This window comes from Pseudomonas sp. S31 (assembly GCF_016648105.1).
Taxonomy (GTDB): domain Bacteria; phylum Pseudomonadota; class Gammaproteobacteria; order Pseudomonadales; family Pseudomonadaceae; genus Aquipseudomonas.
On sequence record NZ_JACVVE010000012.1, the window covers coordinates 57,672 to 113,750 of the forward strand.

Annotated in this window: 57 protein-coding genes (2 of these 57 running past the window's edge); 42 read left to right on the forward strand and 15 right to left on the reverse strand. The window is 60.2% G+C overall.

Annotated features, from left to right (window positions below; genetic code table 11):
* The 7 genes in view from IAE37_RS11320 to hpaH are tightly spaced (at most 44 nt apart) and all read right to left on the reverse strand, a layout consistent with a single transcriptional unit that may run on beyond the window.
* Positions 1-871, reverse strand: the 5' portion of a protein-coding gene (locus tag IAE37_RS11320) for an aldehyde dehydrogenase family protein (protein ID WP_201173432.1). Its footprint begins 620 nt before the window's first position; the window shows 871 of its 1,491 coding nt (coding positions 1-871); its start codon is at positions 869-871; its stop codon lies beyond the left edge, outside the window.
* Between the two features lie 38 nt (positions 872-909).
* The gene (locus tag IAE37_RS11325) at positions 910-1,857 is read right to left on the reverse strand and encodes a fumarylacetoacetate hydrolase family protein (protein WP_201173446.1); all 948 of its coding nucleotides are present in this window, start codon (positions 1,855-1,857) and stop codon (positions 910-912) included.
* Between the two features lie 21 nt (positions 1,858-1,878).
* A complete protein-coding gene (locus IAE37_RS11330; RefSeq protein WP_201173451.1) occupies positions 1,879-3,186 on the reverse strand; it encodes an MFS transporter in 1,308 nt (435 codons plus the stop codon).
* 42 nt (positions 3,187-3,228) lie between these two features.
* On the reverse strand, positions 3,229-4,095 hold the full coding sequence (locus tag IAE37_RS11335) for a hypothetical protein (RefSeq protein ID WP_201173454.1): 867 nt from the start codon (positions 4,093-4,095) through the stop codon (positions 3,229-3,231).
* Between the two features lie 15 nt (positions 4,096-4,110).
* Positions 4,111-5,586: an aldehyde dehydrogenase family protein gene (locus IAE37_RS11340; protein WP_201173457.1), complete on the reverse strand. Its 1,476-nt coding sequence runs from the start codon at positions 5,584-5,586 to the stop codon at positions 4,111-4,113.
* A 44-nt stretch (positions 5,587-5,630) separates the two neighbouring features.
* Entirely contained in the window at positions 5,631-6,428 is a 798-nt protein-coding gene (locus tag IAE37_RS11345) for an aldolase/citrate lyase family protein (RefSeq protein WP_201173459.1), read from the reverse strand.
* Entirely contained in the window at positions 6,425-7,228 is an 804-nt protein-coding gene (gene hpaH / locus IAE37_RS11350) for a 2-oxo-hept-4-ene-1,7-dioate hydratase (RefSeq protein WP_201173461.1), read from the reverse strand. The genes IAE37_RS11345 and hpaH overlap by 4 nt, the downstream gene beginning before the upstream one ends.
* Between hpaH and IAE37_RS11355 the strand changes: the two genes are divergently transcribed.
* Positions 7,217-8,278 carry a LysR family transcriptional regulator gene (locus tag IAE37_RS11355; protein ID WP_201173463.1) on the forward strand — a complete coding sequence of 354 codons (1,062 nt, stop codon included), beginning with the start codon at positions 7,217-7,219 and terminating at the stop codon, positions 8,276-8,278. The genes hpaH and IAE37_RS11355 overlap by 12 nt on opposite strands.
* A gap of 309 nt (positions 8,279-8,587) precedes the next feature.
* Here IAE37_RS11355 and gloA read toward each other — a convergent pair whose 3' ends face one another.
* Positions 8,588-8,983, reverse strand: a complete 396-nt coding sequence (gene gloA / locus IAE37_RS11360; RefSeq protein ID WP_201173466.1) for a lactoylglutathione lyase — start codon at positions 8,981-8,983, stop codon at positions 8,588-8,590.
* 205 nt (positions 8,984-9,188) lie between these two features.
* On the opposite strand from gloA, the gene IAE37_RS11365 reads away from it, so the two are divergent.
* The 10 genes from IAE37_RS11365 (at position 9,189) to IAE37_RS11410 (ending at position 17,428) form a co-directional block, all read left to right on the forward strand.
* Positions 9,189-10,040, forward strand: coding sequence for a LysR family transcriptional regulator (locus tag IAE37_RS11365; protein ID WP_201173468.1), 852 nt, complete (start codon positions 9,189-9,191; stop codon positions 10,038-10,040).
* A gap of 261 nt (positions 10,041-10,301) precedes the next feature.
* Positions 10,302-11,039, forward strand: coding sequence for a hypothetical protein (locus tag IAE37_RS11370; RefSeq protein ID WP_201173471.1), 738 nt, complete (start codon positions 10,302-10,304; stop codon positions 11,037-11,039).
* A gap of 113 nt (positions 11,040-11,152) precedes the next feature.
* Positions 11,153-11,374 carry an AlpA family transcriptional regulator gene (locus IAE37_RS11375; protein WP_201173474.1) on the forward strand — a complete coding sequence of 74 codons (222 nt, stop codon included), beginning with the start codon at positions 11,153-11,155 and terminating at the stop codon, positions 11,372-11,374.
* Positions 11,371-12,249 carry a ParA family protein gene (locus tag IAE37_RS11380; protein WP_201173477.1) on the forward strand — a complete coding sequence of 293 codons (879 nt, stop codon included), beginning with the start codon at positions 11,371-11,373 and terminating at the stop codon, positions 12,247-12,249. Before IAE37_RS11375 ends, IAE37_RS11380 begins: the two co-directional genes overlap by 4 nt.
* 14 nt (positions 12,250-12,263) lie before the next feature.
* Positions 12,264-13,799, forward strand: coding sequence for a ParB family protein (locus IAE37_RS11385; RefSeq protein WP_201173479.1), 1,536 nt, complete (start codon positions 12,264-12,266; stop codon positions 13,797-13,799).
* 16 nt (positions 13,800-13,815) lie between these two features.
* Complete coding sequence (locus IAE37_RS11390) at positions 13,816-14,367, forward strand: DUF2857 domain-containing protein (RefSeq protein ID WP_201173481.1); 552 nt, start codon at positions 13,816-13,818, stop codon at positions 14,365-14,367.
* Positions 14,361-15,581: an STY4528 family pathogenicity island replication protein gene (locus IAE37_RS11395; protein ID WP_201173483.1), complete on the forward strand. Its 1,221-nt coding sequence runs from the start codon at positions 14,361-14,363 to the stop codon at positions 15,579-15,581. The genes IAE37_RS11390 and IAE37_RS11395 overlap by 7 nt, the downstream gene beginning before the upstream one ends.
* Before the next feature lie 151 nt (positions 15,582-15,732).
* Positions 15,733-16,488 carry a PFL_4669 family integrating conjugative element protein gene (locus IAE37_RS11400; RefSeq protein ID WP_201173485.1) on the forward strand — a complete coding sequence of 252 codons (756 nt, stop codon included), beginning with the start codon at positions 15,733-15,735 and terminating at the stop codon, positions 16,486-16,488.
* A complete protein-coding gene (locus IAE37_RS11405) occupies positions 16,485-16,994 on the forward strand; it encodes a DUF3158 family protein (RefSeq protein WP_201173487.1) in 510 nt (169 codons plus the stop codon). The genes IAE37_RS11400 and IAE37_RS11405 overlap by 4 nt, the downstream gene beginning before the upstream one ends.
* Positions 16,991-17,428 carry a single-stranded DNA-binding protein gene (locus tag IAE37_RS11410; RefSeq protein WP_201173489.1) on the forward strand — a complete coding sequence of 146 codons (438 nt, stop codon included), beginning with the start codon at positions 16,991-16,993 and terminating at the stop codon, positions 17,426-17,428. Before IAE37_RS11405 ends, IAE37_RS11410 begins: the two co-directional genes overlap by 4 nt.
* Before the next feature lie 93 nt (positions 17,429-17,521).
* On the opposite strand, the gene IAE37_RS11415 is transcribed toward IAE37_RS11410, so the two are convergent.
* The gene (locus tag IAE37_RS11415; protein ID WP_201173490.1) at positions 17,522-17,749 is read right to left on the reverse strand and encodes a hypothetical protein; all 228 of its coding nucleotides are present in this window, start codon (positions 17,747-17,749) and stop codon (positions 17,522-17,524) included.
* Between the two features lie 137 nt (positions 17,750-17,886).
* Between IAE37_RS11415 and IAE37_RS11420 the strand changes: the two genes are divergently transcribed.
* The 13 genes from IAE37_RS11420 to IAE37_RS11480 all read left to right on the forward strand — a co-directional run bounded on the left by IAE37_RS11420 (position 17,887) and on the right by IAE37_RS11480 (position 29,176).
* Positions 17,887-18,231 carry a helix-turn-helix domain-containing protein gene (locus IAE37_RS11420; RefSeq protein ID WP_201173491.1) on the forward strand — a complete coding sequence of 115 codons (345 nt, stop codon included), beginning with the start codon at positions 17,887-17,889 and terminating at the stop codon, positions 18,229-18,231.
* 125 nt (positions 18,232-18,356) lie between these two features.
* Complete coding sequence (locus IAE37_RS11425) at positions 18,357-20,330, forward strand: DNA topoisomerase III (protein WP_201173493.1); 1,974 nt, start codon at positions 18,357-18,359, stop codon at positions 20,328-20,330.
* Between the two features lie 755 nt (positions 20,331-21,085).
* Positions 21,086-21,631 (forward strand): STY4534 family ICE replication protein, encoded by a 546-nt coding sequence (locus IAE37_RS11430; protein ID WP_201173495.1) that lies wholly within the window; start codon positions 21,086-21,088, stop codon positions 21,629-21,631.
* A gap of 66 nt (positions 21,632-21,697) precedes the next feature.
* The gene (locus IAE37_RS11435; protein ID WP_201173497.1) at positions 21,698-21,955 is read left to right on the forward strand and encodes a hypothetical protein; all 258 of its coding nucleotides are present in this window, start codon (positions 21,698-21,700) and stop codon (positions 21,953-21,955) included.
* 65 nt (positions 21,956-22,020) lie between these two features.
* A complete protein-coding gene (locus tag IAE37_RS11440; RefSeq protein WP_201173500.1) occupies positions 22,021-22,515 on the forward strand; it encodes a JAB domain-containing protein in 495 nt (164 codons plus the stop codon).
* A 66-nt stretch (positions 22,516-22,581) separates the two neighbouring features.
* Positions 22,582-23,298 carry a DUF5983 family protein gene (locus IAE37_RS11445; RefSeq protein WP_201173502.1) on the forward strand — a complete coding sequence of 239 codons (717 nt, stop codon included), beginning with the start codon at positions 22,582-22,584 and terminating at the stop codon, positions 23,296-23,298.
* A 162-nt stretch (positions 23,299-23,460) separates the two neighbouring features.
* Entirely contained in the window at positions 23,461-23,937 is a 477-nt protein-coding gene (gene pilL2 / locus IAE37_RS11450; RefSeq protein WP_236409909.1) for a PFGI-1 class ICE element type IV pilus protein PilL2, read from the forward strand.
* On the forward strand, positions 23,934-24,605 hold the full coding sequence (locus tag IAE37_RS11455; RefSeq protein ID WP_201173504.1) for a hypothetical protein: 672 nt from the start codon (positions 23,934-23,936) through the stop codon (positions 24,603-24,605). The genes pilL2 and IAE37_RS11455 overlap by 4 nt, the downstream gene beginning before the upstream one ends.
* 10 nt (positions 24,606-24,615) lie before the next feature.
* Positions 24,616-25,335 carry a TIGR03759 family integrating conjugative element protein gene (locus IAE37_RS11460; RefSeq protein WP_201173505.1) on the forward strand — a complete coding sequence of 240 codons (720 nt, stop codon included), beginning with the start codon at positions 24,616-24,618 and terminating at the stop codon, positions 25,333-25,335.
* Positions 25,317-25,871: a transglycosylase gene (locus tag IAE37_RS11465; RefSeq protein WP_201173506.1), complete on the forward strand. Its 555-nt coding sequence runs from the start codon at positions 25,317-25,319 to the stop codon at positions 25,869-25,871. The genes IAE37_RS11460 and IAE37_RS11465 overlap by 19 nt, the downstream gene beginning before the upstream one ends.
* A complete protein-coding gene (locus IAE37_RS11470) occupies positions 25,868-26,287 on the forward strand; it encodes an integrating conjugative element protein (protein WP_201173508.1) in 420 nt (139 codons plus the stop codon). The genes IAE37_RS11465 and IAE37_RS11470 overlap by 4 nt, the downstream gene beginning before the upstream one ends.
* A gap of 9 nt (positions 26,288-26,296) precedes the next feature.
* Positions 26,297-28,423 (forward strand): type IV conjugative transfer system coupling protein TraD, encoded by a 2,127-nt coding sequence (traD, locus tag IAE37_RS11475; protein WP_201173510.1) that lies wholly within the window; start codon positions 26,297-26,299, stop codon positions 28,421-28,423.
* 24 nt (positions 28,424-28,447) lie between these two features.
* Positions 28,448-29,176, forward strand: coding sequence for a TIGR03747 family integrating conjugative element membrane protein (locus tag IAE37_RS11480; protein ID WP_201173514.1), 729 nt, complete (start codon positions 28,448-28,450; stop codon positions 29,174-29,176).
* 97 nt (positions 29,177-29,273) lie between these two features.
* Here the strand turns inward: IAE37_RS11480 and IAE37_RS11485 are convergent, their stop codons facing one another.
* Genes IAE37_RS11485 through atzF form a run of 3 tightly spaced genes read right to left on the reverse strand, consistent with a single transcriptional unit; the run spans position 29,274 to position 35,490 of the window.
* Positions 29,274-30,032 (reverse strand): GntR family transcriptional regulator, encoded by a 759-nt coding sequence (locus IAE37_RS11485; RefSeq protein WP_201173517.1) that lies wholly within the window; start codon positions 30,030-30,032, stop codon positions 29,274-29,276.
* 9 nt (positions 30,033-30,041) lie between these two features.
* Positions 30,042-33,665 (reverse strand): urea carboxylase, encoded by a 3,624-nt coding sequence (uca, locus tag IAE37_RS11490; protein ID WP_201173520.1) that lies wholly within the window; start codon positions 33,663-33,665, stop codon positions 30,042-30,044.
* Between the two features lie 10 nt (positions 33,666-33,675).
* Positions 33,676-35,490: an allophanate hydrolase gene (atzF, locus tag IAE37_RS11495; protein WP_201173523.1), complete on the reverse strand. Its 1,815-nt coding sequence runs from the start codon at positions 35,488-35,490 to the stop codon at positions 33,676-33,678.
* 588 nt (positions 35,491-36,078) lie between these two features.
* Here atzF and IAE37_RS11500 point away from each other — a divergent pair.
* The 13 genes from IAE37_RS11500 to IAE37_RS11560 all read left to right on the forward strand — a co-directional run bounded on the left by IAE37_RS11500 (position 36,079) and on the right by IAE37_RS11560 (position 47,908).
* The gene (locus IAE37_RS11500; protein WP_201173526.1) at positions 36,079-36,414 is read left to right on the forward strand and encodes an integrative conjugative element protein, RAQPRD family; all 336 of its coding nucleotides are present in this window, start codon (positions 36,079-36,081) and stop codon (positions 36,412-36,414) included.
* A complete protein-coding gene (locus IAE37_RS11505; protein WP_201173528.1) occupies positions 36,401-36,640 on the forward strand; it encodes a TIGR03758 family integrating conjugative element protein in 240 nt (79 codons plus the stop codon). The genes IAE37_RS11500 and IAE37_RS11505 overlap by 14 nt, the downstream gene beginning before the upstream one ends.
* A gap of 15 nt (positions 36,641-36,655) precedes the next feature.
* Positions 36,656-37,033 (forward strand): TIGR03745 family integrating conjugative element membrane protein, encoded by a 378-nt coding sequence (locus IAE37_RS11510; protein WP_201173531.1) that lies wholly within the window; start codon positions 36,656-36,658, stop codon positions 37,031-37,033.
* 7 nt (positions 37,034-37,040) lie between these two features.
* Positions 37,041-37,442, forward strand: coding sequence for a TIGR03750 family conjugal transfer protein (locus tag IAE37_RS11515; protein WP_201173533.1), 402 nt, complete (start codon positions 37,041-37,043; stop codon positions 37,440-37,442).
* On the forward strand, positions 37,439-38,077 hold the full coding sequence (locus IAE37_RS11520) for a PFL_4703 family integrating conjugative element protein (RefSeq protein ID WP_201173536.1): 639 nt from the start codon (positions 37,439-37,441) through the stop codon (positions 38,075-38,077). Before IAE37_RS11515 ends, IAE37_RS11520 begins: the two co-directional genes overlap by 4 nt.
* Positions 38,077-38,883, forward strand: a complete 807-nt coding sequence (locus IAE37_RS11525; protein ID WP_201173539.1) for a TIGR03749 family integrating conjugative element protein — start codon at positions 38,077-38,079, stop codon at positions 38,881-38,883. The genes IAE37_RS11520 and IAE37_RS11525 overlap by 1 nt, the downstream gene beginning before the upstream one ends.
* Positions 38,873-40,381, forward strand: a complete 1,509-nt coding sequence (locus IAE37_RS11530) for a TIGR03752 family integrating conjugative element protein (RefSeq protein WP_201173542.1) — start codon at positions 38,873-38,875, stop codon at positions 40,379-40,381. Before IAE37_RS11525 ends, IAE37_RS11530 begins: the two co-directional genes overlap by 11 nt.
* On the forward strand, positions 40,344-40,763 hold the full coding sequence (locus tag IAE37_RS11535) for a TIGR03751 family conjugal transfer lipoprotein (RefSeq protein ID WP_201173545.1): 420 nt from the start codon (positions 40,344-40,346) through the stop codon (positions 40,761-40,763). Before IAE37_RS11530 ends, IAE37_RS11535 begins: the two co-directional genes overlap by 38 nt.
* Complete coding sequence (locus IAE37_RS11540; protein ID WP_201173548.1) at positions 40,763-43,504, forward strand: conjugative transfer ATPase; 2,742 nt, start codon at positions 40,763-40,765, stop codon at positions 43,502-43,504. Before IAE37_RS11535 ends, IAE37_RS11540 begins: the two co-directional genes overlap by 1 nt.
* Positions 43,505-43,725: 221 nt before the next feature.
* The gene (locus IAE37_RS11545; protein WP_201173551.1) at positions 43,726-44,703 is read left to right on the forward strand and encodes a TIGR03756 family integrating conjugative element protein; all 978 of its coding nucleotides are present in this window, start codon (positions 43,726-43,728) and stop codon (positions 44,701-44,703) included.
* Entirely contained in the window at positions 44,703-46,058 is a 1,356-nt protein-coding gene (locus tag IAE37_RS11550) for an integrating conjugative element protein (protein ID WP_201173554.1), read from the forward strand. Before IAE37_RS11545 ends, IAE37_RS11550 begins: the two co-directional genes overlap by 1 nt.
* Positions 46,055-46,360 (forward strand): hypothetical protein, encoded by a 306-nt coding sequence (locus tag IAE37_RS11555; RefSeq protein ID WP_201173557.1) that lies wholly within the window; start codon positions 46,055-46,057, stop codon positions 46,358-46,360. The genes IAE37_RS11550 and IAE37_RS11555 overlap by 4 nt, the downstream gene beginning before the upstream one ends.
* 9 nt (positions 46,361-46,369) lie before the next feature.
* On the forward strand, positions 46,370-47,908 hold the full coding sequence (locus tag IAE37_RS11560) for a conjugal transfer protein TraG N-terminal domain-containing protein (protein ID WP_201173560.1): 1,539 nt from the start codon (positions 46,370-46,372) through the stop codon (positions 47,906-47,908).
* A gap of 3 nt (positions 47,909-47,911) precedes the next feature.
* Here IAE37_RS11560 and IAE37_RS11565 read toward each other — a convergent pair whose 3' ends face one another.
* Complete coding sequence (locus IAE37_RS11565) at positions 47,912-48,271, reverse strand: hypothetical protein (protein ID WP_201173564.1); 360 nt, start codon at positions 48,269-48,271, stop codon at positions 47,912-47,914.
* A 462-nt stretch (positions 48,272-48,733) separates the two neighbouring features.
* Here IAE37_RS11565 and IAE37_RS11570 point away from each other — a divergent pair, with 462 nt between their 5' ends.
* From IAE37_RS11570 to IAE37_RS11580, 3 genes are all read left to right on the forward strand, one after another.
* Positions 48,734-49,099, forward strand: coding sequence for a DUF3085 domain-containing protein (locus IAE37_RS11570; protein WP_201173567.1), 366 nt, complete (start codon positions 48,734-48,736; stop codon positions 49,097-49,099).
* 293 nt (positions 49,100-49,392) lie between these two features.
* Positions 49,393-49,713 carry a hypothetical protein gene (locus tag IAE37_RS11575; protein ID WP_236409911.1) on the forward strand — a complete coding sequence of 107 codons (321 nt, stop codon included), beginning with the start codon at positions 49,393-49,395 and terminating at the stop codon, positions 49,711-49,713.
* A gap of 89 nt (positions 49,714-49,802) precedes the next feature.
* The gene (locus IAE37_RS11580) at positions 49,803-50,741 is read left to right on the forward strand and encodes an ArdC family protein (protein WP_201173570.1); all 939 of its coding nucleotides are present in this window, start codon (positions 49,803-49,805) and stop codon (positions 50,739-50,741) included.
* Positions 50,742-50,826: 85 nt separating this feature from the next.
* On the opposite strand, the gene IAE37_RS11585 is transcribed toward IAE37_RS11580, so the two are convergent.
* Both IAE37_RS11585 and IAE37_RS28785 read right to left on the reverse strand, forming a co-directional pair.
* Positions 50,827-51,189, reverse strand: a complete 363-nt coding sequence (locus tag IAE37_RS11585; protein WP_201173573.1) for a histone-like nucleoid-structuring protein, MvaT/MvaU family — start codon at positions 51,187-51,189, stop codon at positions 50,827-50,829.
* A 124-nt stretch (positions 51,190-51,313) separates the two neighbouring features.
* Positions 51,314-51,508, reverse strand: coding sequence for a DUF7740 domain-containing protein (locus IAE37_RS28785; RefSeq protein WP_236409912.1), 195 nt, complete (start codon positions 51,506-51,508; stop codon positions 51,314-51,316).
* A gap of 221 nt (positions 51,509-51,729) precedes the next feature.
* Between IAE37_RS28785 and mobH the strand changes: the two genes are divergently transcribed.
* Positions 51,730-53,457: a MobH family relaxase gene (gene mobH / locus IAE37_RS11590; protein WP_201173576.1), complete on the forward strand. Its 1,728-nt coding sequence runs from the start codon at positions 51,730-51,732 to the stop codon at positions 53,455-53,457.
* 341 nt (positions 53,458-53,798) lie between these two features.
* Positions 53,799-56,079, forward strand: the 5' portion of a protein-coding gene (locus IAE37_RS11595) for a hypothetical protein (protein ID WP_201173579.1). The gene runs 260 nt beyond the window's last position; the window shows 2,281 of its 2,541 coding nt (coding positions 1-2,281); the start codon lies at positions 53,799-53,801; the stop codon falls past the right edge of the window.

Sequence of the window (56,079 nt, forward strand, 5' to 3'; positions counted from 1 at the left end):
GATATGCGCCATCCAGAGCACAACTAACGGCGACATCGAGATCAGCGTCGTCCAGCACCACCAGCGGATTCTTCCCACCCATTTCAAGTTGGAAGCGCGCCATGCCTCCAGATCGGCCTACCGCAGCCTGCGCTACCTTGCGCCCGGTACCCTCGGAGCCCGTGAAGGTGATCGCAGAAAGCCTCGGGTCTTCGAGCAAGACGCTGCCAATCTCGCGACTGCTTCCCATCACGAGGTTGAACGCGCCCTTGGGCAGCCCAGCACGCCCAATGATCTCGGCCAACGCCCAGGCACAACCGGGCACTAATTCGGCGGGTTTGAATACCACGGTATTGCCATACGCCAGCGCCGGAGCAATCTTCCAAGCCGGGATGGCAAGTGGGAAATTCCATGGGGTGATCACGGTGATGACACCAACCGGCTCACGTGTAACTTCTACCGTCATTCCGGGACGAGTGGATGCCATAACCTCGCCCGGCTGGCGAAGGCATTCGCCAGCAAAAAATTTGAAGATCTGCCCCGCACGCAAGACTTCACCACGCGCGTCCGCCAATGCCTTGCCCTCTTCACGAGCAAGCAGGTCAGCCAACTCATCCAGGCGCGCCAAGATCTCGCTGCCAATCATGTCCAGCGCATCACAACGTTGCTGAGGCCCGCGACTGCTCCAAGCAGGGAGAGCGTGACTGGCAGCCGCAAACGCCATCCGCGCCTGATCTTGACTGGCACGCGCATAGTGGCCGATGACATCACGGGTGTCGGAAGGATTGATGTTGGTCGAGGCATTCAGGCCTTCCAACCATTCATCATTGATCAAATTGCGATACATCTGTGGGGTAACTCCGGTGGCATTGCAAGAGGGAGTGATCAGCATTGCCAACACGTCAGGCTGGCAATGCTGGCGTACAACGATCAGCCCTGCCCGCGGGCGCGTGACAGGTTTTCCTTGAGCAAGGCCGGTACTCTCTCATCGAAGCCCAAAGCCACACGGCGTACTTCAGGGCTGTCGGTGGGCTGATGGCCCACACCGAGTGCCGAGGCGCGTGGCGCATCGATAGCGACCACTTGACCACGGATGCGGCCAATACCCGTCACTTCGCACTCCACCACGTCGCCAGCATCGATGCTGCGCGAATGGCATGGGGTGCCCATGAGGATCACGTCACCTGCCTCCAGCGTGATGTGCCGCGCCAGGTCGGCAATCACGTAATGCGGCCCCCAAATGGTTTCATCACCAATATGCGCTTGCTGGACAATCTGCCCGTTGACATATGTGCGCAGGGTTTGCTCGAACAGGTTTACACCCCGCACGATGCCGGGCCCAATGGGCAGCAGCGTATCGGAGCCTTTCACTCGCAACATGCTGCCCTGGTCGGTGTCGCGGAAGTCTTGCAGGCCCATATCCAGGGCTGGGCAGAAGCCCTCGATGTAGGCCCAGGCCTCGTCCGGCGTAACGTTGCGGCAGGTACGCCCGATGACCACCGCATACTCGCCCTCATAGTTCAGGTACTGACAGTCGGCAGGCTTGTGAATCTGCCCCTCATGGCCGTTGAGGGAAGTCGTTGGTTTGACGAAATACGTTGGCGTCTCGGTAGGCTTAGCCTTGTTGCGGGTCTCGAAGCTGCGAGAGCTGTAGCTAATGTGCACTGCAATGATTTTGCGCGGCTGCACAGGCGGCAGGTATGCCTGACCTTCGCTGGGGATTGTCCGGCCGTCATCCAGGCGCAGTTGCCCGGCATCACCACCCTCTTCGATCAACGTTCCCCAACAGGCAGTACCGCCCAACAACACCCGGCGGCGCTCCACGCGGGGGCCACGCATGACTTCAGGCAGGGCCTGCATCGGAAATTCGAAATCCATGAGTAAAACCTCTTTATATGATCAGTGCTTGCGCGTGCGCACGAACGTAACGACCAGCAGCCCAGCCATCAGTACAAAGCCTGCAATGATGTACATCGCACTTGCGGTGGTGCCGGTGTTGGTTTTGATCCAACCGACCAGATAGGGGCTGAAGAAGCCTGCCAGGTTGCCGATCGAGTTGATCAGCGCGATCCCTGCCGCTGCAGCTACGCCACCGAGCATGCCGGTAGGCATGGACCAGAAGATCGGCGCCATGCTTTGCAGCCCCATACTGGCCAGCGTCAGGGCGAACATGGCGGCCATGGTGTTGTGCTGGAAAACCACGGCCAGCACTAGCCCCAACGCACCGATGGTTGCTGCGCCGCAGTAATGCCAGCGGCGCTCACCGGTTTGATCTGAATGGCGGCCGACCAGGATCATCGCCACCACTCCGAAGGCGTAGGGAATGGCTGACAACAGGCTGATGTGGGTGGTGCTCTCGACACCGGTTGCCTTGATGATCGAAGGCAACCAGAAGCCGAATCCGTACTGCCCCATGGAGCTACCAAAATGCACCAGTGCGAACATCCAGATCAGTGGATGACCGAGCACCGCGGCCAGCGACATCGTTGTTTTCGTCTTGCTCTCTCCGTCGATGCGCGCTTGTAACAACGCCTTCTGCTCGTCAGTCAGCCAGCGCGCCTTACTGATACCGTCATCGAGGTAGAACAGCACGGCGATACCCACTGCCATCGATGGAATCGACTCGACCACAAACAGCCACTGCCAGCCTGCCAAGCCGTGGCTACCGTCCAGAGAGTCCATGATCCAGCCCGAGAACAACCCGCCGAGCAGGCCGGCAATCGGAATAGCCGACATGAACAAAGCCATGATGCGGCTGCGGCGATTTACCGGATACCAGTAGGTCAGATAAAGCACGATGCCTGGGAAGAACCCGGCTTCGGCTGCGCCGAGCAAGAAGCGCACGATATAGAACGTGGTCTCGTCGTGGACAAATGCCATGGCACCGGTGAGCAGTGCCCAGGTGATCATGATTCGCGCGATCCATCGGCGCGCGCCGACGCGGTGCATGATCAGATTGCTTGGGAGTTCGAAAACGAAATAGGCCAGAAAGAACACACCTGCCCCTAACCCGTAAACAGCTTCACTGAAATGCAGATCATCCATCATCTGCAACTTGGCAAAGCTGACATTGATCCGGTCAAGGAAGGCAATGATCAGGCACAGGCAAAGAAAAGGGATCAAGCGCCGCGTGACCTGGGCGTAAGTCGCGTCTTCGGCGTCTAACGCGGCCAGCGGAACAGAGTCGGTAATGGCATTACCATTCATGGGGTGCCTCATGTTGTTATTGTGCTTGTTACTGAAAGAAAATCAGAGGTCGAACCAGACGTGGATGTTGCCCGTACCACGCGCGTTCTCGTAGGCGGACAGCGCCTCGCCTTTGGCCTGGCAGTTGGCACCGCCGAGGGCACCGATCATTTGCAGGTAGTGAGCACCGAACGCCTCCCAGGGTTGACGGCGGTAGTCTTCATCCCAGCGCGCCAGAATCTGGTCATGACGCCCCTCAGCCATCAAGGCGATAGCGCCCTTGTCACTCTCCACGGCGGCAGTCGACGACACATTGCTTTCGTGGAAAATGCGGGGGTTGTTGGGCTTCCAGTCAATGCCGTTGAATTTGTGGCTCAGCGCTCCGGACGCCAATAGGACTACACGGAGATCACTACGATGAATTGCCTCACCCACTGACTCACCCGATTGCAAGAACTGTGGCCATTCGCAGTTCTGGCATGAGCTGACTGTCACAACAGGGATGTCGAGAGTTTCCAAACCCGCCAGTTTGATCACGTTGATCGTCGCGTACTGACGCTCAAGGTCAGGGTGAGCAATAGCTCGGTTGTAACCGCCCTGCTCTCTCGACACACGCTCGATGGCTTGGGCCAACGCAGGATGCCCGCGGTAGGCATAAGGAACGCCGTGCAGGTACCACGGCATCTCATCGGAGGTGTAGCGACCCTGGTAGTGGGCGCTGGCATCGACCAAGTGATAACCGGTGGTGAACCAATGACTGTCGAAGATCACGACGACATCCGGCTGGGCGGCCTGGATTTTTTCTCGCAGACGCGCGAATCCGGCAATCAGGTCTGAGTCTTGCCCAGCGCCCATGGCCCGGCGAAACTCCTCACACTGCATCAATCCTGGGTGGTGCGACACAATGGCCGCGCCGACGATTTGTCCCATGTTGAATATTCCTTTTTATCGTTGACTGAAACTGGCGCGGAAAGGCTTGTTCGGGACTACAACGTCTTTAACGTCGCAGAAGAACTCGAAACTCCAGTCCCCGCCCTCGCGGCCAATGCCGCTGCGCTTGATACCGCCGAATGGAGCAGCCAGATCGCGAATACCGAAGCTGTTGACCCAGATGAATCCGGTACGAATTTGTTCAGCCAGCCCAGTCGCATGAGCAGTCTCGCCGTAGCACACACCGCCCAGCCCGAAGTCGGTGCCGTTCGCCATGGCAATCGCTTGCTCGTCGCTGCTGAAGGTCTGCAGGGTGAGTACCGGTCCGAACACCTCGTTCTGCACGATTTCAGCAGACTGCTCGACGCCAGTGATCATGGTCGGCTGCAGGTACTGGGCTCCATATGGATGCTTGTCCCCGCCCCACAACACCTTGGCCCCCGTGGCCACGGCGCGCTCGATGAACCCTTGAATACGCTCGACTTGGCGAGGGTGAATGACCGGCCCAACTTCAGTGGATGCGTCTCTTGGATCGCCGATTACCAAGTTTTCGACATAGCTGCGCATGGCCGCTATGAAGCCCTCAACTACTCGTTCGTGAACCAGCAGACGAGTACCAGCAAGGCAGACCTGACCGGCATTGCGGTACATCAGCGCGGCGGTGGCAGCGGCATTGTCCAGGTCAGCATCTTCAAGCACGATGAAGGGGCTTTTGCCGCCCAGCTCCAAGCTGCATGGCACCAGATTGGCAGCAGCAGATGCTGCAATCACCTTGGCGGTCGGCACACTACCAGTGAAAGAGATTCGGGCAATGCGAGGGTCACTGACCAGACGAGCACCGGTTTTAGCACCCGTTCCCTGCACAATGTTAAGCACCCCTGGCGGCAACCCTGCAGCGTGGGCTGCATCGGCCAACAGCGAACTGGTTAACGGCGCCCACTCTGGCGGTTTGACGATGCAAGTATTGCCTGCGGCAAGTGCGGGCCCCAGCTTCCAGGTGGCCAGCATCAAAGGAGAGTTCCAGGGGGTGATGATCACCGCCACACCTGCGGGATCATGCCGGATACGGTGGCTCGCCTGTTCGGTTTCGAGGCAGCGATCTTGTAGCGTCAGCGCGTGCTCGGCGAACCAGCTGATGTTGAGCTTCGCTCGGTTGATCACACCATGGCGCATGCGTGACAACAATACGCCCGCATCCGTGCTTTCCAATTGGCAGAAAGCCTCAGCACGCTTACCGATCTCTTCAGCAAAGCGATCCAAATATACTTTGCGTTGCACAGCGCTCAATGCGCTCCAAGACACGAAGGCGCGCTCGGCGGCTACGATGGCGGCCTCGACATGCTCAGCTTCGCCTTCGGCAATGTGACCCAGGACTTGTTGATCGATCGGGCTGAACAGCTCGAAAGTCGATGCGGAGGCAATCCGCTGTCCATCGATGTAATGGTCCGGCGAAACCTGTACACCGGCCACATCAATAAGAGCAGTTGGCATGGTTGTTCCTTGTTGTCGTTGATGAAGTTTCCAGCGCAATGCGCTCAGTAGCCCGAGAAGCCAAGCGACGGTTGAGATGTCGTTTCCCGGAATTGGCTCAGCAGCGTGCGAGTGGATTGAGCCAGCAGCGAGGCATCTACCCCTACGGCAACAAACCGTGCACCTCGGTCTCGGTAACGCGCGGCGAGGACGGGATCAGTGCTGAGCACACCGGCCGCTTTGCCGGCACGGACAACGGTATCGATGGCGTTTTCGATGGCTGCTACCACGTCCGGGTGTCCCGGCTGGCCAATCAGTCCCATCGAAGCACTGAGATCAGCCGGCCCGAAGAACACACCATCGACCCCATCAACACCGACGATCTGCGCTAAATTGGCGAGCCCCTCCACCGTCTCAACCTGCGCCAACAGGCACACCCGATCGTTGGCCTCCGTGAGATAGCGGCTATCTGCCCCCCAGCGTGACGAGCGCGCCAAGCCACAGCCAACGCCGCGGATACCCTGCGGCGGATAGCGCATGGCACTGACCAAGTCGCGCGCCTGTTCGGCGGTGTCGACCATTGGCACCATGAGCGACAGAGCGCCGGTTTCCAGGATTTGTTTGATCAGCGCAGGATCGCCGTGGGGAAGACGTACGACAGGGTTACCCGGGTAGGCCGCCAAGCTTTGGAGGATCGCGAGAATCGAGCGCAAATCATTTGGGCCATGCTCGGCATCGATCAACACCCAATCGAACCCGGCGCTGGCACACAATTCTGCGGTGTATGCATCACCAAGACCGAGCCACAAACCAATTTGCGTCCGACCGCCAGCCAACGCCTGGCGGAAGCAACCAGCGCTCATACGAACCTCAGCGAGATCGACCCCAGCGGGCCGTAGTCAGCATGGAAGGTGTCACCCGCGGCGCACGCCACTGGCCGGGTAAACGAACCGCCCAGGATGATCTGACCAGCCTCAAGCCCCTCGCCGTGCAGCGCGAAACGGTTGGCCAGCCACGCAACCCCGTTGCCCGGATGATTGAGTACTGCAGCCCCCAGGCCTGACTCTTCAATGACGCCATTTTTGAGAAGCAAAGCTCCAGCCCAGCGCCAGTCCACCTGATCTGCACGCATGGGGCGGCCACCAAGGATGATGCCTGCGTTTGCAGCGTTATCAGCGATCGTGTCGCGGACCTGACGAGGGACCTTGGTATCCCGGTCGAGCTGCTCGATGCGTGCATCAATCAGTTCCAATGCCGGAACCACGTAATCAGTGGCATTGAGCACATCGAACAGGTTCACATCCGGGCCGCGCAGTGGTCGCGCGAGGATGAAGGCCAGTTCCACCTCGAGGCGAGGAACGATAAATCGGGAAGCTTCGACTTCTGCACCATCGGCCAACAGCATGTTGTCGAGCAAGGTGCCGTAATCCGGCTCGGTAATCTGCGAAGCGATTTGCATGGCCCGGGACGTCAGGCCGATCTTGTGACCAATTACTTTTCGTCCCCCGGCCAATTGCAACGCAATCCACTCTCGCTGAATGGCGTAGCTGTCGCTGATGGTCAGGTCTGGGTAACGCTGGGTCAGGTGTCGCACTTGAGTGCGTGACGCCTGAGCCTCCTCCAGTTCGAAAGCCAAAGCTTGGCAGGTTGCTTGGTCAAGCACTGCAAAATCTCCCCGGCCTTTGGTGGCCTGTTGTCTTTGTGTTGGAGGGAAGTCTGCGGGATTGACTTATCAACAAAAAGCAAAGAAATTTGCTCTTTTATCAAGCATTGGTTGTTAATAATGGCACTCCTCAGATTCACCTTGCGCCAGCTCGAAACGTTCGTATGCGTGGCTGAGTTGCGAAGCTTTGCCGGTGCCGCCGAACGGCTGGGTATGACGCCGCAAGCCGTCAGCCAACTCGTGGCCGAGCTTGAGAAGGTGCTTGGTTTCAGGCTATTTGACCGATCGACCCGGAAGGTCGGCTTATCCGCAGCCGGCCGAGATTTTCTGGCTTCTGTGCAATCGACGATGCGCCATGCGCGCGCGTGCGAGAGTGCCGCTGCGGATGTGCGCAATCGAGCAGCCGGTATGGTCCGAATCGGCGCACCGCTGGTACTTGCCTGTAGAGCTTTGCCGGAAGCGATCAAGGCCTACCAGCAACTTCATCCGAAAGTGGTCATCCGCATCAGGGATCTTCCGGTGGAAATGCTCGCAGACGCAGTTGCCACAGGTGATGTCGATCTGGCGCTTGGACCTGATCGCCCAGTTGGAAATGACGTAGCTCGCCAGCCAATGTTCGAAAGCAGGTGGGTCTTGTGGTGCTCCACTGAACACCCACTGTCATCGCGCAAGCGCATCACCTGGCGTGATCTCCATGATGTCCATCTTGTGGCCGCGGGCCGCGATCATGAGCGTAGTGTGGTACCTATGCAGGCAAGTGCGCCGGAGGGTGAACGGGTCACTCCAGTGGAAATCGTCGACAACATCACCACCGCTCTCGGCCTATCAGCACACGGTTTGGCAGCGACGCTTGCACCAGCTTATGTCGGTTGCCTTGCCGAACAATTTGGCCTGCAGATGCACAGAGTCGAAGATCCAGAAACTCTTCGATCGGTCTGCCTATACCATTCAACCGTTCGTAATTTATCGCCCGCTGCGGATGGCTTCGCTGAATTTTTGAAACCCTGGTTGCACCATTGGGCAAAGCGCCCACAGCAATTACCTATGTGAGACATCGTAGTACACGCAAGGCGGTGGTTGAGGCTCAAGAGAGACAACGTACCTGGTACGACTAAAACCACCTTGGGTTGGCGCTGTCGGAAGCCAAAGCGCAATGGGAGCGGAGCACCACCCCCAAAGGGATCGCCACCGCAGTTGTGTAGACAAAGCCGGCCCGCCCCACTTTGTCACTTTCCATGTGCTTTTTTCAGAGCGCGCTTTGGTTGCTCAAAATTTCAGCTAGCGGGGGATTCAGTTAAGTCGCGACCGGCAGCTTTCGACCCAGACTCTGTGAAACCTCCCGACCGCCGCCTACCGCAATCAGTCGAATTGAGTACCTTTTTGGATTAACTCAACTTTATAGCCGTTCGGATCCATGAGAAATGCTATGACAGTTCTACCATGCTTCATGACTCCAGCTGGCCGCGGAACCTTATATCCAAGGACCTCCGCCCTTAAACATACCGCTGCCGCATCTTCAACCTCAATAGCAACATGCCCATATGCATCGCCTAACTCGTAGCTATCTTGCCCCCAATTACGCGTCAGCTCCAATACTGCTGTATCAGCTTCAGCACCATAACCAAGAAAAGCCAAAGTGAACCGACCCTCCGGATAGTCTTTCCGTCGCAACAAACTCATCCCAAGGACTTTACTATAGAAGTGAATGGTTTTATCTAAATCGATAACGCGCAGCATCGTATGTAAAATACGCACAAATTCTCCCTAGCGACATCCTCTATCGAGGAAGCGTTGTGATGCTTTTCTCACAGTCGAAAAGCGTAGAACTCTGCTGAAAATAGACAGCCTGAAAAGGCTGGCGCTTCAGATGTTGGGGGGTGATAGCTGACGATGATATGCTAACGTATCGCTCACTAAAAGTGTCTATTTGTCACTCCATCCATCACAAAAGGAGAGTGAATTGAAGCTTTCACATCTTGGCTATTTTTGTGCTGTGGTCGAGCAGGGCACCATAGCCGCAGCGGCGACGCAGCTGCACTGCGTACCCTCTAACATCACTACCAGGCTACGTGAGCTCGAGAATCAGTTGGGGGTTGCGCTATTTAACAGAGAAAAAAACCGGTTGATGACAACGCCGGAGGGCCGGCTGCTTTACCGCAATGCGAAAAAGATGGTCGATCTCGCTGCAGAGACAAAGTCACTGTTCTCAAGCGAATGTAACCACGGTGTCCTGCGAGTGGGCGCGCTCGACGTAGCTTTAGCCAATCATTTGCCGACCGGTCTCGTCCGCTACCGTCGCGAGGCGCCAGGGGTGGAATTACATATTCGCCCAGAACATTCGCTTCTTCTGGAGAGGTTACTAATGGATGGCGAGCTTGACTTAATACTGACTGATGGACCAGTCGAGCATCCGCTACTGGAAAGCCGCTTAGCCTTCCGCGAGAAATTATTGGCAGTAACACCTAACAAACTTAATACAATAACTCCTGAAAATCTGTCAAACCTTGAGCTGTACGTATTCGGGCAAACATGCCATTACCGGCAACAAGTTGACCGATGGCTTGCTATCAGCGGCATTCTACCGCGAGCCATACTGGAAATCGAATCGTACCCCAGCATCTTTGCTTGCATAAATGAGGGCTTAGGCTTCGCGTGCATACCAGAAAGCTACGTCTTAAAATTTTCGCAACAGAAGTATGACTTTAAATCCGAGCTTGCTCATGGACTAGATTCCAGCGACATATATTTTGTCTGGCGCAAGAATCAACAGTCCCCACTCATTGAAGATTTTATTAGAATCATCACTTCCTAAAGGCAGCACACTCATCTTTACTCTCAAATTTAGATTCAAGGCATCCGACCTTATAACAAAACATCATCCTAATAAGACTAGTTTAAGACCCAAAACACCTGCGCTAGGTTTTCTTGCGCTCCAAATTAATGAAGTGAACTATTGATGGAAGCTGCAGTCGCTTTTTTTGGATCCAAAAAATAGACTTGGATCTGTCGCGCGGAGCCTTACTAAAAGGAAGCTTGCCAGCGCATGAAGAAAAGTTCAGCAGGAGGCTGACCCATGGTCTCGTATAGAAGTTCCTATCACCCAATTGATGCGGCGATCCTTTGGAGCGATCTTGCCGATCACGAAGCCGAAATTCTGCACGTAGAGCTAACGCACCCAGGCGGCTTGCTCAAGCACTTTCCCCAATGGCCTACGCTCCACCTCTACGCTGAGCGCATCTGCGACGCAATTATCAACGGAGAGTTGCCCGCAACCTATCTAGGTGGACCCATTGGATTGGGAGATCCGATGCAGCGCGCCTACTGGTCCATTCGCCACCCGGACCTGTGCGGATGGTTCGCCCGCACCTACCCGCACGAGAAGCCGGCATTTCTGTTTTCCCGGGAGAGCGATCATTCCCTTTGCGTAAGCCTGGGCGTTCATCTCGCGCTTCAAGCGGATCGAGATGTTTTGCTGCGAGAGCTTGAACGCCTGCGGCGTACGTATTCGGCACTTCGCGACCAGGAGTCACCTGAGCTCGACGATCCAACCATAGCCCAAAAAACCAAGTCGAAATCCGGAGTCCTATCTGAAAATGCCGCACTTCTGCTTTACGTGATCGTGGGTGCCCTGCTCGCTCTGACGCTGGGCAAGACGGAGAAGGGTCTGCCTCGATCCATCTTCGAGGATCAGGCAGCGATCGTTGATGCCATCACGACGCTGTTCCCGGATGTTCCAGGGTTGAGCAAACGCACCCTTGATCGGAAATTTGCGGAAGCCCGACGCCGTTTCGCCCAAGCCGGCCGGGTATGAGCCGCGATTGCCAGGCAATCCGAGCGATTGCCTGGCAATGACTTTCACCGGTTCCAGTTGTTGACTGAATGTCACATCCCACCACGCGCCATTCGGTGCTAAGGAGTGACACCATGCAACCGTCAGCCCCTACCTCCGCTTCCGCCGACCGCCACATCATGCGGCGGGATGAGGTGGAACAGAAAACCGGCTTCAAACGCTCACACATCTACAACTTGATGAAGGCTGGCCAGTTTCCCCAATGCCGGCGCATCGGCACTCGCGCTGTGGGCTGGGATTCGCTCGAGATCGAGCAGTGGGTGCAAGACCGTCTCTCTACCGGGGAGAGATCATGAAAGTCTTCTCGTTGATCTCGACCAAGGGCGGGGCTGGCAAAACCACGGTCGCCGCCAACCTGAGCGGCCTGCTCGCCGATGCGGGGCTGCGGGTGTTGATGTTGGACTTGGACAGCCAACCGACGCTGTCCAGCTACTACGCCTTGAGTGCACCGTGTGACATCGGGTGCTACGAGCTGATCACCGATGGGCTCACGGGTGCAGAGCAGGTCATCACGGCAACAGTCATCCCGCGGCTGTCGCTAATCGTTTCCAACGACCGAGCGGGTCACTTGAGCACCCTGCTGCTGCATGCCACCGATGGCCGCCTACGCCTGCGCAACCTGCTGCCGACGTTCGCCGATCAGTTCGATGTGATGATCGTGGATACCCAAGGTGCCCGCAGCGTAGTCGTGGAGATGGCCGTGCTGGCTTCCGACTGCGCCTTGTGTCCCCTTCCTCCGGAGATGCTCGCCGCGCGCGAACTTCGTCGTGGCACGCTGGGGCTGTTCGAAGAACTGGAGCCCTATCGGTATTTGGGTGTGGCACTGCCGTCGGTGAAGCTGCTGCTCAACCAGGTCAATGCCAACCGCCGCGACACCCGTTTGATCATGCAGAGCCTGCAGAACACCTTTGAAGGTGATCCGCATGTCAGCGTCTGCGACACGGTCATTCCGGACCGAGTCGCGTATCTCAACGCGGCGTCGCTGGGGCTGCCGGTACACCGTGTCGAAGCCACGCCTCCAGCCGGTAGCCGGAGCCGCTGCGCAGCGGCTGTCATGACCAGCTTGGCGCTCGAGCTGTTTCCAGAGTGGGCGGACCTGCTCTGCCGGGCGACCGTGAGAGGTCGCCGGCAAGCTCAAGCCCATCGCAGTCGGCTGGCCGGGCACAGTTAATCGGAGGATGCGAGATGAAACCGCCAACCTCCGAAGACGTCACCCGGCAATTGCAGCAGGCCCACTTTCCGCAGAAAAGCCGTGAGCAGCCAGCCAACCCGATCGGTGAAACAGCAATGGTCGTGACGCTGGAGCAATTGCGGCCTTACGAACTGAATCCTCGTGTGGTGCGCAACCCGCTGTACGACGAGCTCAAAGCCTCCATTCGCGAACGCGGCCTGGACCATCCTCCTTCAATCACACGCCGGCCCAACGAGCAGCACTTCATCATTCGCAATGGCGGCAACACTCGCCTGAGCATTCTCGGCGAGCTGTGGCAGGAAACCCGTGAGGAGCGATTCTTTCGTCTCAACTGCCTATACCGCCCCTGGCAATCTGAATCGCATGCCTTGCTCGGGCATTTGGCCGAAAGTGATCTGCATGGACAACTGACGTTCATCGAGCGGGCGTTGGCGGTCGCGAAGCTATTGGACATGTTCCAGCAGCCCGGCGAGGCCCTCAGTCAACGTGAGCTCGCCACACGGTTGAGCAAGGGTGGCTACCCAATTTCTCAGTCGCATATCAGCCGCATGTTCGATGCGCTCGAGTTTCTCCTACCCTCCATTCCCCAGGTGCTGTATGCAGGCCTCGGTAAACCCAACATTGAGCGCGTATTAACCCTGCGACGCCGAGCCGAGTCGACCTGGAATCAGTATCTAGGTGAGCCCCAGCAGTTCGCGCTGCTCTGGATGGAAGTGCTATCCGCCTTCGATGACGAGAAACCCGAGCTGGATGCCAGCGATCTGCAGGATGAGCTGATCGCGAAAATGGCTGTGTACCTGAACCAATCGCCGCGCGTCCTGGCGCTGGATATCCACCAGGACAGCCGTGCGCTGCCGAACTTCACACCGCCAATGCCGAGCCTATCGCAACAAGGCGCAAACCCTAGCCCAACACCTCCAGCGGACCAGGCTATTGAGGCAGCGAAAATTCCTGAGGCGCAGAGCGTTGATCCGGACGTAGCCAGTGTTGGAGACAGTCCCAACCCGGAACCGCGGTTGCCGCATATCCTGCAAGCACTTGGAAGCGAATCGTCCGAGGCTAGGCATTCTGAGATCGGCGATTCAGACCCAACCACCCCATGTGCGATAAACAACCGTTCTGGGGCAGTCTATGACATCAACGGCCTGCGTGAGCGCTGTGCCGAGCTGGCCCAAGGCCTCGCTACTTACGCCGATGCCGACGACTTGGTGTTGCGGCAATCAGAGGGTCTCGGTTTCAACCTTTCTTTGGACCAAGGCACGCCCCTCACGCCTCGACACACGGGCATCCAACTGCTGCTCTCCGCGCTGCTGCGCCTGCAGGATGACGTGGCCTGGGCGCAACGCCAACAGTTACCCGCCGCCCTGTTTGGGCAATTGCTGATTGGCGCTTACGACCTTCCGTTCGCCGAGCGCCCAGCCCTGACCATTGGCCTCGAGCGCTTGCCAGACGAACAGCTTGAGCAGCTGTTTGCCCTGATCCGCCATGCTCGGCAGCTGATCGATACCACGCTGTCGACCCTTCGCTAACGTGAGGAGCCACCTCATGACCACGACTTTCAACCTGTTGAACCATGCCATGTTAAATCAGGTGCTGCATGAGCTGCGCCACGGGCGCTTGCAGCGCTGCAAAGCGCTCGGCCTGGCAGATGAGGACATTGAGGTGCTGCAATCGCTGCCGCCGACCACGCTGTCGCAGCTGGCGCATTCGACGATCAGTTGGGTAGAGATCAAAGTCGATACCACCGTGCTGCGACGACTTATCGCCCAGGCCGAGCGCGACGAACTAAATGAGCGGTTGATCAACCGGGCACTGAAGCTCGGCGCCAGCTCAAGCATCATGTACCGCTGCTTCGGCCTGGACCATTCGGAAACCGCCCTGCGCCGCCGGGTACTGAAGATCGAAACCCACCGCGGTCGACCGGTACAACTCACTGAGGCGCAGGAGCATGCGGTGTGGAACCGCTGGAGCCAGTTGCGTGAGGAAGATCCGGACAATGATCCACTCGACGCGATGATGATGCTCGCCGAAGAGCAGCACATCAGCCTGACGCTGATCTGGCAACAGATCGAACTGTACGGAGGTGCCCCATGCTGAGCTTCTACGAGGTCGACTGGCAGGACGTCGTGCGCCAGTGCTACGACGCACTCCGGCGGCGCTTGGAATGGCAGGCCGCCCAGGCAAAACTGGCAGAGGCCGCTGCTGCAGAGGCTCCGGTACGCACGATCTACTACGGCGACAACGATCCTTTGCCAATGAAGCTGTTGCTCGACCGCCGCCTCACGCCGCTGGAACGCAATACCTGGCAGGTGCTGCGCTGGCTGATCACCGAGCGTAAGGTACAGACACCCCGGTATCAGGACCTTCAGCCCTATCTGGCCACCAGCCCGTGCGGTACCCAGGCCTCCCGTGAAACGATCGCCCGGGCGCTGAATGTCTTGCGCACCACCCGCTGGCTCAGCCTGGTCGAACGCTCGCGGGATGCGCAGGGCTGTCTACGCGGCTGCGTCTATGTACTGCACGGAGATCCGTTGACGGCGGCCGAGCAGCTCGAGCTCGACAGTGGCTATCGATCCCTGCTGCTGCAGAATCTGAACCACGCCACCAAGGGCGTCAGGGATGTCAGCGAGCATGTGATCGCGGAAATTCAAGCCGACTCTAAGGTCGCGAGCGCCGACAAAGCCTTCCTCGCGACGCCCCCGGCCGCGGCTCAGCAACACTTGCTGCCGCTGACAAACGCCGACGCGGCGCATTCCGAACTCGGTGAAGGCCACCCGGTTCGGAATCTCACGGCCCCGGAAACGGATTCCGAATCCTGCGGCAACCCCCCGATTTCCGCTGCCGTTCGGAATGCCGACGACGGCCGTACAGTACAGAAAGACAAAAGCAAAAAAAGTACAGTACTGGCGCACGTGGAGTTCGGACGAGCGCGCTGGCCAGAGGATCTAAAACTGAGCCCTGCCGAGCGGCGCATGGCCTCTCAAGCGATGCGCCCGCTCGAGCCGGAACAGCAACAAGCGGTAATCAACGAGGCGGCGGTGCGTTGCGCCCGTGGCGAGATCCGAAAACCAGTCGCCTATCTCATGGGGTTGATCAAGCGGGCGTGCTGCGGCGAATTCAACCTATGGGCCGCCCGCAGCGATACGACTGCCCCAAAGCACACACCTCGGCGCCCGCCAGCCGCTGTGTCGGAACCTGAACCACTTCGCGAGCGCCGGCAGCCCGGCGAGCAGCGCACCGCCTCGCCACTTGCCCTCGCCTGCCTGGAAGAACTCAAACTGCGCTGCCGCGTCCCCGCTGCATCGACCTAGCACCGGAACACAGTGGATTTGATGCCTAGTGTGATCAAATCCAGAGACGTCCACTGTTTGAAAATGCGAGCCCAGCACCTTCGCGTTGATCCACGCCGAGTGCGATGACACAGCTCATCGTCTGCCTCACTTCAACGGCGAGGAACTGGCGATGGTCGACCACTACCAGCTCAACCTGGGCTCACTGCGCAGCAGCATCACGCTCACCCTGCACACTCATCATGCCGCGCGTTTGTGGCAGGGACGCGCCGCCCGCGAGGGCGTGCATGGCATCCTCGGCATGGCCGGCTACATCAGCGTGACCAACCTGCTCAAGCAGGCCAGCAGCCAGGACGATCCCTTTGCCGACTGGTTCATGCTGCAACTCGAAGACAAGCTGCTGCAGGCGAAGGCTGATCTGCAGACGTTGACCCAACAGGTCAGCCTAGTGGAGCGCGACCTGCCCACTCAGGTCGATGTCGGCGACAACCTCAATATCCATCCGGTGACCCTGCCGCTGTTCATCGGCAGTCAGCTGGGCTTTCTCGCCGTCTACCTGCTGACCGATTACGACACGTTGGTGCGGCGTGTATTGCTGGCGCACCACACCGCGCTGATTGGCCGTGGCGACATGGAGATCTGGATCGACCACGGTGCGCACCTGCTGCGCAGCGTATTCGGCCTGGCCCAGCGCTACCGCCTGGCCGGCGTCAGCCGCGACGACGTGGCGGCCAACAACGCCCGCGCGCGGGAGGCCGTCGACAAGTTCGGCTTACCCCCGCAAGACGTCCTCGAGGGCACGCGCCGCTCCCGCTTTGCTCCGCCCATTCTGCGCCAGGCGATGGATGCGAGTCTGGCCACACCACCGACTGAGGTCGCCGACGAGCCCTTGATCGTGCCGCCTGTGCCGGAAGGCGGTGACGCATGACCCTAGCCGAAGCCATCGCGCGGCGCCTTTCAACGGATGCGTATCGTCAGCTCGAACAGGGTGCCTCCCTAAAAGGCCTTTTAAAGCCTTTTAAGGGTAAGGGGGAACTGCAGCAGTTCGCCGAATCGATCCTGCGCCTGCGCACCCAGGTCGCCGGGCTGATGGCAGGCATGCTGGCGATCGTGGCGCAGCCGCCTTTCACGCTTCTGGACCTGCGGTTGGTGGTGCAGCACAGCGCAGCCGGGACGGATTTTCTGCGCTGGCGCAGCCGTGACTTCAGCCGCATGGGCGCCGAGGTGTGGAAGCAGGCGATGGAGCAGCCGCACCTGGCACCTGCCGTGCGCGAGGCGCTGCACCAGCTGGAGGTCAACCGAGTGGTACTGAACCTGCAAATGAGCAGCCTGCACTCACTGCACCGCCAGGCCTCGGCGTCCGCTCACCAGTTACTCGACGCCGAGGTCGCCCTCGGCCGTTCCGTTTCCCCCCACCCGGAGTCAATCCCATGAGCACGTTATTTGTTGGTGAAGGCAACATCGGCAGCGTCCCCGAGTTCCAGGAGTTCAACACCAACCCTGAAGAACCGCGTCGCCTGCTGCGGCTCAACGTGTATTTCGACAACCCAGTACCGCGTGACGGCAACTACGAGGATCGCGGTGGTTACTGGGCCCCGGTCGAACTGTGGCATCGTGATGCCGAGCACTGGAGCACGCTGTTCCAAAAGGGCATGCGTATCCTGGTCGAGGGCCGTACGGTCAAGGAGGAGTGGGAGGACAGCGAGGACAACGCGCGGGTGACGTTCAAGGTCGAGGCCCGGCGCATTGGCATCCTGCCCCACCGCCTGGCGTCGGTGACCATGCGTGAGAAGAGCCAGGGCGGAGGCAAAGACGACGGCGTCAGCACTGGCCGTAAACCCGCGAGCAAGAAGAGCCCGCGCAAGTAGGGTGATGTGTGGTACTCGGTGGACTGGCCGAGCCAGCGTGCATCTGGTCAGAACGGGCACCCACCGAGCGCGGCACACTCTGCAGGTGGTCGCTCAATGGCGCGATGATGACGCCAGCGTACTATGGGCCAGCAGCAACGAGGCCTGCTCCAGGTGTTCATCCAAAGCACGGAACGCGCGCCAGTGTTCGGGGCTTTCGCGCAGCCACGCCTCAAGCCGGGTGCGAGCATCGGGGTTGTCCGGCTCCAGGTGCGTGGCCAGCAACAACTCATACGCCTTCAACTGCAGAGCCTCGGCCCCACCGTCCTTGCTTCCGTTCATGTCCCTACCCTCCACGAGAGTTGGCAACTGCACTTTACTGGGGTGATACGCCTCATAAGGTTGATAGTCAACCTTATGAGGCGTTCATATGCGCGGGTTGATGGTCAACCATATGGGTCGAATTGGAGAACGCCCCATTGCCCGCGAAGAAGCCTAGCCTACGCCATCATATTGGCCGCCAATTGGCCAAAGTCCGCACTGCCTGCAATCTGACGCAGGAAGAAGTGGGCGTACGGCTGAACGTAACCGGCGAGGCAATTTCCCGCATGGAGCGGGGCCAAGTCGACCTGTCAGTGAGCAAGCTGCTACGGTTGGCGGACATATACCAATGCACGGCAGACGAACTGTTACTGGCCGCGAGCAGCCGGCCTCTCGATCAAGGGCTGGTGATCGCTGAACTGCTGCAAGACCTGAATGAAGCCGATCGGCTATATGCCGTGGAGAACTTGCGCCAACTGGCCACCCACCTCGCCCAGCGCTGATCTGCGCACTCCACTCACGTTCCCTTTAGGCTGATCGCTGAAGTGATCTGCGCCCATTCGGCTTTCCGCTAGCCTCGCCTTCCCACCCCGGCACGCTGTTATGAACCGACTGGGAGTGCCTGCTCATGCGTCTGTTCATCTGTGAAAAACCTTCGCAAGCGCGCGATATCGCTCGCGTGCTCCAAGCCACGCGGTGCGGCGACGGCTGCCTGGTGGGGTCGGGAGTGACAGTGACCTGGTGCGTTGGCCATCTGCTGGAGACCGCGCCACCGGAAGCCTATGGCGATCGCTACAAGCGCTGGACCCTGGAGGATCTGCCCATCATCCCCGGGCAGTGGCAAGTCGTCGTCAAACCGAAGGTGGCCAAGCAGCTGAAGGTTATCCAGGGCCTGCTGCAGTCATGCTCCGAGGTGGTAATCGCCACAGACGCCGATCGCGAGGGCGAGATGATTGCTCGCGAAATCATCGAGCGTTGCGAGTACCGCGGTCCGATCCAGCGCCTGTGGTTGTCTGCCCTGGATGAGGCATCAATCCGCCGAGCCTTGGCCACCCTACGCCCAGGTGAGCAGACCCTGCCGCTGTACCACTGTGCACTGGCGCGATCGCGGGCTGACTGGCTGATCGGCATCAACCTCAGCCGCTTGTTCACCCTGCTGGGCCGACGTGCCGGCTTTGACGGGATACTGCCGGTGGGACGGGTGCAGACGCCGACGTTGCGCTTGGTGGTCGAGCGCGATCGCGCCATCGCCAGCTTTGTCCCCAAACCGTTCTGGACCGTTGAAGCCACGTTGGAGGCCGACGGCACGCACTTTCGCGCACGATGGCAACCCCCGGCGAATGCCTGCGATGACAGCGGTCGTTGCCTCACCGAGACCGCTGCGCAGGAGGCCGCCGCACGACTGGAGCACCGAGCCTCGGCACAGGTCAGCAGCGTCGAGGTCGAGGCCGTCCGCGAAGGTCCACCCCTACCCTTTGACTTGGGCACCCTGCAGGAAGTCTGTTCCGCCAAGCTGGGCCTGGGCGTCCAAGAAACGCTGGCCGCTGCGCAGGCGTTGTACGAGAACCATAAGGCCACGACCTACCCACGGACCGACTGCGGCTTCCTGCCCGAGAGCATGCTGAATGACGTGCCCAAGGTACTGCGAGCCCTCGCCGCCGCATCGCCGGCCTTGGCGCAGTGGTTGAAATCGGCTGACCCAGCGCGACGGTCGCGCGCCTGGAACACGCCCAAGATCACCGCCCACCACGGCATCATCCCCACCGCCGTGGTCATCGACCTGACGCAGTTGTCCGAGCAGGAGCGCGCCGTCTACTCGCTAATCCGCGCCCGCTACCTGGCCCAATTCCTCCCTGATCATGAATACCTGAAGAGCCAGGTGCTGCTGCAGGCGGGTCAGGACCGCCTGCTCGCCCGCGGCAAGCAGATCCAGGTACGCGGTTGGAAAGCCGTGATCGACGAGCTCGGTGACAGCGATCGGCCAGAACCCAGCCAACCGCTGCCCACGTTGCACGAAGGCGCTGACATCACGCTGCTGGACGCTGCGGTCGCGGCCCACCTGACCCAGCCGCCGAAAGCCTTTACCGAAGGTACCCTGGTCAAAGCGATGAAGACCATTGCCAACCAGGTGGACGATCCGCGTCTCAAGCAGAAACTCAAGGACAGTATCGGCATTGGTACCGAAGCCACCCGCGCGGCGATCATCCAAGGCTTGATTGATCACGGGTACTTGCAGATAAAAAGGCGTAGCCTGGCGGCATCGGCCGCCGCGCACACGCTGATTGAGGCCGTACCCCGGGAGGTCGCCGACCCTGTGCTGACCGCCCTCTGGGAGCAGGCGCTGGACCGTATCGAGTCAGGCCAGCTCAGCGTCGATACCTTCCTCGCCAAGCAGGCGGCATGGCTGACTCAGCTGGTGCAGAACCACCGCTCGCTCACGCTGCCACTGCCGCCACCGAAGGGCCCAAGCTGTCCGGTGTGCCGCAGTGCCATGCGCCAGCGCAAGGGCCGGACCGGAGACTTCTGGTCGTGCACGCGCTACCCGGACTGTAAGGGCACGAAGCCCGTGGAGACGAGCAAGCGCCCGGTCAGATCCAAGTAGCGGTGGCGCCAACGCTTGACGTCGACCGGCGGCGCTGCTGTAGTGGGACTGCCCATCGCCCCTGGCGATCCCAGACCGATTCGCTCCGGGCAGCTCGGTCAGACTCAATGAGTTCGGAGCCCTCTTCTCCAGCGCTCCCTGCGCAGACTTTACGTCTTCAGCGTCTGACTGAGGCGGATGACCCGCGCGGCTTGCTCCAGGCCGCAGGGGTCATCCGCTTCGGCGGCCATGCTCAGCCCCGGTGCCCGCCGGCGAAAGACTGGGCACCTTTTGTGCGCGGATGCGTGCCAGTTGGTTCCGACCCAGGCCACGACAAGGGTCGGTTGATTGCGCGGAACGACAGCTTGAGGTTTGCGATGACTTGGCTGTCCGGATACGAGTCAAAGGTGGTCCCTCTCCTCTTAGCCTGATGACCGTCGGGCTATTTTTTCGCCGTCATTAATCCACTGAGAACCACCCACTTCCGCTTGCTCAGACCGCCTGCAATCCTCGGTTGACGCGCCTTTGGCAGCGTTTTATAGATGAGTTGCACTCCGCTGTCGTTGACAGCCCCAGGCAGCCAGGACCTTCAAGGCTGCGCCCGCTTTGGGTGGTTCTCCCCAAGTGCGACTCGCGCTCGGCAGCTCGCACGGTCATCGACCCGTCGATGATGAGCGCCCTCTACACCGATCACGTTTTTGCACCTCTCCCTTGCGGATCTCACCAGCCGCCAGGGCCGGTGGATGTCCGCGTTTCTGCTGAACAGGAGCTCCATCATGACTACTGCAAGCAATAACGCCCCCACCACCTACTTCAACCTGCACACCCAAGGCATCGGTTACCTGAACCGTGTTCGCGAAGTCCCTGTTCGCCGTGGGCAAGCGTTCATGGCCTGTGACATCGCAGCCTTGCACGGTGCCTCGGACGACGTCGAGTACACCCGCTTCGACTGCAAGGTCGCCAGCGGCGAAGCCGACCGGCTGATCCGTGAGCACCTGGAAGACGTCCGCGCGGAACGCAAGGTACTCATCGCGTTTCGCATCGGCGATCTTTGGGTCGATCCGTTTCTGTACGAGAAAGGCGAACGCAAGGGGCAACCTGGCGCCAGCCTCAAAGGCCGCTTGATCTTCATCGAATGGATCAAGGTCGATGGCCAATTCAGCTACCGTGCGCCCGCCCGCACCGACGCTACCGCCGCTTCTGGGGGGGCTGAGCACGCGGAGGCAGATGGAGATAAGGTAGACACTGACGGTGACTCCGATCAAGGTCAGCCAACTCCGACCACCGCGCGTAAACCCACCGCAGCCCGTCAGTCTGCCTGAGGCAGTTTGACTCCAATTGCAGGCGCTCCAACGAGCGCCTGTGACTCATCTATGTCAGAGGTCACCATGGAGAGCTTCTGGCTCTGTGAGGACTGCCTGCAGGCGTTTGCCTATGACGACTTCAGCGCGCTGTCGCTTTACTACAGCGGGGCTGAAGTCGAACAACGCATCTCCCATATGTGCACCGAACTGCAGGCCCTTCTGCCCCTGAGCGCCGATTTCGATCCGCGCACCGGCGCAGGCATTCAGGCCTTTTCCACCCATCCCTGCGAGGGCTGCCACAGCCCACTGCACGGTTCGCGTCATCGTTTTACACGTCTGTAACTCACCTCTCTCATCTGCCTGGGGCTCTCCCCCAGGGGCGCTCCGTCTCCCACGAGGAATTGCCCATGAACACTACCCAGAATCGGGTCGAGCGTCTCGACTCTGCATTGGCCCAGCGTGCCCGCGAGGATGCGCTGCTGACTGAAGCGCTGGAATTGCTGGATCAACGTTATTTCCAGCGCGGCGAACAACTGATCGCGCCGTGCGATGCAGCGTCCTATCTGAAATTGCAGCTTGCACCCTATCACCATGAGGTTTTTGCGCTGCTCTGCCTGGACTCGCGTCACCGCGTGCTCAGCTTCGACATCCTCTTCACTGGCAGCATCGACGGCGCCTCCGTGTATCCGCGACAGGTCGTCGTCAAGGCACTCGAGCACAACGCCGCTGCAGTGATCTTCAGCCACAACCACCCCTCCGGCTGCTCGGAGCCGAGCAGCGCCGATCGGGTGCTCACTACTCGCCTGATCGAGGCATTGGCCTTGGTTGAGGTGCGTGTGCTGGACCACATCATCGTGGGCGAAGGCACACCGCTGTCGTTGGCCGATTACGGCTGGATCTGACCATCCTAACCATCTGGAGGGTCACCGCCTGTACGGGGTGACCTTCGCATTTTTTGGAGCGCCATCATGTCCACACCTCTTCGCAATCCCTTCCTCCGCGGCTTCCAGGACCTGAGCTACGAACGCGTGGTGCAGATCAGCTATGCCGACGATTGCCCGCCCTGCTACCGATCCCTTCACCCTGCGCTACATGACCTGCCGGATGACGGCATCAATTTCCAGCCGTGCCTATTCGATGATGACTTCGCGGTGATTACTGACGGCGAAAGCGTGCCCGAGTTTGTCCGCATGCGGTGCCCTGCCGACGGCACCGTCAGCCAGGTGCTCTACCAGGTCACAGGGCTGCACCATGGCCGCCGGCGACACGTCAGCGATCTCCCCAGCGAGGAAGCTGCACAGCACTTGATCGAGCAATTGTCCTTTGCCACCGGGCATTACAGTCGCAGTTGGGAGATCAACAGCGCACACCTGCCTGCAGAAGAGTTCGAGTTTCTGCAGGTGTGCGCCTGGTGTCGTTCACCGTCCGGCTTCTTCGAATGTTTCGTGCTGAGTAGCAACAACGCGGTGGGCTGCAAGCTGTACTCGACGCCCTGGCTCAAAAACATTACCTCGGGCGGCACCTACTGCAGCACCGAGGAAGTGACTGCACGTCTGCGCGCAGATCACGTGCCACCGGTGCTGCTGCGCCTGCTGTTGCTGGCCGGTGAGGCCGACACCCGCCTGCTGATCTTCGACCCTGATGCAACGCCGCTTTCCGAGTTACCCATGTTTGTCGAAGATTGACCTCAAGGCGCCTCCGGGCGCCTTTTTCATGGTTGCGCCAGCATAATCCGGTCGGCGAACTTCGATTTTTCAGTGGGGCGCGTGCTGGCTTTTCGCCAAGGTGACGGCATCTTTTGTCGAGACCTGGTCATGCATACCCCCACGTTATTATCGCTCGGATTGATGCTCACGTTGCTGGGCTGCAGCACGCCGCCAGCGGCGCCAGCCCCTGCAACCGCTGCACCCGCCCCGGCCTCAGTGGCCAAGCCAACGTCCCCGGTACCCGCCTGGGTACGACAGGACCGCTACACCCTGGCCAGCACCCAGCCAACGCTGGAGCAGCGCCAACCGCTGTATCAGTTGATCAACGTCCAGATCGCCCCCGCACTGCACGCGATGGTTGGTGAAGCGCTGCAACACGTGCTGCAGCACTCGGGCTACTCACTCTGCCCCGAAGGTCCTGCCGTGGCGCAGTTGTTCCGCCGCCCCTTGCCGGCCGTGCATCACGACCTTGGGCCGATCACGCTGCTGGATGCCTTGACCGTCATCGGCGGCCCCGCCTGGCGGCTCGACATTGATCCGGTCGAGCGGAGCGTGTGCTACGCCCTGCGTCTGCCGCCGCCGGAGCCACCCTTCTCGACACTGGAGACCGCACCATGAAGGTTCACCATTTTCAGGCCCTGGTGATCGGCGCGCTGTGCCTGGGTGCTGCCGTCCTTGCGGCTGAAACCTACAACCAGCATCAGCAACTGGCTGAACTGCAGACCGCCGCACGCAATGCGCCGGCTGACCCTGGCCCGTCACTGCGTCGCGATATCGGGGAATTGCGCACCACGCTGTCCACGCTGTTGCCAGAAGTCGCAAACATGAAAGACGCCCAACACCAGCACACCACTGCACAGGCAACTCTCGGCCAGCAACTCGACGAATTGGCGGCGTCCCTCAGAATCTTGCAAGCGGTACCGCCAGGACCGAGCAGCGCTGATCTGACCGCCCTGGCGCAACGCATGAGTGCGGCAGAAGCGGCACTCGAGAAGCTGTCGACCGCTCCTAAGGTGCCACAAGCTACCGCCGCATCCCAATCTGCCCCCATCCGCGAAAAATCAAAAGCCAAGGCGCCGCAGCCGCCCTTCTCCCTGCAGGGAATCGAGACGCGCGGCACCATCAGGTTCGTGACCGCATTGCCTGCGGGCACCCATGCACTCTCCACCGTGCACCTGCTCCAGCCCGGTGACAGCTTGAACGGCTGGCAACTGCGGGCGATTCGCGAGGGCCACGCCGTGTTCCACGTCCCGGGCCACGGCGATCGCACCCTGCCCATCCCGTGAGGAGATGAACGTGCCTAGGTTCTCCACTCTTGCGCTCATCCTGCTGCCGGCTTACGTGTTCGCCGAGCAGGGCATGAGCGCCCCCAAACATGTCGACGCTCAGGTGCAGTTCAGTGAGCAGTCGCCGCTGACGCAGCAGGATTCTGCAGCTGACCAGGCCAAGGCCTGGGGCCTGACAGATGACGAATGGGCCACGTTTGAGCGCCTACGGACTGGCCCTCGCCATTACTGGTCGCCACAACTTGACCCGCTCACCACCCTGGGTGTCGAGGCCAACTCGGACCAGGAGCGGCAGCGTTACGCGGAACTGCAGGTCCGCCTGGAAGCCAGGCGTGCCAAGCGCGAACTGGCCTACCAGAAAGCCTACACCGATGCCTGGGCGCGGCTGTTTCCGGGTCTGCAGCCCGTGCAGGGGATGAGCGACGATGCCGGCACCTCGAGCAAAAGCCGCACGGCGCTTTTCGTGGAAGACCAGTGCGCCGCCTGCGTGACCAGCCTCCAGCAATGGCTGCGGGCTGGTGCGCGGCTGGATGTGTATCTGGTCGGCAGCCAAGGCAACGACGCGCGGCTGCGTTCGTGGGCGCAGGGCGCAGGTATCACTCCTGCCCAGGTCACCGGCGGCCAGGTCACCGTAAATCATGACCGCGGTCGCTGGTTTGCCCTGGGCGCCAGCCGCCCCCTGCCAGCCCGCTATCAGCAGGTGGACGGAAAATGGCAGCGCGTCGACTGATTCTCGCCCTGGCGATGGTCGGCGCCACCGCCGCTCATGCAGGTGTCTTGCCGCCGCCGGCGTATCAATTGGCTGCCGCGCGCGCCGGTATTCCCGCCTCGGTGCTGTTCGCCATCGCCCTGCAGGAAAGTGGTACGCCGCTGCGCGGGCAGCTCATGCCCTGGCCGTGGACCCTGAATGTCGCGGGTTCACCACTGCGGTTTGCCCGGCATGACGAGGCGTGTGCCGCACTGAGGGAGGCGCTACGCCGCCACGATCCCAAGCGCATTGATGTCGGGCTGGGACAAACCAACCTGGGTTATCACCCGGACCGCTACCCCAGCGCCTGCGATGCCCTAGATCCCCGCGCCAACCTCGCCGTCACCGCCGAGCTGTTGCGCTTGCACTATGCGGACACTGGTGACTGGGTTGTCGCCGCCGGCCGCTATCACCGGCCTGCCGGTGGTCCTCCTGCAGAGCGCTATCGCCGTCAGTTCACCCGTCACTGGCAGCGCGTCCAGCCCGTCGCAACGGCACCCGGACGGACACAGCCATGAGCTGCTTGCGCTTGGTGGCCCTGGCCCTCTGCCCGTGGCTGTCGTTTGCCGCGAGCGCTGAGTCAAGCAGTCTGCCCGCTCCCACCACGCTGAACTGGGTGCTGCCGGTGCGCAGCGCTCGCCTCTCGCCCGGAATCGTGCCGCCCAGGGCATTGAGCCTTCCCAGCATGACGCCGCTATTTCTGGTTGGGCAGGACGCTGCTTCCCTTGAGTGGCTGTCGCGGCACGCCCAGGCGCTACAAGAGCTAGGTGCCAACGGGTTGGCGGTCGAGGTTGACGATGTGCAGGCGCTGCGTCGCATCCAGACGGCAGCGCCTGGGCTGAACATCTGGCCAGTCAGTGGTGACGACATCGCCGAGCGATTGGAGCTGGAGCACTACCCGGTGCTGATCACGCCCACCGGTCTGGAACAGTGAGGGCACTCCATGGGCGAACATGCGATGGAATCCCTGCTGCGCCCAGCGGTGGAGCTGTACACCGTGGGCATCTGCGCCGGCGCCGGTGCGCTGTGCCTGCACTCGCCCTGGGCCGTGGCACTGTCGCCCGAGGTAGGGACAGGTATGGCGCTGGCCTACACCGCGTTCGGCCTGAAGCGGTTCAACGAGGCGCGGATCGTCCTGCGCTATCGCCGCAATATCCGCCGCCTGCCGCGTTACTCGCTGACCAGCCAGCAGATTCCGGTGAGCGGCAAGCGCCTGTTCATGGGCCGCGGCTTCCGCTGGACTCGCCTGCACACCCAGCGCCTTCTAGAAGCTCAGGACCCGGCGCTGGCCCACTACGTTAACCAGTCGGCTGCCCACCAGTGGGCGCGACGGATGGAACAGCTACTGGAGAAGGCCCCACCGGGTCTATCACTGCTACCTCGCCTGACCGCCTGGGACAGCCCGTTCAACCCAGTGCGTCCGTTACCGCCGGTGGGTGGCTCGCCATTGCTGCACGGCGTCGAACCGAAGGAACAGGAGGCCAGCCTACCGCTCGGCGAGCGCGTCGGCCATACGCTGGTGCTGGGCACCACACGGGTGGGCAAGACGCGCCTGGCCGAGGTGTACATCACCCAGGACATCCACCGACCGAGCCGGGAAGTAGTTATAGTCTTCGACCCCAAGGGCGATGCCGACCTGCTCAAGCGCATGTACGTCGAGGCACGTCGCGCCGGCCGTGAGCACGAATTCTATGTGTTCCACCTGGGCTGGCCGGCAATCTCCGCGCGCTACAACGCCATTGGCCGCTTCGGGCGCATTTCGGAGGTGGCCACCCGGATCGCCGGCCAGTTGAGTGGTGAAGGCAACTCGGCGGCCTTCCGCGAGTTCGCCTGGCGCTTCGTCAACATCATTGCCCGGGCGCTGATCGAACTCGGCCGGCGCCCGGACTACCTGCAGATCCAGCGCCATGTGGTAAACATCGATGCGCTGTTCATCGAGTATGCCCAGCACTTCTTCGCACGCCATGGTGCGCTGGCCTGGGAAGCGATCGTGCAGATCGAAGGCCGCTTGAACGAGAAGAACATTCCGCGGCATATGGTTGGCCGGGAAAAGCGCGTCGTTGCCATCGAGCAGTACCTGACCGCCAAGCGCATCTTCGACCCGGTAATGGACGGCCTGCGCTCTGCCGTGCGCTACGACCGCACCTACTTCGACAAGATCGTGGCCTCGCTGCTGCCACTGCTGGAAAAGCTCACCAGCGGCAAGACGGCGCAGCTGCTGGCCCCGAACTATTGCGACCTGGACGACCCACGGCCGATCTTCGACTGGCTGCAGATCATCCGCAAACGCGGCATCGTTTACGTCGGTCTGGACGCGTTGTCCGATGCCGAAGTGGCTGCCGCGGTCGGTAACTCGATGTTCGCCGACCTGGTCTCCGTCGCCGGCCACATCTACAAACACGGCATCGACCATGGCCTGCCAGGCTCCTCCAGCGCGGCGGACAAGGTGCCAATCAACCTGCACGCCGACGAGTTCAACGAGTTGATGGGCGACGAGTTCATCCCGCTGATCAACAAGGGCGGCGGTGCCGGTATTCAGGTCACGGCCTATACCCAGACCTTGAGCGACATCGAGGCACGTATTGGCAACCGGGCCAAGGCTGGTCAAGTCATCGGCAACTTCAACACCCTGCAGATGCTACGCGTGCGAGAAACCGCGACGGCGGAACTACTGACCAATCAGTTGCCCAAGGTCAACGTGCAGACACGCACCTTGGTCTCCGGGGCGACGGACACCGCCGATCCTGATGCCCGTACCGATTTCACTTCGTCCTCACAGGATCGCGTCACCACCACTGCGGTACCGCTGATCGAACCGGCGCACATCATCGCCTTGCCCAAGGGGCAGATGTTCTCGTTCCAGGAAGGCGGCCAGCTGTGGAAGGTGCGCATGCCACTACCGAAGCCAGCCAGCGACGATGCGATGCCGGCGGATCTGCAGACCCTGGCTGCGCGCATGCGCGAATCGTACAACGCCAATGCGGGGAGTTGGTGGAGTAACGCGGGAGGGGCACCCACGGCAGATTTCGATCCCGAGATGCCTCCACCAGGGCGCAGGCACGCGCCGTAAGCGACCGAGTACTGCGGAGACCCTATGCCGACCTCTCCTGCCAGCCCACCTCCTGCGCAACGACGTCCGGGATTCATCTTGGGCACGCTCGAGCTTTGCCTGCAAATGCTCGGTCTGCTGTTCGCTTCGCTGATCTTCTCCATCGTCCTGGAGTTCGTGGGCATGCTGTGGTTCTGGCCCGACCAGGGCTGGCATCATAGCCATGCCATGTGGCTCAGTGAGCTGGGATGGCTCAGCGATCACTTCAAAAATTCGCTGCTCGTGAAGGAGCCCGCGCAAGCCACCGCTAAAGTCCTTCAGCACCTGAACGAATGGGTCGTGGTCCGCTCTGGCTGGGCGCAATCAGACACTCAGCTGAAGCTCTTAAGTCAAGAAATGTCGGTGCAGGGCCAGTTTGCTCAAGCGTACGTTGTGGTGCAGCACTACCTATTGGCTGCGCTGTTCACCGTTTTTACCTTCGTGGTGCGCCTGGCAGTCCTCACCCTGGCCATGCCCCTCTTCCTACTAGCGGTAATCACCGGCGCTGTCGATGGTTTAATGCGCCGTGATCTTCGCAAATTCAGCGCCGATCGCGAGAGCAGCTTTGTCTACCACCGAGCGAAGCGGACATTGTTGCCATTGATGGTAAGCCCTTGGGTGGTCTACCTCTCCCTTCCCACCTCAATAAATCCCAATTGGGTGCTATTGCCATGCGCTGCGTTGCTTGGGTGGATGGTGGCAATCACCGCTACAACCTTCAAAAAATACCTTTGACTGTCCGCTATCGACCCACCATAGGTGCCACTCGCAGCGTATGGAAAGAACACAAGGCCGCTGCGCGACAGCGGGCTATTCGGTAGTAGAACTTTGGTTACAATACCGGGCCAACACTGTTGGGCAAGCTATCGAGTGACCCTTTCATCAGTGAATGCTGACGTGCGCTGTGTAACATATGTAGGGTTATTTTGCGTACTTCGGCCTTGCTGACTTCGATATGGGCGCGTAGAAGCTGGCACGCGATCTCGCAGCGTCGATACGCAATGGCGGTCAGAATGGCACCATGCTCCGCATAGGTGGCTTCGATCCTGGGGCGCTGTGTGAAATCCAGTCGCCGGATGATGCGGATCTTCTCGGTCACCTCGCGATGAATACGGGCCATTTCCCGGTTACCCGTGGCGGCCACCAGTTCGCAGTGAAACGCCTCATCCCACTCTGACACCAGGTTGCCGTCCTGTTGCCTCTGGCTCTCATCGACCAGCCAGGTACGCCCCAGCCCCCCAAGCACCTCGGCAGGTTCGGCAACTCCCTCGCAGAGCCGCTTGACCGCTGCCAGTTCCAGCACGATACGCAGATCGTAAAGCTCTTCGAAGCGCTCGAAGTCGAAGGGCACCACTTGCCAGCCACTGCGAAAATGCACTTCAAGGTAGCCCTCGCGCTCAAGCCGGTAGAGGGCTTGCCGCACGGGGGTGCGACTCACTGACATGCGTGCGGCCACTTCTCCTTCGCTGAAGCGATCGCCCGGCAGCAGGCGAAACTCGAAGATGTCCTCCTTGATCTGCTGGTAAAGCCGCTCGGCAAGGTTCTCTGGCCGCCCCCTGGCGGCCCTGGTCTCGTTAGTGGAAAGTTGCATCGTGCCTCCTCAGGCCACGGGGTCCAGCACCATCAGGGTATCACCGGGTGACACGGCCTTGCCGGGCTGGCAGCGCACCGAACGGACCGTTCCGCTCACCGGGGCAGTCACCGCCAGCTCCATTTTCATCGCCTCCACCACGATCAACGGTGTACCCGCCTCAACGGCCTCGCCTGGCTGAACCAGAACTTTCCAGACGCTGCCACACATTTCTGCACTGACCACGTGAGCGTCCGGATCTTCATCAGTGAAGTCCTGCTGCGCAACCAGGGTCGACTCCGGCCCTTCGTCATCCTGCCAGCGTGCGACCTCGGCATCGAATGCGTTTTTCTGATGCGCCTGGAACGCGCTGATATCGGCCGCATTGTCAGTGAGGAAGTGCTGGTATTGAGCAAAGTCGAATACGGACTCTTCGATACGAATCTGTGCACGCCCTTCCCGGAACGACTCACGGAACAGATCGAGCTCGGCTTCACTGACCGGATAGAAGCGGATCTGGTCGAAGAAGTGCAGCAGCCATGGCTGGCCGTCCTTAAACTGGGCGTTCTTGCCGAAGCGGTTCCAGATCGGCAGGGTTCTCCCCACCAGTTGGTAGCCACCAGGTGAGTCCATGCCGTAGATGCACATGTACATGCCGCCGATGCCCACGGTCCCTTCGGCAGTGAAGGTCCTGGCGGGGTTGTACTTCGAGCTGAGCAGGCGATGACGCGGATCAAGCGGCACGGCGCAGGGGGCATCCAGGTAGACGTCACCCAGGCCCAGGATCAGGTAGGTGGCGTCGAACAGAATGTCACGCACCTGCTCGCGGCTGTGCAGGCCATTGGCGCGCTGGATGAAATCGACGTTGTTGGGCAACCAGGGTGCTTCGCTGCGCACGGTCTCGCTGTAACGCTGCACCGCTGCCAGGGTCGCGCTGTCCTCGAACGCCATCGGCAGGTGAATGATCCGGGTCGGTACCTTTACCTGATCGACATCGGGGAGCGTGCCTTCCAGGGCCAGCAGATGCTCGATGAGCGTGCGCTGGTGCAAAACGCGGCTGTTGTAGCGCACCTGCAACGACCGCACGCCTGGAGCCAACTCTTCAATGCCCCGCACAGGACTGGCCTTGAGCGCCTCCATCAGCAGGTGGACGCGCAGTCTCAAGGCCAGGTCCAGCACGTTGTCGCCGTACTCCATCAATACATAGGCATCCCCAGCCTGGCGGTAGGTGACATGGGGCCGGGTCGGTGTGGCTGGCAGCTCTGCAAGGACGGTGGCGGAAACCGTGGTGTCGGGAAGCAGGTTGGGCGCGGCCAGGGAGACCGCCGAGATCGCGGCCAGCGACTCGATACAGCCAAGCTGCGCCTGCTCCAGGCTCTGTGCTTGCTGGAAGCTAATGGGGTGGAAGTGCAGCTTGTCCCCGGGCTTCAACTGGCCGATCTTCCAGAGTTCCGCCTTGGCGATGGTCACCGGGCAGACGAAACCACCCAGGCTCGGGCCGTCTTTGGCGAGGATGACCGGGAAGTCGCCGGTGAAGTTGATCGCGCCAATGGCGTACTCGCAATCATGGACGTTGGAGGGGTGCAAGCCGGCTTCCCCGCCATCGGCCCGTGCCCAGGTGGGTTTCGGGCCTGACAGCCGGATGCCGAGCCGGTTGGAGTTGTAGTGGACTTCCCACGGGGTGGCGAAGAATGCGTCGATCGCCTCCTGGGTGAAAAAGTCCGGGGCACCGTGCGGACCATAGAGCACGCCAATGTTCCAGGTCTGGCCGTAGTGCGGGATCAGGCTGTCGTCCAGGGCTTGTGGTGAACTGACCGGTGCTGGCGTGGTGCATGCCGGCAACTGTGGCTGGGAGATGGCGAGCATATCGGCAGGGCGCAGCGTGCGCCCTGCATGACCGCCGAACTGGCCAAGGGCGAAGGTGGAGCGACTGCCCAGGTACACCGGCACATCCAGGCCATTACGAACCGCCAGGTAGCTTCGGCAACCCGACTCGGCACGCCCCAGCTTCAGCACCTGCCCGGCCTTGACGCTGATGGGAGCCCAGTACGGCACGCGCTCACCGTTCAGTTGCGCCGCGCAGTCGGCGCCAGCCAGGGCGATCAGGCAGTCGCTGTGGAAGCGCAAGGTCGGTCCCTGGAGGGTGAACTCCAGCCCTGCGGCACTCTCGTGGTTACCGACGACGCGATTGGCCAGGCGGAAGGCAAAGTCGTCCATCGGACCGGAGGGCGGCACCCCGACGTCCCAGTACCCCAGGCGACCGGGGTAATCCTGGACACTCGAATAGGTCCCCGGCTCCAGCACCTCGATCACCTGGGCTTTGTAGTCGAAGGCATCGAGCAAGCGGGTCCACACCTCGCCACTACGCAGCCGAGGATCGGCGATCACCTGGCGCAGGTAGTCGAGGTTGGTGGCGATTCCATGCAACCGGGTCGCTGCCAGGGCTTCCTGCATCTTCGCGATGGCCTGCGCCCGGTCCGGCGCGTGCACGATCAACTTGGCGATCATCGGATCGTAGAAGGGCGACACTTCGCTGCCGTTGCTGACCCAACCGTCAACCCGCACACCCTCGGGGAAATGCACATCAGTGAGCAGGCCGGGGCTTGGCTGGAAGTTCTTGAGCGGATCCTCGGCGTAGATCCGCACCTCGATGGCGGCGCCTTTGGGCGCCCGCATCAGCGCCGGCCAATCGATGGCGTCGCCGGCGGCCACCTGCAGCATGCATTCGATCAGGTCGAGCCCGGTGACCATTTCAGTCACGGGATGCTCGACTTGCAGGCGCGTGTTGACTTCGAGGAAATAAAAGTCGTCGCGTGCTGCGTCATAGATGAATTCAACGGTGCCGGCGCTGCGGTAATTGACCGACTCGCCAAGCTGGATGGCGGCGGCATGCAGGCGTTCGCGAGTGGTTTGTGGCAGGTTGGGCGCCGGGGTTTCCTCGACGACTTTCTGGTTGCGCCGCTGCAGCGAGCAATCACGCTCGCCAAGTGCCGCGACCCGGCCAAGGCCATCGCCAAAGATCTGCACTTCGACATGCCGCGCATGATCGACGAAGCGTTCCAGGAACACCCCCGCGTCGCTGAAGAACTGCTCGCCCATGCGTTTGACGCTTTCATAGGCACTGCCCAGTGCGGCGGCGTCAGCACAGCGGGTCAGCCCGATGCCTCCGCCGCCGGCGGTGGTCTTGAGCATCACCGGGTAGCCGATCTGCTGTGCGGCAGACAGCGCCTCGTCGAGGCTGTGCAGCAACCCGGTGCCCGGAGCCATTGGAACCTTTGCCTCGGCCGCCAACTCGCGAGCCCGGTGCTTGAGACCGAACTCCCGGATCTGCTCGCCCGTCGGGCCGATGAAGGCAATGCCCGCGGCTTCGCAGGCATCGGCGAATTCGGCACTTTCCGAGAGGAAACCATAGCCGGGATAGATGGCCTGGGCACCGCTCTGGCGGGCGGCATCGAGGATCTTGTCGACACGCAGGTAGCTGTCGGCCGGTTTGTCACCGCCCAGGGCGATGGCGATGTCGGCATCGAGCACATGCTGTGCATTGCGATCCGGGTCGGCATAGACAGCAACGCTTGTCACGCCAAGGCGCTTGAGGGTGCGGATAGCGCGTACAGCGATCTCGCCGCGGTTGGCAATCAGTACGGTGGTGAACATGGCGGTTTCCTCAAGCAGGTTTGCGGCTGGCGATAAAGGCGCGCCATCCACCGAATGGGGTGATGTCTTCAGCGTTTTCCAGCGCCAGGGGCTCGCAGATGAATCCCTTGACCCAACGGCCGTCCGCCAGTTGCAGGTTGCCGATACCGAGGGGCGGAGGGATCTCGGCGACGAATTCGCCAAAGCGTGCCAGCGGGATATCCCACAGCTCGACAATGATCGAGGCGCCTTCAGCGGCCCTGGCCAATCCGGGCTTGGGGGGCACCGAGCCCGGCAGGGCGAAGAGGCGGTAATCCGCTGCGGTCAGGGTCTGCTCCACAAGCACCGCGTTGCGGTTGCGCAGTTGGAAATTCAGCGGCATCCCGGTCAGATGCGCGCCGACGACGGCGAGCCGGACGCTGCCGGGTGCTTGCGGCTGTTCGATAACGAGGGGCCGTGACCGGCCGGTGCACCCCAAGGGCAGGTCGAATGCCGTCTGCAAACGCTTGCCCAGCGAAGCCAGCGCGAGATCGTGCCAGGCCGGGGCCAGCAAGGTGATGCCCGCTGGCAATCCATCGCCGCGCAGGCCGGCCGGCAGGGCCAATGCACTGAGGTCGGCGAGGTTGGTGAAATTGGTGTAAGTCCCGAATTGCGAGTTGAACAGGATCGGCTCGACCTTCATTTCTTCGAGCGTGCGCAAGGTTGGCGACGTCGGCACCACGAGCGCATCAAAGCCTTCCAGTGCCTTGTTGATGGCTCTGCTCAACTCCGCGCGCAGGTACTCGGCGCGATAGACATCACACGCGTCGTACGTGTAGCCGTTCTCGACGACGCTGCGCACGACAGGGTCGATGGCTTGCGGCGAGGATTTCAGCATCGACGTCAATGCCACGGTCCGCTCGGCCACCCAGGGACCCTGGTAGAGCTGCTCGGCCAATTGACGGAACGGCGTGAAATCAATCGGCACCAACGTCATGCCAAGGTCGCGCAGTCGTTGCAGTGTCTTCTCGAAAACCGCCTGGTTCTGCTGGTCGCCAAAGAACTCCAGCGTATCGGGGATCGCCAAGCGTGGCGTGCTGCCGATCGCGACCGGGGCAGTCGCCGGGTTGGTGCGAGAGTAGGCATCGGCGGCATCGTAGCCCCCGGCAATCTGTGCAACGCATTCGGCATCCTCGACCGTCAAGGCGAAGACCGAAACACAATCCAGGGTACGGCAGGCAGGCACCACGCCCGTAGTGGGCAGCCAGCCCTTGGTGGGCTTCAGGCCGACAATATTATTGAAACCTGCCGGCACACGCCCGGAGCCGGCCGTGTCGGTGCCCAGCGAAAACGCAACCAGCCCTCGAGCAACCACGGACGCAGACCCGGAACTGGAGCCGCCACTGACGTAATCCGCATTGAAGGTATTCGGCACCGCACCGAACGGCGAGCGGGTACCCACCAGGCCGGTGGCGAATTGGTCCAGGTTGGTCTTGCCGATCAGCACGGCGCCGGCCGCCTGCAACCTGGACACGACGGTTGCGTCCTGTTCGGGCTGGTAAGCGAACTCCGGGCACGCCGCACTGGTTTGCCAGCCTGCCGCGTCGATGTTGTCTTTTACCGCGAAGGGGACGCCATAGAGTGGCAACTTGCTGAAGTCGCCCTGGGCCACTTCCAGTTGTTCAGCCAAGCCTGCAAGCCGCTGGGCCAGTTGTTCGGGAGATGCGAGCGTGATCCAGGCTGAATCGACCCCTTGAGCCTGTTGGAGCAGCTCAAAAAGTACGCTGGGACTCAATGCCTCCTGGCGATAAGCGTGCTGCCAGTCGTGAAGGGTCCAGCCGAGGGTGGGCATCGAACGAAGTTGCATACGGAGCTCCATCTTGTATCCAAGTTTGGATTCCTCCTCAGCAAGCTCCGGGCCATGTAGCTACAGCCCTCTTAGATCGTGGTCTCCAGGGCATTTCGGGGATTTTCGCCTGACTGATTTGCTGCGATGTGGTGCACGGTAAAGATTCAATGCCCCCTAACCGGGCTCGCAACTTCATCGTCGCCGCCAGCCACCTTATCAAGCGGATGCCGACTTTCCGTGACCTCAGCACCGTCTGCTCTGGGTCGATAACGGCCTTTCGTTAACGACTGCAATCGACCCATTGTAGACATTGCTAAACCACCAGCGCGCGTGTTGAAAAAGCAACAAGTGGTGCCAGACAGAAAAGGAAGGCTTCTTTTCACCCAAGTACTGCGGCTAATGCGTCAGGCGCTCCTCCTCCAGAACACCAAGGGCCGCGCGCGCGCGATGCAAGCGGAGCTGCCCTTTTCAGACTGAGGCATCTCGCCTCCGCTAGCGACCGCGCTCCCGATTCGATTAAACCGAACCCTCTACATTCCCTTTAGCGCATGCCAACGCCAGCCTTACTGATCATGGTGAAGATCAGTTACTCAGCTGGATTTCGCCATGATGCTTTCCCCCTACCCCTTACTTATAACCTGCTTGGTTGCCCTCACGGCTGCCGCTCAGGACGTGCGCGAGCGTTCGGACTTCAGCCTGATGCAGCGGCAGATCGATGCCCTTGAGCTGTTGGCTGATCGAGCACGTTACAGCGCTACCGACACTGACCGAGCTCGTTATCGCTTCGACTACCCCAGGTTGACTGCAGACTTGGAGCGCGTGCGGCACGGCATCAACAACTATCTGTCGCCCTCACGCGCGCAGCCGGCCGATCTGGTCGAACTGGCTGGTGACTATCGTGCTGAAGCACATGAGCCGAGTCTCTCCAATGAGCATGACTGACGCTCAACTCAGCGCGTTTTCTGCCGTTGCCGGGTTTAACCCGCAGCTCAGTTCGGCGCTGTGGCGCTCATCGGTGCTAGTGCTCGCATTGCTCTGGTGCGCCTGGGCGCTGTGGACTGGCTACCGCGGCTGGGCCGCTGGCAACGTCACATTCGGTGCACTCGGCGGTAGCACGCTACGCCTGACACTCGCGCTGATCGTGCTGATGTTTTTCATGCTGTCGTGAATTGGAGGCCTTGCCATGAATACCTCACGCCGTTGCCATCGCCCGCTTCTCAAGCTGCGGGCCACCTGCTCGAAAGCCCTGTTCGTCGGCATGGTGCTGCTGAGTTCGGCGCTCGCTTGGGCTGACCTGCCGACCATGGAAGCCCCCTCCCGCGGCGAAGGCTCTGGGCTAATCGACACCATCAAAAACTATGCCTACGACGGCGGCATCCTGCTCGGCCTGTTGATCGCCACCCTCGCCTTCCTCGGCGTGGCCTGGCATTCACTCACCGTCTACGCCGACGTGCAGAACCAGCGCAAAACCTGGAAGGACCTTGGTGCCGTGGTTGGCGTCGGCGCGCTGCTAGTGGTGGTGATCCTGTGGTTCCTCACCAAAGCCGCGACGATTCTGTGAGGTCATCATGTCCGACACTCCAGCCACCCTGCCTGACGGCACGCTGACCTTCCTGCCTGAACGCCTCAACCGTGACCCGGCAGTCCTGCGTGGTCTCACTAACGACGAGATGTGGGTCGCTTTGAGCGCCGGTACCGGGCTGGGTGTGATTCTCGGCGCACCGCTGGCGGTGGCCACTGCTTCCATCGCCACCCTCCCCACCTGCATGTTCCTGTGCATGGCATTGGTGTTGCTCGGCGGCGGCAAGCTGCTGCGCCGTGCCAAGCGTGCTCGCCCCGAGACCTGGTTGTACCGGCGCCTGCAGTGGCACCTGGCGGTGCATTGGGGCATCAGTTCGCACCAACTGATCCTGCATTCGGGGCCGTGGACCGTGCGCCGGACTCGCCGGCATAGGAGGGCCAACCCATGAGCCGCTTCCGCAACAAAGTGGATGCGCAGCAGGCGCACATCTTCAGCCTGCGTTTGGCCGTGGCCACCCTGGCGCTGCTGTGCGGCGGACTGTGGTACGGCTGGCAGGCCGCACCCTCCGAGCTGACCATCCATGTGCCGCCCGATCTACGTTCCGGCAGCACACGTAAATGGTGGGATGTACCGCCAGAGAACATCTACGCCTTCGCGCTGTACATCTTCGGCCAGCTCAACCGCTGGCCCACCGACGGTGAAGTCGACTACCACCGTGCCATCTTTGCCCTGCAGCCCTACCTGACACCCGCGTGCAAGACGTTCTTCGACGGCGACTTCGAATATCGTAAGGCCGCCGGCGAGCTGCGCGGCCGGGTGCGTGGCGTATACGAAGTACTGGGCCGCGGTTACAGCGACGACCCCGACTTGCGTGTGAAGCAGCTGGATAAGCACAGCTGGCTGGTCAAGCTCGACCTCAACGCCGACGAGTACTACGCCGCCGAGCCGGTGAAGCGCGTAGTCGTGCGCTATCCGCTGCGGGTGGTGCGCTTCGACGTCGACCCCGAGCGCAACAAATGGGGTTTCGCCCTGGACTGCTACGAAGGCACACCGCAGAAGCTGACGCTGCCGGGAGGTACGTGATGATGCGTGTCTTGATCCTGATTCTGGTGATGGCCAGCGGCTGGTGTTCAGCGGCCGGCGCCGTCGAGGTCAAATACTGGGACCGCCTGCCCTTGGCTGTTCCGCTCACGGTGGGCCAGGAGCGGGTCCTGATGCTGGATGAAGATGTTCGCGTCGGGCTACCCAGTGCGATCGCTGGCAAACTGCGCGTGCAATCTGTCGCGGGTACGGTGTATCTGCGCGCCGCCGAAACACTCCCGCCTACCCGGCTGCAGCTGCAATCAGTGAAGACGGGCGACATCATCCTGATCGATATCGAGGCGCTCGAAGGCAGCGAGGCGCTGGAGCCGGTCAAGATCGTGGCCCAGGCTCAGTCGCCAGACATGGAAGTCGCGAAGGATGCTGCACCTGTGGCGACGCCGGTACCGGTAGTGCTTACCCGCTATGCCGCACAGAACCTCTATGCGCCTCTGCGTACCGTGGCGCCATTGCCCGGAGTACAGCGCGTGCCGCTGACCGACTCCATCGCGTTCAGTACCTTGCTCCCCACCGAACGGGTTTCGATCAAGGCGCTTGCTGCGTGGCGGCTGAGCGACTACTGGGTAACGTCGGTAAAGATCGTGAACCGCGGCCCCGGCAAGGTCGCGCTGGACCCGCGTCACCTGCAGGCCACGCTGTACGCTGCGACATTCCAGCACGCAGACCTCGGTCTCGCCGGTACGCCCGAAGACACCACCGTCGCCTACCTCGTCACCCGTGGAAGCGACCTGAAACACGCCATGTTGCTGCCCCCGCCAAAACCGGAGGCTGCCGATCATGAAAGCTAACAGCCTGCTGAAGTGGTTGGTACCCGGGGTCCTGCTGGGCATCGTGCTGATCATCGGCAAATCTTGGGTGGCCGCGCCGGACGGCCAGACCGAGCACGATCCGGACAAGACCACACTTAGCGCGGAACAAGCCAAGGCCCTGGGCATCGCGGGCGACACCCCACGCGACACCGTAGCGACGCTGATCGGCCAGGTCAAAGCGATGCGCAGTGAGATGCAGACGCTGAAGAAAGGCAACGATGCGCTGCAAACCGAGAACAACCGGCTGCGCTCGCGCGAAGGCAATATCGACACGCGCATCCAGAGCACCTTGAGCAGCGTCACCCAGCAGGTCACCGAGCAGCGCCAGCAGGCCAACGATGCCCGGCAGAAGGCCGAACACCAGCACCGCGAAACCCAGGGCCTGCTGTCCAAGCTCAAGAACCAGCTCACCAGCAAGCCGGCCGCGAAGTCGGATGTGCCCGCAGGTTTCGGGCTTGAGCCCGGCGACGAGCAACAGTTTTCGGGTGCTCAAGCAGCGCCTGACGCCGTGCAGTGGATCGAGCCATCAAATGCGCACGCCGGCCAGGACGAGGCCAGCAAAGCTGACGGTCCGCTATCATCGCTGACGTCGACGTTCAAGGACCTGCACGGCCTGGACAACAATGCCATCGATCGTGGCCAGGACCGTTTGCGTGCAGCCGCCAAAGGCGAGCGTGACCTTGGCAACGCTCAGGACCGCGCCGAGGGCGCCAAGCCCGTTTACACCCTCCCTGAAAACTCCACGCTGATGGGCTCAGTCGCCATGACGGCGCTGATTGGCCGGGTCCCGGTGGACGGCACCGTGAACGACCCTTATCCGTTCAAGGTGCTGGTGGGTCCGGACAACCTCACCGCCAACGGCATCGACCTGCCGGATGTGGTCGGCGCGGTCATGAGCGGCACCGCTGCCGGCGACTGGACGTTGTCCTGCGTGCGCGGCCAGGTCGAGTCGATCACCTTTGTCTTCAGCGATGGGGCCGTCCGCACGGTGCCACAGCCGCAGAAGGTCGTCAGCCGCAATCGCAGCAGCACCCAGACCTCGGACACCGAGAAGATCCGTGGCGGGCTGGGCTACATCTCCGATCCCTACGGCATTCCCTGCATTTCTGGGGAGCGCCGCTCCAACGCCCAACAATACCTGGGCAGCCAGAGCCTGATCACGGCGGCCGGTGCCGGCTTCGCCGCAGCCCTGGGTAGCGAGCAGACCAACACCTCGTTCATCAACTCGGCCGGCGGCAGCATGGGCTTGACCCAGAACAGCGGCAACAGCGCGCTGAACTCAGTCATCAGCGGTGGCATTGGCGATATCCGTGAGTGGATCAACAAGCTCTATGGCGAAGCCTTTGCAGCCATCTACGTGCCGCCCGGGGCTAGGGTCGCCCTGCACCTGGATCACGAGATCAGCATTGATTACGAACCCAAAGGCCGGAGAGTGAACCATGAAAACCCATCCATCTCGGTACTGGATCTGGATTAGCCTGCTGCTCGGTCTGCACTTGGTCGGCTGCTCCACCAGCAAGGAGGAAATGCTGCCCCACGGCGATCAAACCATGTTGGACATCTGGAACGGCGGTGGCTCCGTCGGCTCCCAGCAGCAGTTGCAGGAAGCGCGTGGCGAACTGCGCCGTCCAGTGCTGGATCCCGAACGTCTGATCGACGACCAGAGCGCCTACACCCGCACGGCTGCCAACGAAATCCGCGCCCAGTTCCCGCGCCTGCCCAACCCGGACCTGGTCATGTACGTGTACCCGCACCTAGCCGGTACCCAGCAGACCCCGGTACCTGGTTACTCGACCGTGTTTCCGCTGTACGAGAAGGTCCAGTACGCGCTGCCCGGCGAACGCCTGGACGATCTGTGATGGCCGATGACGCAAGTCGCGACCCGCCACGCTGGAAGCCCTGGCGTGCGGCGCAGCGCCGGCGCGCGACGATTGCCGACGAGGCTGCCCAATATACGCACAATCCCAGCTTCACCGATCACCTGCCCTGGGTCGAGTACCTCGAGGACGAGCAGTGCTTTCTGCTCGACGACAACCGCTCAGTGGGCGCGGTGTTTGAGCTGCAGCCGATTGGGACTGAGGGTCGTGAGCCCGAGTGGCTAATGGCAGCACGCGACGCCCTGGAAGATGCGTTGCAGGACAGCTTCGACGAACTGGACCAGGCGCCCTGGGTGGTGCAGTTCTTCTGCCAGGATGACAGTGACTTTGCCCCGTACCTCGAACGCCTGGAGCGCTATATCGCGCCCCGCGCCCAAGGCACACCATTCACCCAGGCCTTCTTCACGTCGATGCAACGTCATCTCGACGCCATTGCTAAACCGGGTGGACTATTCGACGACCATGTCGTGTCCCACCTGCCTTGGCGCGGCAGCAACCGGCGGATTCGCCTGGTAGTCTACCGCTGGCTCGCGGACCAGGGTGACGAAGACGGGCAAAGCCCGACTCAGTTGCTAAGCCGGACCTGCGAGCGCCTGGTGGCCTCGCTGCAGGCCTGCGGGGTCTGCCCTCGCCGGTTGACCGGACGCGACTTCTACGACTGGTTGCTGCCCTGGTTCAACCCGTCCCCTGCCCTCACCGACGAATCTCCCGCAGCGTTCTATCGACGCGTGCCCTATCCGGAGACGGACGACGGTGAGGACCTGCCGCTGCCGTTCGACCACGATTTCGCCGAGCGGCTGTTCTTCCAGGAACCGCGCTCCGATAGCGAACAGGGCCTCTGGTACTTCGATCAACAGCCTCATACGGTGATGGTGGTCGACAAGCTGCGCAGGCCGCCGCATATCGGCCAGCTGACCGGCGAAACGCGCAAAGGCGAGGCGTTGAACGCCTTGTTCGATCAATTGCCTGAGCAGGCGGTGATGAGCCTGACCTTGGTGATCACGCCCCAGGATGTGCTTGAGGAACAGCTCAACCGCCTGGCGCGTAAAGCCATCGGCGAGAATCTCGCCTCGACCCAGACCCGCCAAGACGTGGAAGAAGCGCGCGCGCTGATTGGGCGCAAGCACAAGCTGTACCGCGGTACCTTGACGCTGTACCTGCGCGGTGCGGATGAACAGCAGCTGCGCCAGCGCTCGGTTCAGGCCGCCAATGTACTGCTCGGCGCCGGCCTGCAACCGGTGCGCGAGGGCGATGAAGTCGCGGCGTGCAACAGCTACCTGCGCTGGCTACCCATGGTCTACAACCCGTCACGAGACACGCGCAATTGGTACACACGGCTGTTGTTCGCCCAGCACGTCGCCAACCTGTTGCCGCTGTGGGGGCGCAACATCGGCACCGGCAATCCAGGCGTCACCTTCTTCAACCGTGGGGGTGCACCGCTGTCGTTTGACCCGTTGTCACGTTTCGACCGCTCGATGAATGGCCACCTGCTGTTGTTCGGTCCGACCGGCGCCGGCAAATCGGCCACCCTGATCTCGATCCTGATGCAGGTCATGGCCGTGTACCGGCCGAGGCTGTTCATCGTTGAAGCGGGCAACTCCTTTGGCCTGCAGGGCGACTACTTCGCCACGCTCGGCTTGTCCGTCAACAAGGTCCAGCTCAAACCCGGCAGTGGCCTAAGCCTGGCGCCGTTTGCCGATGCCCGTCGGCTGATCGAGCACCCGGACCAGGTGGCCAGCCTGTCGACCGAAGACCTGGATGAAACGGCGCCGGACAGTGATGAGCAGCGCGATGTGCTGGGCGAGCTGGAGATCACCGCACGGCTGATGATTACCGGCGGCGAAGCTAAGGAAGAGGCGCGTTTGACTCGCGCGGATCGCAGCCTGATCCGAGAGTGCATCCTTGATGCCGCTCAGCACTGCGCCGCGACCGAACAACAGGTGCAGACACGGCATGTGCGAGATGCCCTACGCCAGGTCGCCAGCGACGCCCATTTGCCTGACAAACGCCGGGAGCGCGCCCAGGAGATGGCCGAGTCCATCGACCTGTTCTGCCAGGGTTTTGAGGGCGCGCTGTTTGACCGGCCCGGCACGCCCTGGCCAGAGAGCGATGTGACGATCGTCGACCTCGCCACCTACGCCCGCGAGGGCTACGAAGCGCAGATGTCGATCAGCTACATCAGCCTGATGAACACGGTGAATAACCTCGCCGAACGCGACCAGTACCTCGGGCGGCCGATCATCATGGTCACCGACGAAGGCCACATCATTACCAAAAACCCGCTGCTGGCCCCCTTTGTCGTCAAGGGCACGAAGATGTGGCGCAAGCTGGGCGCCTGGTTCTGGCTGGCCACCCAGAACCTGGCCGACTTCCCCGACGCGGCGCAGACCATGCTCAACATGATTGAGTGGTGGATCTGCCTGAACATGCCGCCGGCGGAAATCGAGGAAATCGCCCGCTTCAAGAAACTCACGCCGGCGCAAAAGGCGCTGCTGCTCTCCGCGAGCAAGGCCTCGGGCAAGTACACCGAGGGCGTAGTCCTGTCGAAGAACCTGGAGACACTGTTCCGCGCGGTGCCGCCGAGCCTGTACCTCGCACTGGCCATGACCGAGCCCGAGGAAAAAGCCCAACGCTGGCGATTGATGGAAGAGCACCAGCAGTCCGAGCTGGAGGCCGCCCTGCAGGTCGCGGCAGAGATCGATCGCCTGCGTGGTATGTCGTGAACCATACCGTCTGAGCCGTTCGTGTCCCTTCTAATTAGCAAACATCGGCAGGAGTACATTTGTACTCCTTCTCTATTTTGCATGACCCGCTCTGCTAAACCAGCCGCCAGACGAAACCGATGAAGCCGGGCTCGGTTTGTCTCCCCTCCTCCCGTGTCTTATCCGGGATGCTGAAACTTGGCGCATGGATGCACACCGCTGCCACCTGCCGAGCGTTGCCCATGAACGTGACCGCCTCTACCGCCTGCAGATCACCGAAGCCCTGGAAGACTGACCGACGCCGTGCGCTCACTGCGGCGGTTCTGCTCATCGCCACCGAGCAGTGCCTGGCACTGACCACCCCGACCATCATCGCCTCCGTCACCTCGCTGCAGTGCCTGGAATACCGGGTCGTCGGTATCTGCTACTGGCTGCTGTGCACGCCGTTCGGCTGCACGGTGCGCACCTCGCCGAAGATCCGTCATTTCATTCCCGAGCTAGTGGTGTCGAGCTACGCCGACACCGGGGGCAACCCCTGGAGCGAAATGTCCGCACTGTCGATGCCGACGTCAGCATCACAAGGCGGTGGCAACCTCATCACGCCTTCGCTGCAGCGCGATAACCTGCCTCGGTTCAAGAATGTCGACGGCATCGGGCACCCCGGCGGGGCTGCCCTGACGGCCTTGGCGCATACGTTCGGCTATGCGTGCCCAAGCGGTGCCGTGCCGTTTGCGCCCTACTACCTCAGTACCCTCGACCCGCTGGCGTGGCGCCAGGCGATTCCCGAATCCGTCTACCCGCAGGCACTGGTGCCGGGCATGCGCGAGATCGGCAACCAAGCACTCGGCGACATGTGGGGTAGCGTCTACCCACGCCACGGATTTCTGGTGCAGCCCGACGACTTCAAGGCGGGTGCCGTAATGGCGCAGCGCGCCGGTGACTTCATCACTCGCGTTGGCCAGCCGCACGTCTATCGGCCGCTGCAGGCGATGCCCGCTCCCGGCTACTGGCCGCCGCAGCCGGTGCTGGAAAACAACGTCAACAACCACCGCTGGCAACTGCTCACGCCGGTGATCCAGAACACCTGCGCCATCTTCCCCAGCCCAACGATCCAGAGCGCCGACGGAGCCTATGCCTGGTCGCTGTGGCGGCCCTACCGCTGCTGCCAGCGCATGGGCCAGACCTTCCTGTTCAGCATTGATTTTGACGGAGGCCAATGATGAAGACCCTCTCGCTCGGTCTGCTGTGTTTCCTCGTCTATGCCGTGGGCCACGCCGCCGAGAACGGCTACCACCTTGGTGACCAGGCTCCGGTGCTGGACGACCGGGTGATGTACACCATCGGCGGCGGTTCGGCGGCAGGGGCGCCCTCCTCACTCTACCGACCCAATGGCCTTGGCGTGGGCATGTCTTGGCGCGCCAACATGATGTGCGGAAACATGAACCTCTCGAACACCCTGCAGAACCAGCTCAATGGCGCCACCCAGGGCTTCCAGCAGATCATGGGCAACGTCATCCAGAACGCCACGCAGGCGGTGATGTCGCTGCCGGCGATGATCATCCAGCGGGCCAATCCCGGGCTGTATGAGCTGCTCAGCAATGGAGTGCTGCAGGGACGGATCGACTTCGACCGCTCCAAGCTCACCTGCCAGGCGATGGCGGCGAAGATGGCCGACAAAGTCGACCAGGCCGGCTGGGGTGCGCTGGCGCAGAACCAGGAGATGCAGCACAACCTCGAGCAGTCCGGCGGCGACGCTGTGACGGCAGTGAAGGACACCGAAGCGAACAACGGCAACAACGGCGTCAGCTGGGTCGGTGGGCAGAAAGCCGGAGGCAACGGCCAGCAACCCATCCGGGTGACCTCGGATGTGGTCAAGGCCGGCTACAACCTGCTGCACAACCGGGCGGTCGAGGATACCTCGGCACTTGGTTCGGATTGCCAGAATGGTGCCATCTGCCAGGCGTGGTCGAGTCCTGTTGAGGCCTCCGAGTGGGCGACGCGTGTGCTCGGGGAATCCGAGGTTCAGACCTGCGACGACTGCGAGACGCTGCGGGTAACTGCCGGTACCGGCCTGTCGCCGCTGATCCAGGAAACCTACACGGAAAACCTGGAAGGCTTACAACGCATGGTCTCAGGTGCCGAGCAGCCGACACCAGAGAACCTGGACAAAGTCTCTAGCCCGTTGCTGCAGGTCTCCCGAGGTGTCATCAAGGGGCTGCGCGACGATCCCGACCAGAATCTGCTGGCCCGGCGCCTGGCCAGCGAGACCGCACTATCGAGTGTGATCTACAAAGCGATGCTGTTACAGCGCACGCTTTTTGCCGGCAGCCACGAGCCCAACGTGGCTTCCGCACAGCCCGCCACCAACGCCCTCAACAGCAACATCGAAACGCTTGAACGCGAGATCCGCCTGCTGCAAACCGAGCTACAGGTACGCCAGTCGCTGGCCACCAACACCGCCAGCCTGGTCCTCGATCGCCACGCCGGCGGTGCCGACGCCTCGCGTAGCATCGATCAGCGTGATCCGGAGCCGGACCGTTTGCGCCGAGCCGAACAGGAGAGGAGCACGCCATGATCTCATTATCTGTGAGGTTCACGCTCGCGCGTGTACTGCTGGTGCTCGGTGCCATGCTGGGCATGTTGTTGATTGCTTGGATGGCGCTGCACCTGTCCGCCACTCAGCTTGATTGGGTCCAAACAGCACGCTCAAGTACACCCTACTTCGCGTGCTGGCGCGCGCTCTTGTACACGCTGATTTTTGCCGGGTGGGCCGCAGCGTTGCGCAGGCGGCCCAAGCCTGAAGATGAGCAACGGCTGAAACGCCTGGGCTTGATCGGCTTCAGCTCGATCATCCTGGTCGAACTGTCTCGCGTGTGAGGTGCAACCATGAACATGAGCACCAACAGCTACCTCGAGTATTACCTTTCACTGCTGGCCTGGATCATCAATAACGGCATCTGGAACACCTTGGCGGACACCGGGCTGTTCGCCGCTCCGTTCGGCGCGATCATCCTGCAGGAATGGTTGTCAGCTCGCCAACAGGGTGCCGACGAGGGCAACAAGGGACTGTTGTCGATCCCTCGCGTCGAGAACCGGTTGTGGATGAGCTACGTGGTCATATTGTTCGGCTGCATGCCGTTTTTCCCACTCAACCTGTCCTCGGTGAGCTTTGACGATGCGGCGAGCCAGCGGTGTGGCGTGTCCATGGCCAAACCTGCGGATACGGCCTGGGGCACAACCTTCAACACCATCGGAGAGAAGTCAGCGAATGTCCCGGTGTGGTGGTTCCTGGTGCATGCCATGAGCAAGGGCATCACCGCCGCCGCGACCGCGTCGATCCCCTGCGCACCCGACATCCGTGCGATGCGCATGGAGATCGACAGCTCGCGGATCAACGACCAGGTACTGCTGCAGGAAGTCGCCGACTTCAACCGAGACTGCTACGGCTTTTCGCGCTCACGGCTGTTCACCAATCGGCCCGATTTGGACGAATCCCAGAGCTACGACGCGTCCTGGATCGGCTCGACCTACCTGCTCAACACACCGGGCTACTACGACACCGATCGCTCGCGAACGCCCAGGATCGATTGGCCATACGACGAGACCCGGGATACCTCGCTGCCCCAGCTCGACAACGGTGCTGGTTATCCCACCTGCAAGCAGTGGTGGAGCGATGGCACCATCGGATTACGCGATCGCTTGGTGGCCCAGATCGATCCATCGCTGATGTCGCAGTTGCGGGGCTGGCTGACTGGGCGCACCACCACCGAGATCGAAGACGCAACCTTGCGAGAGCTGGTGAGCCCGCGGCAACAGTCATTGAGCATGGCACCCGGGCAAGTGTTCCAGGACTACGGCAGCAGTGCCCGTGGTGGATCACTGACGCAAGGGCTCAACAACCTGGCCACCAACACCGGCCTGGCCCTGGGTTCTTTCAGCAACTTCCCAGCGATGAATGCCTTGCGTGCAGCCTTACCCATGGTTCAGGCCTTCCTGATCATGGGCACCATCATCAGCTTGCCCCTGGTGCTGCTGATCAGCACCTACCAGCTCAAAGCGCTGATGACGGTTACCTTCGCGCTGTTCACCCTGCATATGCTGACGTTCTGGTGGGAGCTTGCGCGCTGGATCGATTCGAGCATGCTGGAAACGCTATACAACCAAGTTTCAGCCACAGACCAGGCACTGTTGTCGTTGCCGACGGCAGGATTCATGGACGGGACGGTCACCGCGCAGGTGATCGAGTACGTTATGGGTGCAATGTTCGTGGTGCTGCCGATGTTTTTCCTCGGAGCGATGAGCTGGGCTGGTTACAACGTCGGCAGCAACGTTCAAAGCTTGCTTACTCAGGGCGCGGAAAGCGCCAAACTTCAAGCTGGGAAAGGATCATCTCAAGTTGTCGGGGGTATTCAAAAGCTCAAGTAAAAATCAGCGTAGTGACCCGTGATCGTCATACATCTCAGGATACTTGAAACGATGGCGAGGGTGACTCACTTCGAAAATATCAGGCTCATTATCAGGTGCAGTTATTGGCAATGCTGCGATTGTCCAAAGCGCAAGCATCCCAAGCGCTAAGAAAAGCGCAACTGACGCAACCGCAAGCAAGATGAGCAATTTGAAAATCTGCAAGCCAGTTTGCCGATACTTAAAGGGCACTGAAGCTAATGCACTGGAGTTCAGCACCGTCGCTTCGAGTCGCTTGACCATCCGGCCAGCACCAACCGCAGCGTGTATGCAATGCTTGCCGATGCTGGTCCGACTGGAGGTTGAAGAAGCTGTAGTCGACATTTGATTGGCTCCTTTCCCGTCATTTCGCTCGCGGCCATTTGGTTACAGCCAACTTGGATCCAAGCTTTAGCTTACTCTTCTGCCGCTGATTTCCATGACCGTTGATCACCTGGACGTCGCGAATTATCACCCGTGGCGCTCAGTGGACTTGCGGCTGGAACTCATGCGAAAAGGACCATTGACGCTATGTCGGTTCGCTTGTTAAACCAATTGTGCAATCGCTGGTTTTCCAGCATCCCAGGTAGCCATAACCTTTGAGGCTACGTCACGCACGTGATGGTTATCCCCAAATGCGATTCGCGTTCGGCAGCTCGCATGGTCACCGCTCCCCGGTGATGAACGCCTTCTAATCCCGTTAGCTCTCTGAGCCCGCGTCTTCGACGCACCTAACCTAATCCATTCCAGTGCTGGGAATTCTCCCGCATGGGTGGCATTCCTCCGCACCTTCTGGAGGATCTCATCATGCTGCGTTTCACAGGGACTGAACTTCACGCCGTGTTGGCAGAGGCCGGTATCAACGGTTGCAGAGTGATATTGGTCAAAGACCACGGCGTCTACCTCATGTCAGAGGTTGGCGAAAGCAAGCCAGATGGCGGTGGACGTAAACGCGTGGCCTACGCCACCGGTTGCAACCCTGCCGTCGACGACTTCGACGCCTGGTGGAATCGCGCCCGCGATGAATTTGGCGGCGATGATTTTGCCGAGTACTTTGACATCAATGATCCCGTTCTCGCCAGCCTTCGCGGCACCGCAGGATCGCTGGTGGTGGAGGCCACCTCCACCCACCTTTACCTGGCCGCCGAGGTTGATCCTGCGGGAAAAGCTTGAACGTAAAAGCGAGCACTTCGCGCTTCCCGAGAGGCACCTAGCGGGCCTTTCGGGAGGCATTACACACTACGTTCAGGCTGAGTGGAGATCGCCGCTGGTCAGGAACTCAAGGCCGCTAGTCTTCCTTGGAACGCCCTGGATAGACCCGTTCAAAAGAGGTCATGATCGGGGATTGACCCCACGTCCAGGCGCGTTTTAATGGACGGACGCTCCCTGCTCGGTGGTTGATCGGATCGGGCAATCCACACCAAACCTCAGAAAGGTGACGCGGAATCTGCTAACCGGAGGCCACCATGTCCAGGATGAACCACCTCTCCACTGCCATTGTGCTGAGCCCAGGTGTCTGGCAGCAGTTCATTGAACCTGCCGCAGGCCAGGAGCCGGTTGGACAGTACGCACTGCGCTTGGCTGGCCTACTCAATAGCGCGCTGACTTCTGCACCGCTTGCCCTGCACCGTCCCGTAGCACTGCAACTCGACCTGCTGAGGAACGGCACTTCAGAAATTGCCCATCTGCCGCAGCTTCAGCTGGCTCGTGTAATACCACGCAGCGGCCCGGCTTTTTTACTCGTCCGACTGCCTGATGAGAGCGCGGTAGACATCGCCGCCCTCTGACCCACTCAGCACCGTCACTATCCCCTCTACCCCCACCGGGAACCCTTCCCGGCCGGGCAGCGTTCCCCCCTTCACGACCGGAGAACGCCATGTCCGATATCTACCTGGACGTCACCAACAAGATCGTCAGTGCCCTGAGCCAGGGCGTGATCCCTTGGATCAAACCTTGGACCACAGCAGGTTCGAGCGCTGACTCCCCATTCCCTATCAACGCCATTACCCGGCGCCCCTACGCCGGCATCAACGTTCCACTCTTGTGGGCTGAGGCCCGCCTGCGAGGGTTCACCCATGATCGCTGGCTGACCTTCAATCAGGCACGCAAGGCTGGCGGCCATGTGCGCAAGGGCGAGCAATCCACCCTCGCGGTGCTGTACAAACCGATGAGCAAGGAGGCGCATGACGAGGACGGCCAGGTCGTTCGCGATGAACAGGGCAACATCAAATTGGTGCAGTTCGCACTCCTGCGCACGCACTGCCTGTTCAACATTGAGCAGACCGAAGGCTTGCCTGACGAGGAGCCAGCCTCCATCGAGCACACTGAGCCCGCGGCCTTCATCGATCATGAACCGGCAGAGCAACTGCTGGTCGCCAGCGGGGCGCGTATCGAGCATCGCTACAGCGATGACGCGTTCTATCAGCCGATTCGTGATGTGATCCAACTGCCAACGAAGGCGCAGTTCGAAGACGTCGGCAGCTACTACGCAACGGCTCTACATGAGCTGACGCACTGGTCGGGCCACCGTACTCGTCTGAACCGTGAAGGTATCATCGGCGGGCATACATTCGGCTCCACGGCGTATGCCTTTGAGGAGCTGGTCGCAGAAATGGGCGCCGCGTTTCTCTGCGCACTCACCGATACCACGGGTGAGTTGCGTCACGAGGAATACCTGGCGTCCTGGCTGAAGATACTTAAGGAGGACAAACGAGCCATTTTCCGCGCCAGTGGTCAGGCGCGGGAAGCCTCTGAGTACCTGTTGGCCTTGCAGTCCGATCAAGCCACGGATACACCCGCACGCCTCACCGCGTGATTTTACTCACCCAACAAAAAGGCCCCTATCCGGGGCCTTTATTTTGTCTGCAGCGCGACTTTTACCGCTGTCAGTAAGTCAGTGATTACTGCACCCAGCTCTCGACGGTGTCCGAGCCGTGCTCCTGCTTCCACTGTTTGAGGATCTTGTGGTTGCCGCCCTTGGTTTCCACAACCTCACCGCTCTGCGGATGCTTGTAGCGTTTCACCTCGCGAGGCTTGCGCTGGCTGCTGGACGCACTCACGGTCGGTACGCTCAGGCCCTTGGCCGGATCCAGAATGCTGATCACCTGGCGCAGGTCCATGCCGTACTCTTTCAGCAACACTTTGAGTTTCTGTTCAAACTCGATTTCCTGCTTCAAACCGGAGTCGTTCTTCATGGCATCCAGCTGTTGCAGCTGCGCGGCCAGTTGCGCTTCCAGTGCTTTGAACTCGGCAAGTTTGGACATGAAAGATTTCCTAGGCGTGGGACAAGTGCTGGGATAATAACTGAGATCGCGGCTTTAGCCGAGGGTTTACTTAGAGCGCACACGCTCTTGCACAGCGCCGGTTAAAACGACCTCGCTTGGTCGCTCAATCAGACAAGTGCTGACACAGGTGTGCCACAAGTTCTCGCGGGTTTGCGCTGTTTCCGATCTTAAACACGATATCGCGCTGGCTGCGCGGCAGCTTTTTCGCGCAGCGCTTGGCCGCTGATCGGATGGCCGTATCCGTGCCATGAATCCGATCGGCCAATAGCACGACCAATACCGCATCACTCAACGTCATCCGCGCCCACGCTCTAGCAATGATGCTGGGCAGTCTACGCCCTGAACAAGGGACCGCTATTCCGATCGGCCGCCGATCCCGATGCGCCTGGCTTCGAATTATCACACGCGTGAAAAGGGCCAAGGCGGTAAAGGGGAACGGCGGCAATGGAAGGGGGCGCAAGGGTAAGAGCTCTATCCGAAAAGGCAAAAGGACCTCCCGAACGAACAGCAGGTCATGCGATGAAACGCTGGTGGTTAACATTTCAAAAAGGTGAGGCGGCAGAGCCCGCCCCCACGCCCATCGCCGAGGGCTTCATGCTCCCCCAGTCGGCCGAATCTCTACTCGCCGCCGATCACCGGAGAAAGCTGCTCGAACGCATCTGGCAGTACACGGCACTCTCCGAAGCGCAGTTTGATCGGCTCTACCTCGAGCCCATCCGCCGCTACGCCCGCTACGTACAGCAACTTCCGGCCAGCGAAAGCCATCATCACGCCTATCCCGGGGGCATGCTCGATCACGGGTTGGAGCTGGTCGCCTGCAGCTTGAAGCTACGCCAGTCGTACCTCCTCCCCAGCGGTGCTGCACCGGAGGACCAGGCCGCGCAGGCCGATGCCTGGAGCGCCGCGATTGCCTACGGTGCCCTGCTCCATGATATCGGCAAAATCGCCGTCGACCTGCAGGTCGAGTATCAGAATGCCGAACGCTGGCACCCTTGGCAGGGCCCGCTAAAGCAGCCCTACCGTTTTCGCTACCATCCAGGCCGCGATTACAAGCTGCACGGCGCCGCGGCAGGGCTGCTTTATACGCAGATCCTGTCGCCCGACCTGCTCGACTGGCTCAGCGCTTACCCCGAGTTGTGGGGCCAATTGCTGTTCCTGCTCGCCGACCACTACGAGCACGCTGGCACACTCGGGGATTTGGTGCTGCAAGCTGACCGGGTGTCTACCGCGCAAAACATCGGTGGCAATCCCGCGAAGGCTTTGCAGGCGCCCAAGCACTCGCTGCAGCATCATCTGCTGACGGGGCTGCGCCACTTGGTCAAGAACGAGTTCAAGCTCAACCAGCCCGGCGCGGCCGGCTGGCTGACCGAAGACCACCTGTGGCTGGTCAGCAAGACCACAACTGACAAGTTGCGTGCGCATCTACTCGCTCAGGCTGTGGACGGTATTCCCTCATCCAACATCGCCTTGTTCGATGAGCTGCAATCCCATGGCTTGGTGGAAGCGACATCCGAAGGTAAAGCGGTCTGGAGCGCCATTGTAACGGACGATGACTGGCAGCATCGCTTCACTTTCCTCTGCCTGCAGCCGAGCCTTATCTGGGCTGATGAAGTCCGACCCGAATACTTCGGTGGCACCGTTGAACCGATGAACAACGATCCCGTACCGACTAGTGAAACCAGCGAGTGGACACCGGATCGGCCGCAACCAGCCCCGGAAGTAAAACCGCTGGAACTCAACCACCCGATTCAGGATTTCGACTACCTTGACGATATGCTGGACATCTTGCAAGTGACAGCCGAGCTCGACACTGGATCAAGTACGGGAAGCCTGCAATCCGCCGCTTCGGCACCCAAGGATGCCGTGGGGCTAGCCTTTCTCGAATGGATGCGCGAAGGAGTTCGCAGTCATCGCTTAGTGATCAACGATAGTAAGGCAAAAATACACACCGTCAACGGTACATTTTTTTTAGTCACACCAGGCATCTTCCAACGCTATACAGCCGAGTATCCAGTGCAACCTGACGAAAACAAAAAGACAGAACCTTGGCGACAAATACAACGTCATTTTGAGAATTTAAATATACATCAGAAGCGAGCTAACGGGCATAACATTTGGACCTGCAAGGTAAAGGGCCCGCGAAAAAAAAGTTTATTAAATGGTTACTTTCTGCAAAAAACTGTTGACCTCTGCGGTGAAACCCCATCGGACAATCCCTTTTTAGAGTGTACTGGCGAAAAATTATAAATTTTTGCTTCTTAAATCCTAAAAATCCTCTGGAGACTCCACTCCCTCCACCCACACAGCGGCTAGCAGTAGTTCATAGAACCAGAACCGACTATGCCGTCTCTACGAATCGCCTGCGTTGAGGCAGTAGACATCGCAGGCTACATCTGTGCCGTTGAGGCTGAGGGGCTACCGCTGTAGCGGGGACACCACCAGCCAAGCCCTGCTTTGAGTAGCTCAGAACAGGGCCCCTCTCGGTTGGCATCACTGACCCTCGCGTGATAGCAAAATGCTAGACAGCCTTCCATGGAAAAGGTAGCGTTCGACTGCGCGATTCTGTCCGCTAACAAAATGAGATATTTATGGAAAGCCCTAGCAAAAGAATTCTCTTTGGAAAGAAATACCGAGCCATCTACAACTCAGATGCGCCACCTAACCTTGGTTACCTTGACATAGTGTTTGAGCTCGTAAATGGCGAGCTTCAGCTGATCAATAGCAAAGAGCTATTTTGCGAGACTGCGCAAGTATTTGTTACAAGCAACTATCACGACATAGACACAAGATTCAGCAATGGTGAAATTTTTCAGATAGAAGCGATACCTACCACCCAAGAATGGAAAGAAGGTGACTGTCGGTATGTAACATCCTCGGGAAAAGTAGAGCGCGGTGGTTTACCACGAAAATCTGCGCTTCAAATCATCAGCACCGCCCTACCCTCTCCCAACGAAAAAACTATCTACACTGAGTCGCCTCCATTGACTCCGCTTATAATGATAAAAAATGGAGACTCTCTTTACGGCCCACTTCAAGCTACGGCAGAAAGCGACAATGATGGGGCCACAATTGTAAAAGTCACTGCACTGGAAGGTCCATTTCCTGGTAAAAACGTCAACGGAAGCATTCGAAAATATCGCTATGCCGGACTAGAACCCGGAGTAGCCCACTACGACGTACGAGGCGATAGATTTTCGTTTATTATTCGCCCAGACATGTTCGAACAAGAACACTGCGAATATGTAGACTTTGCATCAGATGATGAGATTGTAAAGCTAGGGAGTGAACTACTAAAAAAAGTGAACTTCAAGTCCTTTACAAAACATGAGCAACTAATGTTCCGCGCAGCCTTAAGCAAGGCCAAAAACATACCAAACAATGCTTCAGAGCAACTCAATAGGTTCTTTAATTTAGCGACAGCCACGGCTGACAAGCTGGACTCCATTGACTCAGCCCTCCACGACTATTTGCAGTCATCACTGGGCCACGACCTACTTTCCAAGCACATAGAATCCCGAGAAGATATTTATCTCAGGAAATTTAAAAGCGAACGAGAGGAAAAGCTATCCGAAGAACTTTCAGCTCTAACTCAAAAGGTTGAAAAACTTAAAAACCTTCAGAAAAATTTAGAATTTGAGAACCAAAACGCTACAGAACGACTCGAGCAGCAAAACGCCACCTTCAAAACTCAACAACGTGTCTTCGTTGATGAGGCAAGGAACAAAGAACGCAGCGAGCTTGAATCTGACATTACAAGGCTAAAAACGGAGCTAAAATCTTTAAAGGAAGAACATCAGCCTTATAAAGATCTCGAAACTCTGCAAAACCAAATCACGGATGCAAATGCTCGTTTGAAAATTTATCAAGAGCAAAGTGATATGGCGAAGAAAAGTAAAGACCTAATGGAGGACGAACTAAAGCAGAGGGACGAGGAGCTCCGTAAAAAACTGTTCACCTTACGACCGTACGTTGAAACAATCTCGGGGATGACCTATCCGGTAGAAGAATCACTAAATGCTCTCCCACATCACACAGCAAGAGAAGTAAGCTCTGAGACACTGCTAGCAGAGCGTACAAAATATATCGACGAAATTCGCCTAAAGCTTTCAGCCAAAGGTCGCTACTACCCAAAAGATTTTATCGCTAACATTTTGATCTCCATTCAGCAGAGCTTCATTGTAATTTTCTCCGGTCTACCCGGAGTTGGAAAAACCTCACTTGTAAAAATTCTGGCGGACTCGAAGCAACTGTCATCACGCATGCTCAACATCTCCGTAGGACGGGGTTGGACTAGCCAACGCGACTTAATTGGTTATTTCAACCCACTCTCGAGCCGAATGATTCCGGCGCCGACAGGCTTCTATCAATATATCAAGTCATGCCAGCATGAAAAACATGAGAGTGCAGCACCTCTGTGGGTGCTTTTAGACGAAGCCAACCTTTCGGCAATCGAGCATTATTGGGCCCCGTTCATGGGAATGGCGGACAGCGAATCAGATAAAATACTGCGCGTGAGTGACTCCGATCTTCCAATGAAGGTACCGAACTCTCTTCGATTTATCGGCACCATCAATAACGATATGACTACTGAGCCACTCAGCCCACGACTGATTGACAGGGCCCCTATTATCGCCCTACATCCTACCGACGAACGAAATGATGATTTTCTGGCTGAAGATGAAGCTCTTCCTCTAGAACTCCCGATTAGCCATCGCACGCTGCAAGAAATGTTCGACATTGATCAAACACTCCCACTAGAGGACGAAAGAGAAGCAATCAAGCACCAAATGTCATTTTTCCAGGAAGTCAAGAACCTTCTGATGGATGACAATATCGCTTGGGGCAAACGCTGCGTGGTTTCTAAGCGTA

Excerpts from the sequence above, each read along its gene's own strand:
- IAE37_RS11325 (WP_201173446.1), bottom strand. The coding sequence starts at position 1,857 with ATGGATTTCGAATTTCCGATGCAGGCCCTGCCTGAAGTCATGCGTGGC.
- IAE37_RS11330 (WP_201173451.1), bottom strand. The coding sequence starts at position 3,186 with ATGAATGGTAATGCCATTACCGACTCTGTTCCGCTGGCCGCGTTAGAC.
- IAE37_RS11335 (WP_201173454.1), bottom strand. The coding sequence starts at position 4,095 with ATGGGACAAATCGTCGGCGCGGCCATTGTGTCGCACCACCCAGGATTG.
- IAE37_RS11340 (WP_201173457.1), bottom strand. The coding sequence starts at position 5,586 with ATGCCAACTGCTCTTATTGATGTGGCCGGTGTACAGGTTTCGCCGGAC.
- IAE37_RS11345 (WP_201173459.1), bottom strand. The coding sequence starts at position 6,428 with ATGAGCGCTGGTTGCTTCCGCCAGGCGTTGGCTGGCGGTCGGACGCAA.
- IAE37_RS11370 (WP_201173471.1), top strand. The coding sequence starts at position 10,302 with ATGGTCTCGTATAGAAGTTCCTATCACCCAATTGATGCGGCGATCCTT.
- IAE37_RS11375 (WP_201173474.1), top strand. The coding sequence starts at position 11,153 with ATGCAACCGTCAGCCCCTACCTCCGCTTCCGCCGACCGCCACATCATG.
- IAE37_RS11380 (WP_201173477.1), top strand. The coding sequence starts at position 11,371 with ATGAAAGTCTTCTCGTTGATCTCGACCAAGGGCGGGGCTGGCAAAACC.
- IAE37_RS11385 (WP_201173479.1), top strand. The coding sequence starts at position 12,264 with ATGAAACCGCCAACCTCCGAAGACGTCACCCGGCAATTGCAGCAGGCC.
- IAE37_RS11390 (WP_201173481.1), top strand. The coding sequence starts at position 13,816 with ATGACCACGACTTTCAACCTGTTGAACCATGCCATGTTAAATCAGGTG.
- IAE37_RS11395 (WP_201173483.1), top strand. The coding sequence starts at position 14,361 with ATGCTGAGCTTCTACGAGGTCGACTGGCAGGACGTCGTGCGCCAGTGC.
- IAE37_RS11400 (WP_201173485.1), top strand. The coding sequence starts at position 15,733 with ATGGTCGACCACTACCAGCTCAACCTGGGCTCACTGCGCAGCAGCATC.
- IAE37_RS11405 (WP_201173487.1), top strand. The coding sequence starts at position 16,485 with ATGACCCTAGCCGAAGCCATCGCGCGGCGCCTTTCAACGGATGCGTAT.
- IAE37_RS11410 (WP_201173489.1), top strand. The coding sequence starts at position 16,991 with ATGAGCACGTTATTTGTTGGTGAAGGCAACATCGGCAGCGTCCCCGAG.
- IAE37_RS11415 (WP_201173490.1), bottom strand. The coding sequence starts at position 17,749 with ATGAACGGAAGCAAGGACGGTGGGGCCGAGGCTCTGCAGTTGAAGGCG.
- IAE37_RS11425 (WP_201173493.1), top strand. The coding sequence starts at position 18,357 with ATGCGTCTGTTCATCTGTGAAAAACCTTCGCAAGCGCGCGATATCGCT.
- IAE37_RS11430 (WP_201173495.1), top strand. The coding sequence starts at position 21,086 with ATGACTACTGCAAGCAATAACGCCCCCACCACCTACTTCAACCTGCAC.
- IAE37_RS11435 (WP_201173497.1), top strand. The coding sequence starts at position 21,698 with ATGGAGAGCTTCTGGCTCTGTGAGGACTGCCTGCAGGCGTTTGCCTAT.
- IAE37_RS11440 (WP_201173500.1), top strand. The coding sequence starts at position 22,021 with ATGAACACTACCCAGAATCGGGTCGAGCGTCTCGACTCTGCATTGGCC.
- IAE37_RS11445 (WP_201173502.1), top strand. The coding sequence starts at position 22,582 with ATGTCCACACCTCTTCGCAATCCCTTCCTCCGCGGCTTCCAGGACCTG.
- pilL2 (WP_236409909.1), top strand. The coding sequence starts at position 23,461 with ATGCTCACGTTGCTGGGCTGCAGCACGCCGCCAGCGGCGCCAGCCCCT.
- IAE37_RS11455 (WP_201173504.1), top strand. The coding sequence starts at position 23,934 with ATGAAGGTTCACCATTTTCAGGCCCTGGTGATCGGCGCGCTGTGCCTG.
- IAE37_RS11465 (WP_201173506.1), top strand. The coding sequence starts at position 25,317 with ATGGCAGCGCGTCGACTGATTCTCGCCCTGGCGATGGTCGGCGCCACC.
- IAE37_RS11470 (WP_201173508.1), top strand. The coding sequence starts at position 25,868 with ATGAGCTGCTTGCGCTTGGTGGCCCTGGCCCTCTGCCCGTGGCTGTCG.
- traD (WP_201173510.1), top strand. The coding sequence starts at position 26,297 with ATGGGCGAACATGCGATGGAATCCCTGCTGCGCCCAGCGGTGGAGCTG.
- IAE37_RS11480 (WP_201173514.1), top strand. The coding sequence starts at position 28,448 with ATGCCGACCTCTCCTGCCAGCCCACCTCCTGCGCAACGACGTCCGGGA.
- IAE37_RS11485 (WP_201173517.1), bottom strand. The coding sequence starts at position 30,032 with ATGCAACTTTCCACTAACGAGACCAGGGCCGCCAGGGGGCGGCCAGAG.
- uca (WP_201173520.1), bottom strand. The coding sequence starts at position 33,665 with ATGTTCACCACCGTACTGATTGCCAACCGCGGCGAGATCGCTGTACGC.
- atzF (WP_201173523.1), bottom strand. The coding sequence starts at position 35,490 with ATGCAACTTCGTTCGATGCCCACCCTCGGCTGGACCCTTCACGACTGG.
- IAE37_RS11500 (WP_201173526.1), top strand. The coding sequence starts at position 36,079 with ATGATGCTTTCCCCCTACCCCTTACTTATAACCTGCTTGGTTGCCCTC.
- IAE37_RS11505 (WP_201173528.1), top strand. The coding sequence starts at position 36,401 with ATGAGCATGACTGACGCTCAACTCAGCGCGTTTTCTGCCGTTGCCGGG.
- IAE37_RS11510 (WP_201173531.1), top strand. The coding sequence starts at position 36,656 with ATGAATACCTCACGCCGTTGCCATCGCCCGCTTCTCAAGCTGCGGGCC.
- IAE37_RS11515 (WP_201173533.1), top strand. The coding sequence starts at position 37,041 with ATGTCCGACACTCCAGCCACCCTGCCTGACGGCACGCTGACCTTCCTG.
- IAE37_RS11520 (WP_201173536.1), top strand. The coding sequence starts at position 37,439 with ATGAGCCGCTTCCGCAACAAAGTGGATGCGCAGCAGGCGCACATCTTC.
- IAE37_RS11525 (WP_201173539.1), top strand. The coding sequence starts at position 38,077 with ATGATGCGTGTCTTGATCCTGATTCTGGTGATGGCCAGCGGCTGGTGT.
- IAE37_RS11530 (WP_201173542.1), top strand. The coding sequence starts at position 38,873 with ATGAAAGCTAACAGCCTGCTGAAGTGGTTGGTACCCGGGGTCCTGCTG.
- IAE37_RS11535 (WP_201173545.1), top strand. The coding sequence starts at position 40,344 with ATGAAAACCCATCCATCTCGGTACTGGATCTGGATTAGCCTGCTGCTC.
- IAE37_RS11540 (WP_201173548.1), top strand. The coding sequence starts at position 40,763 with ATGGCCGATGACGCAAGTCGCGACCCGCCACGCTGGAAGCCCTGGCGT.
- IAE37_RS11545 (WP_201173551.1), top strand. The coding sequence starts at position 43,726 with ATGAACGTGACCGCCTCTACCGCCTGCAGATCACCGAAGCCCTGGAAG.
- IAE37_RS11550 (WP_201173554.1), top strand. The coding sequence starts at position 44,703 with ATGAAGACCCTCTCGCTCGGTCTGCTGTGTTTCCTCGTCTATGCCGTG.
- IAE37_RS11555 (WP_201173557.1), top strand. The coding sequence starts at position 46,055 with ATGATCTCATTATCTGTGAGGTTCACGCTCGCGCGTGTACTGCTGGTG.
- IAE37_RS11560 (WP_201173560.1), top strand. The coding sequence starts at position 46,370 with ATGAACATGAGCACCAACAGCTACCTCGAGTATTACCTTTCACTGCTG.
- IAE37_RS11565 (WP_201173564.1), bottom strand. The coding sequence starts at position 48,271 with ATGTCGACTACAGCTTCTTCAACCTCCAGTCGGACCAGCATCGGCAAG.
- IAE37_RS11570 (WP_201173567.1), top strand. The coding sequence starts at position 48,734 with ATGCTGCGTTTCACAGGGACTGAACTTCACGCCGTGTTGGCAGAGGCC.
- IAE37_RS11575 (WP_236409911.1), top strand. The coding sequence starts at position 49,393 with ATGTCCAGGATGAACCACCTCTCCACTGCCATTGTGCTGAGCCCAGGT.
- IAE37_RS11580 (WP_201173570.1), top strand. The coding sequence starts at position 49,803 with ATGTCCGATATCTACCTGGACGTCACCAACAAGATCGTCAGTGCCCTG.
- IAE37_RS11585 (WP_201173573.1), bottom strand. The coding sequence starts at position 51,189 with ATGTCCAAACTTGCCGAGTTCAAAGCACTGGAAGCGCAACTGGCCGCG.
- IAE37_RS28785 (WP_236409912.1), bottom strand. The coding sequence starts at position 51,508 with ATGACGTTGAGTGATGCGGTATTGGTCGTGCTATTGGCCGATCGGATT.
- mobH (WP_201173576.1), top strand. The coding sequence starts at position 51,730 with ATGAAACGCTGGTGGTTAACATTTCAAAAAGGTGAGGCGGCAGAGCCC.